41 protein-coding genes and 2 pseudogenes (2 of these 43 only partly in view) are annotated in these 57,671 nt (G+C 52.5%); 31 read left to right on the plus strand and 12 right to left on the minus strand.

Features of this window, described 5'->3' with window-relative positions; genetic code table 11:
* Positions 1–548, minus strand: partial view of an oligosaccharide flippase family protein gene (locus HOV93_RS12505; RefSeq protein ID WP_261358597.1) — the 5' end (the start) only. The gene continues 1,006 nt to the left of window position 1, outside the view; only the first 548 of its 1,554 coding nucleotides appear in the window; its start codon is at positions 546–548; its stop codon lies beyond the left edge, outside the window.
* Positions 549–725: 177 nt separating this feature from the next.
* On the opposite strand from HOV93_RS12505, the gene wbaP reads away from it, so the two are divergent.
* The gene (gene wbaP, locus HOV93_RS12510; RefSeq protein ID WP_207396824.1) at positions 726–2,183 is read left to right on the plus strand and encodes an undecaprenyl-phosphate galactose phosphotransferase WbaP; all 1,458 of its coding nucleotides are present in this window, start codon (positions 726–728) and stop codon (positions 2,181–2,183) included.
* Between the two features lie 53 nt (positions 2,184–2,236).
* The gene (locus tag HOV93_RS12515) at positions 2,237–3,343 is read left to right on the plus strand and encodes a GNAT family N-acetyltransferase (protein ID WP_207396825.1); all 1,107 of its coding nucleotides are present in this window, start codon (positions 2,237–2,239) and stop codon (positions 3,341–3,343) included.
* A 4-nt stretch (positions 3,344–3,347) separates the two neighbouring features.
* Here HOV93_RS12515 and HOV93_RS12520 read toward each other — a convergent pair whose 3' ends face one another.
* Positions 3,348–4,391, minus strand: a complete 1,044-nt coding sequence (locus tag HOV93_RS12520) for a glycosyltransferase family 2 protein (RefSeq protein WP_207396826.1) — start codon at positions 4,389–4,391, stop codon at positions 3,348–3,350.
* A gap of 290 nt (positions 4,392–4,681) precedes the next feature.
* On the opposite strand from HOV93_RS12520, the gene HOV93_RS12525 reads away from it, so the two are divergent.
* The 8 genes from HOV93_RS12525 to HOV93_RS12560 are packed head-to-tail and all read left to right on the plus strand — an operon-like array spanning position 4,682 to position 14,281.
* Complete coding sequence (locus tag HOV93_RS12525; protein WP_207396827.1) at positions 4,682–6,124, plus strand: GumC family protein; 1,443 nt, start codon at positions 4,682–4,684, stop codon at positions 6,122–6,124.
* 10 nt (positions 6,125–6,134) lie between these two features.
* Complete coding sequence (locus HOV93_RS12530; protein ID WP_207396828.1) at positions 6,135–7,649, plus strand: O-antigen ligase family protein; 1,515 nt, start codon at positions 6,135–6,137, stop codon at positions 7,647–7,649.
* Positions 7,650–7,662: 13 nt separating this feature from the next.
* Positions 7,663–8,664 carry a DUF1932 domain-containing protein gene (locus HOV93_RS12535; RefSeq protein ID WP_207396829.1) on the plus strand — a complete coding sequence of 334 codons (1,002 nt, stop codon included), beginning with the start codon at positions 7,663–7,665 and terminating at the stop codon, positions 8,662–8,664.
* Positions 8,665–8,668: 4 nt separating this feature from the next.
* The gene (locus tag HOV93_RS12540) at positions 8,669–9,463 is read left to right on the plus strand and encodes an RraA family protein (protein WP_207396830.1); all 795 of its coding nucleotides are present in this window, start codon (positions 8,669–8,671) and stop codon (positions 9,461–9,463) included.
* Positions 9,464–9,471: 8 nt separating this feature from the next.
* Entirely contained in the window at positions 9,472–10,569 is a 1,098-nt protein-coding gene (locus tag HOV93_RS12545) for a hypothetical protein (protein WP_207396831.1), read from the plus strand.
* Positions 10,569–11,804: a carboxylate--amine ligase gene (locus HOV93_RS12550; protein WP_207396832.1), complete on the plus strand. Its 1,236-nt coding sequence runs from the start codon at positions 10,569–10,571 to the stop codon at positions 11,802–11,804. Before HOV93_RS12545 ends, HOV93_RS12550 begins: the two co-directional genes overlap by 1 nt.
* A gap of 12 nt (positions 11,805–11,816) precedes the next feature.
* Positions 11,817–13,265: an HTTM domain-containing protein gene (locus HOV93_RS12555; protein ID WP_207396833.1), complete on the plus strand. Its 1,449-nt coding sequence runs from the start codon at positions 11,817–11,819 to the stop codon at positions 13,263–13,265.
* A 5-nt stretch (positions 13,266–13,270) separates the two neighbouring features.
* A complete protein-coding gene (locus tag HOV93_RS12560) occupies positions 13,271–14,281 on the plus strand; it encodes a polysaccharide deacetylase family protein (RefSeq protein WP_207396834.1) in 1,011 nt (336 codons plus the stop codon).
* Between the two features lie 5 nt (positions 14,282–14,286).
* Here the strand turns inward: HOV93_RS12560 and HOV93_RS12565 are convergent, their stop codons facing one another.
* The 4 genes from HOV93_RS12565 to HOV93_RS12580 form a co-directional block, all read right to left on the minus strand.
* A complete protein-coding gene (locus HOV93_RS12565; protein WP_207396835.1) occupies positions 14,287–15,381 on the minus strand; it encodes a polysaccharide biosynthesis/export family protein in 1,095 nt (364 codons plus the stop codon).
* A 143-nt stretch (positions 15,382–15,524) separates the two neighbouring features.
* Positions 15,525–16,229, minus strand: coding sequence for a LuxR C-terminal-related transcriptional regulator (locus HOV93_RS12570; RefSeq protein ID WP_207396836.1), 705 nt, complete (start codon positions 16,227–16,229; stop codon positions 15,525–15,527).
* A gap of 380 nt (positions 16,230–16,609) precedes the next feature.
* On the minus strand, positions 16,610–17,332 hold the full coding sequence (locus HOV93_RS12575; protein ID WP_207396837.1) for a YebC/PmpR family DNA-binding transcriptional regulator: 723 nt from the start codon (positions 17,330–17,332) through the stop codon (positions 16,610–16,612).
* A gap of 252 nt (positions 17,333–17,584) precedes the next feature.
* Positions 17,585–18,574, minus strand: coding sequence for a DUF6807 domain-containing protein (locus HOV93_RS12580; RefSeq protein ID WP_207396838.1), 990 nt, complete (start codon positions 18,572–18,574; stop codon positions 17,585–17,587).
* Positions 18,575–19,102: 528 nt separating this feature from the next.
* Between HOV93_RS12580 and HOV93_RS12585 the strand changes: the two genes are divergently transcribed.
* Positions 19,103–20,140, plus strand: a complete 1,038-nt coding sequence (locus tag HOV93_RS12585) for a zinc-dependent alcohol dehydrogenase (protein ID WP_207396839.1) — start codon at positions 19,103–19,105, stop codon at positions 20,138–20,140.
* Positions 20,141–20,177: 37 nt separating this feature from the next.
* Here the strand turns inward: HOV93_RS12585 and HOV93_RS12590 are convergent, their stop codons facing one another.
* Complete coding sequence (locus tag HOV93_RS12590) at positions 20,178–21,029, minus strand: MurR/RpiR family transcriptional regulator (protein WP_207396840.1); 852 nt, start codon at positions 21,027–21,029, stop codon at positions 20,178–20,180.
* Between the two features lie 363 nt (positions 21,030–21,392).
* On the opposite strand from HOV93_RS12590, the gene HOV93_RS12595 reads away from it, so the two are divergent.
* From HOV93_RS12595 to phnE, 4 genes are all read left to right on the plus strand, one after another.
* Positions 21,393–23,180, plus strand: a complete 1,788-nt coding sequence (locus HOV93_RS12595; RefSeq protein ID WP_207396841.1) for a metallophosphoesterase — start codon at positions 21,393–21,395, stop codon at positions 23,178–23,180.
* Positions 23,177–24,157, plus strand: coding sequence for a phosphate/phosphite/phosphonate ABC transporter substrate-binding protein (locus HOV93_RS12600; RefSeq protein ID WP_207396842.1), 981 nt, complete (start codon positions 23,177–23,179; stop codon positions 24,155–24,157). The genes HOV93_RS12595 and HOV93_RS12600 overlap by 4 nt, the downstream gene beginning before the upstream one ends.
* A gap of 68 nt (positions 24,158–24,225) precedes the next feature.
* The gene (locus HOV93_RS12605) at positions 24,226–25,008 is read left to right on the plus strand and encodes a phosphonate ABC transporter ATP-binding protein (RefSeq protein ID WP_207396843.1); all 783 of its coding nucleotides are present in this window, start codon (positions 24,226–24,228) and stop codon (positions 25,006–25,008) included.
* An 86-nt stretch (positions 25,009–25,094) separates the two neighbouring features.
* Positions 25,095–26,138, plus strand: coding sequence for a phosphonate ABC transporter, permease protein PhnE (gene phnE, locus HOV93_RS26405; RefSeq protein ID WP_207396844.1), 1,044 nt, complete (start codon positions 25,095–25,097; stop codon positions 26,136–26,138).
* A gap of 14 nt (positions 26,139–26,152) precedes the next feature.
* Here phnE and HOV93_RS12615 read toward each other — a convergent pair whose 3' ends face one another.
* The 4 genes from HOV93_RS12615 to HOV93_RS12630 all read right to left on the minus strand — a co-directional run bounded on the left by HOV93_RS12615 (position 26,153) and on the right by HOV93_RS12630 (position 30,115).
* On the minus strand, positions 26,153–27,178 hold the full coding sequence (locus HOV93_RS12615; protein ID WP_207396845.1) for a tetratricopeptide repeat protein: 1,026 nt from the start codon (positions 27,176–27,178) through the stop codon (positions 26,153–26,155).
* Positions 27,179–27,403: 225 nt separating this feature from the next.
* The gene (locus HOV93_RS12620) at positions 27,404–28,477 is read right to left on the minus strand and encodes a hypothetical protein (protein WP_207396846.1); all 1,074 of its coding nucleotides are present in this window, start codon (positions 28,475–28,477) and stop codon (positions 27,404–27,406) included.
* Positions 28,478–28,499: 22 nt separating this feature from the next.
* Positions 28,500–28,973: a hypothetical protein gene (locus tag HOV93_RS12625; protein ID WP_207396847.1), complete on the minus strand. Its 474-nt coding sequence runs from the start codon at positions 28,971–28,973 to the stop codon at positions 28,500–28,502.
* A gap of 122 nt (positions 28,974–29,095) precedes the next feature.
* The gene (locus HOV93_RS12630; RefSeq protein ID WP_207396886.1) at positions 29,096–30,115 is read right to left on the minus strand and encodes a DUF1559 family PulG-like putative transporter; all 1,020 of its coding nucleotides are present in this window, start codon (positions 30,113–30,115) and stop codon (positions 29,096–29,098) included.
* A 623-nt stretch (positions 30,116–30,738) separates the two neighbouring features.
* Here HOV93_RS12630 and HOV93_RS12635 point away from each other — a divergent pair.
* The 11 genes from HOV93_RS12635 (at position 30,739) to HOV93_RS12685 (ending at position 52,011) form a co-directional block, all read left to right on the plus strand.
* Positions 30,739–33,318, plus strand: coding sequence for a tetratricopeptide repeat protein (locus tag HOV93_RS12635; protein ID WP_207396848.1), 2,580 nt, complete (start codon positions 30,739–30,741; stop codon positions 33,316–33,318).
* Positions 33,318–34,148 (plus strand): DUF4159 domain-containing protein, encoded by an 831-nt coding sequence (locus HOV93_RS12640; protein ID WP_207396849.1) that lies wholly within the window; start codon positions 33,318–33,320, stop codon positions 34,146–34,148. Before HOV93_RS12635 ends, HOV93_RS12640 begins: the two co-directional genes overlap by 1 nt.
* 64 nt (positions 34,149–34,212) lie before the next feature.
* On the plus strand, positions 34,213–35,229 hold the full coding sequence (locus HOV93_RS12645; RefSeq protein ID WP_207396850.1) for an AAA family ATPase: 1,017 nt from the start codon (positions 34,213–34,215) through the stop codon (positions 35,227–35,229).
* Positions 35,226–36,206, plus strand: a complete 981-nt coding sequence (locus tag HOV93_RS12650) for a DUF58 domain-containing protein (protein ID WP_207396851.1) — start codon at positions 35,226–35,228, stop codon at positions 36,204–36,206. Before HOV93_RS12645 ends, HOV93_RS12650 begins: the two co-directional genes overlap by 4 nt.
* On the plus strand, positions 36,203–38,317 hold the full coding sequence (locus HOV93_RS12655) for a BatA domain-containing protein (RefSeq protein WP_207396852.1): 2,115 nt from the start codon (positions 36,203–36,205) through the stop codon (positions 38,315–38,317). Before HOV93_RS12650 ends, HOV93_RS12655 begins: the two co-directional genes overlap by 4 nt.
* 2 nt (positions 38,318–38,319) lie before the next feature.
* Positions 38,320–41,847 carry a hypothetical protein gene (locus HOV93_RS12660; RefSeq protein ID WP_207396853.1) on the plus strand — a complete coding sequence of 1,176 codons (3,528 nt, stop codon included), beginning with the start codon at positions 38,320–38,322 and terminating at the stop codon, positions 41,845–41,847.
* Positions 41,844–44,222 carry a glutamine amidotransferase gene (locus HOV93_RS12665; protein ID WP_207396854.1) on the plus strand — a complete coding sequence of 793 codons (2,379 nt, stop codon included), beginning with the start codon at positions 41,844–41,846 and terminating at the stop codon, positions 44,220–44,222. The genes HOV93_RS12660 and HOV93_RS12665 overlap by 4 nt, the downstream gene beginning before the upstream one ends.
* A gap of 1 nt (position 44,223) precedes the next feature.
* Positions 44,224–45,237: a hypothetical protein gene (locus HOV93_RS12670; RefSeq protein ID WP_235990256.1), complete on the plus strand. Its 1,014-nt coding sequence runs from the start codon at positions 44,224–44,226 to the stop codon at positions 45,235–45,237.
* 512 nt (positions 45,238–45,749) lie between these two features.
* A complete protein-coding gene (locus tag HOV93_RS12675; RefSeq protein WP_207396855.1) occupies positions 45,750–48,935 on the plus strand; it encodes a putative Ig domain-containing protein in 3,186 nt (1,061 codons plus the stop codon).
* Between the two features lie 226 nt (positions 48,936–49,161).
* On the plus strand, positions 49,162–50,697 hold the full coding sequence (locus HOV93_RS12680) for a hypothetical protein (protein WP_207396856.1): 1,536 nt from the start codon (positions 49,162–49,164) through the stop codon (positions 50,695–50,697).
* Between the two features lie 123 nt (positions 50,698–50,820).
* Positions 50,821–52,011 carry an Lpg1974 family pore-forming outer membrane protein gene (locus tag HOV93_RS12685; protein WP_207396857.1) on the plus strand — a complete coding sequence of 397 codons (1,191 nt, stop codon included), beginning with the start codon at positions 50,821–50,823 and terminating at the stop codon, positions 52,009–52,011.
* 193 nt (positions 52,012–52,204) lie between these two features.
* On the opposite strand, the gene HOV93_RS12690 is transcribed toward HOV93_RS12685, so the two are convergent.
* Positions 52,205–53,506, minus strand: a complete 1,302-nt coding sequence (locus tag HOV93_RS12690) for an aminopeptidase P family protein (RefSeq protein WP_207396858.1) — start codon at positions 53,504–53,506, stop codon at positions 52,205–52,207.
* Between the two features lie 422 nt (positions 53,507–53,928).
* Between HOV93_RS12690 and HOV93_RS12695 the strand changes: the two genes are divergently transcribed.
* The 5 genes and pseudogenes from HOV93_RS12695 to HOV93_RS12715 form a co-directional block, all read left to right on the plus strand.
* On the plus strand, positions 53,929–55,035 hold the full coding sequence (locus HOV93_RS12695; RefSeq protein ID WP_207396859.1) for a cis-3-hydroxy-L-proline dehydratase: 1,107 nt from the start codon (positions 53,929–53,931) through the stop codon (positions 55,033–55,035).
* A 235-nt stretch (positions 55,036–55,270) separates the two neighbouring features.
* The gene (locus tag HOV93_RS26600) at positions 55,271–55,534 is read left to right on the plus strand and encodes an ECF-type sigma factor (RefSeq protein WP_390814339.1); all 264 of its coding nucleotides are present in this window, start codon (positions 55,271–55,273) and stop codon (positions 55,532–55,534) included.
* Positions 55,527–55,765, plus strand: a pseudogene (locus tag HOV93_RS26605) (ECF-type sigma factor). Before HOV93_RS26600 ends, HOV93_RS26605 begins: the two are co-directional and overlap by 8 nt.
* A 345-nt stretch (positions 55,766–56,110) precedes the next feature.
* A pseudogene (locus HOV93_RS25800) lies at positions 56,111–56,999 on the plus strand (serine/threonine protein kinase).
* Positions 56,996–57,671, plus strand: the 5' portion of a protein-coding gene (locus tag HOV93_RS12715; RefSeq protein WP_207396861.1) for a hypothetical protein. Its footprint extends 575 nt past the window's final position; the window shows 676 of its 1,251 coding nt (coding positions 1–676); it begins with the start codon at positions 56,996–56,998; its stop codon lies off the right edge, out of view. Before HOV93_RS25800 ends, HOV93_RS12715 begins: the two are co-directional and overlap by 4 nt.

Here is a 57,671-nt window from a genome sequence, read left to right on the forward strand (position 1 = left end):
ACGATGACGGCAACCAAACGCAAAATTGGTCCGAGGATATATTGTCGTACGAAAATTGCCCGAGGTTTGCCTAGCACCGAAAAAAGGGATGTGACGAAACAATCCATTACGATGCAGGGAATCATCCAAACCATGACCAACATCAGGTTCATGGAACGCGACGGGGTCGAGTAAGCGTGTTCTACCCCCCAGATAATGAAAATGGCAGCAATTGCCAGCAATGAACACAGGAACGTGGCCAGCGCCATCAGAAGTGCGGCCGCAGTGAATTTCGTACGGTCGCCGTTACTCTGAAAGCGAGGAAGGACGCGTAGAGCCGTCTTGTCCATTCCGAATGCTGCGAAGACAGCGGCAACGGCAACGGCCGACAAAGCAACCGCGTAAACTCCGAACTCGTCTTTAGAAAAATATCTAACTGCGGCAAGCTGTATCGCGAAGTTCATGCCCAACGCAAGGCAACGCCCAGCAAAAAGAAGCGAGGATCCTCGAATGCCCCGGGCAATTACCCCATTATTTGGGGTGTCCGGTGATGTCTTACTCTTACTCATTTAGGTGGGCAGTGAGATAGCCGCGCTTTCAAAATAGGATGAATGCCGTCCATTATGCTTCGGCCTGCTTCTCGGGAGGTCGGAAAAATTCTGATTTACACCGCTCGATGCTTGAAAAAGTATGACATGTGAGTGTCTATTCCCCACCCACCGCATTAAAAGCCTCACTGATAGCTCGTGTCGACCGTAGCCTCTGCCAAAAAACAAGATTTCGAGCTTCGCGTCTCGCACCGAAGCAAGCCCGTATTACTGCAGACACTGCTCACCGTCGTGCCCATGATGATTGCGGACGGGATGAGCATCGTCCTTACCATGGCGTTATCGCAAGTACTGCTGGGAACGGTATTTCCCGATATCCATTATGCGATCGCACGCCAACTTCTCCCCCTATTGGCAATTGCGATGGTTTCGTTTGCAGTGGGTGGTGGCTATCGCATCTGCGGGCTGCATCCGAGTCAAGAGTTGAGGCGAATCGCATTGCTCGATAATACCTCGTTGTTGCTCCTGCTAATGGCGAACCTTCTTTTTAGCGAATCGAGTACTCCGTACGAACTCTCCTTGATCTGCTTGACTCTTATCCTGATCAATTTGATCCATCCGGGAATTCGTCTACTAAGTCGGATCCTACTGAGCACTCAGTCTTGGTGGGGATGGTCGGTCATTGTGGTGGGGCATCGCGAACATGCATGTCGCGTGTTTCGACACATTTTAAAGAATGCGGAACTTGCGATGCGTCCGGTAAGACTTTTGACATCGGATGAGTTTACAAGTGCTCTGACAATACCTGAGAAAGAACAGTTGGCCCACGATGTAGTTTCCCAAAGTCACGCTAGTATTGTCGTCCTGGCTGTCGAAGATAACGACCCATCTTCCTATTGCAGCGATATCGACTTTTGGTCCACTCAAGCTCAAGATGTAATTATCGTTCCCTCTGAGTTCCAGTGGCCCACGCTTTGGACAGAAACCCGAGACATTGGCGGCATCATGGGGCTGCATGCCAGAGCGAAGCTTCTCTCCCAATGGAGACTTCTATCTAAGCGTCTGTTGGATATCGGGCTCATCATCCTGTTCGCACCGATACTAATCCCTATTTGTTTGTTGGTAGCCGTGTTAGTTCGCATAAATTCGGAAGGGCCCATTTTTTTTGGTCACAAGCGAATTGGTCGCTCGGGAAGAACTTTTAAGGCCTGGAAGTTTCGAAGTATGATTCCCAATGCGAACGCCGCGCTGGAAGAATACCTCAATTGCCATCCAGAATTTCGTGAAGAGTGGGAGCGAGACCATAAGCTTAAGAACGATCCACGTATCATCCCCGGTATTGGACATATCATGCGAAAGTTCAGCCTGGACGAACTTCCGCAGGTTTGGAACGTGCTACGCGGCGACATGAGCCTCGTTGGCCCGCGACCCATTGTCGAATCCGAGATTGAAAAATACCGCGACGTCTTTCCGCTATACCTCAAAGTAACTCCCGGAATCACCGGCCTATGGCAAGTGTCTGGAAGAAACAATACCACTTATCAGGAACGTATAACACTCGATGCATTCTATGTGAGAAATTGGTCACCGTGGCTAGATTTCTATATCTTGGCGATGACAATAAAGACTGTATTACTACGCGAAGGTGCCTTCTAGAACGCATCGCTCAAGACTTGTTTTCCAGCACACCTTTTTAGGGCGATTATGACATGGGTGCTACCACCCTACTTGCCCAGCAGCGAATAACCTCTCACGTGCGGACGCTCGTCCTCAGACCGAGTCAGCTGACTTCCGATCAGTTATTGGCTTGGAAAGAGGCTGTTACAGCGGATCCCTCGCTCCAATCTCCGTTCTATCAGCCAGAATACACGCTCGCCGTTGGTCAGGTGCGCGATGACGTGCATGTGGCGGTCATTGAACAACAAGATAAGCCCGTTGCGTTCTTTCCCTATCAACGCGGGACCTCGGGATTGGGATTACCTGTTGGCGGTAAACTCAATGATTTTCAAGGGATCATCGGTAGAATCCCTGAGTCTCTTTCAATCCAAGCAATTTTAAAAGAGTGTGGATTGTTCAGTTGGGCATTTGATCATTTACCCGATACACAGTCAGCCCTAATGTCTTCCTGCTTCGGAGTGACGGGTTCGAGCTATATCGATTTCTCAGGCGGTTGGGAAGCGTACCAAGCGGATCGCGCTCAGGCCCACTCCTCCATTATCCGAGAAACTAAGCGTAAGCAACGAAAGTTGGCCCGGGACGTGGGTGATATCCGCTTTGTCTTCGAATCGGAAGACGATTCGGTGTTCGAGCAGCTACTTCAATGGAAGTCGGCTCAACGCCGCAAGACGAGTACCTTCGATGTGTTGCAAATGGACTGGGCTCGGCGGGTTCTCGATAAACTACGCACCATTCAGAACGATCAATTTCGCGGGTGTCTGTCGGCACTTTACGCTGGAGATCGCTTGATTGCCGCTCACTTTGGCCTGAACTCTCATAAGGTAATGCACCTCTGGTTTCCGACTTACAACGTCGAATTTGCCAGCTATTCACCTGGTGTTAGCCTGATGTTGAATATGCTGAAAGAGGCCGAAGCGAGAGGGATCAGCCGGTTTGACTTAGGTAAAGGTGACGAGCGTTTTAAACAGCGGCTTGCCAATGGCGCAGCGAACATTTGCCAAGGAGCTGTCACTGCAAACGCTTGGGCAAAATACTGCAACAACGTGTATGGTATTGCCCGGAATCGTTTCCGGCAGTTGCCATTTCGCGGACTGCTGAGAAATTCGAAGCGTTGGTTCGACACATGGCTTTACCGGTAACGATCTAAACGGCGCGATTCGAGTTCCATATGTCGACTCGGCGACCAACGAAGAATTGGTACCAGCCACTAAGCGCCGACAAATTAGCCATGCAGAAGAAGTAGGGAACGGCCATGATCTTCGCAAGTTTATTGCGAAATATGGGCGTATTTCTGAGCATAATACCCACAAGTGCCAGCATATAGAACGCCAATTGAAGGCCGAGAAGCAGTTGATAGAGTAAGCCTTGGCCAACGCAGGCAATGTTCAGAAACAAGATCACAGGCAGCAAAAAGATAACGCTCCAACGAAGAAGCTTGTGCGAGGCCAGTTGAAAGGAATAGAACCCATAGGCCAAAGGATTGAGTAGGCCTTTCATCACCCACAAGCCGCGAATCCCACGAGCAATGATGCGAGACTTTCGGCGAAACTCGGCTTTGTCGGTAGCAGAGACTTCTTCGTAGGCAATGGCATTGGGCTCGAAGACCAAGCGGTATCCCTTGGCAACGACTCGCGTAGAAATAAGAAAGTCGTCGCAAACACCTGAAGGTACTGACTCAAACAGCTCACTGCGAATCGCATGAATGGCCCCTGTCGAAGAGGTCACGCTACCTGATCGCGATTGCATGCGTTTAAGGAATCGGTCGAAATTCCAAAATAATCGCTCGCCGAGGCTCCCGGCATTTCCGTTGTCCGTAGTGTATACCTGATCGCCAGCGACACCACCCACAGTAGGGTCGGAGAAGCACGCGGCGATGGCTTGCAGTGACCCGCCGTCGTACATACTATTCGCGTCAGAAAACACGAGGATCTCACCTTGGGCTTGCGCAACTGTTTCATTCAACGTGCCAATTTTTCCCTGGCGTTCGCATGCGACAAGACGCACTCCTTGGCCCTGAAACCGCTGGACAATTTCGTTTGTACGATCGTCGGAACCATCTGAGCCAACAAGGATTTCTACCTTCTCGTGCGGGTAATTAAGCGAGATCGCATTTTGCAGTTTGTCCGCAATGACGTCCTCTTCGTTGTGCGCAATAATCACCAGCGTCATGTCCGGAGTAGACGCCATCCTGTGAATGGGACGAACGAACATCCCCCGCATCATCAGGAGGACAGGGAACCCTAAATATGCGTAGAAAACAGTAATTAATGATAACCATAAAGCAATGCAGAGAAGGGTCATTTCGATTGATCTTCGTTTGTATAAATGCTGTTTTATTCCAGTCCAGACTATTCACAAACCAGTCGATGGCAAGCATCCTAGAACCAGAACAATCCATATTTATTTGTTTATCCACTGAGCGCAAATTGTTCCGTCGCGCAAACGCTTTCTCTACCCCACCTGTGAATTCAGTTTCGATGCTCCGGTTCCAACCTGAAGATAACTCGGCCAGCCCAGATCAGATTCGCGTCACTACGTTCTTAAGGAAATGGTATTACTTCGCGATCACCATTCCTGTGTGCATTGGTCTCGGCGTGCTGCACTACTTCTTGGTGACACCTACCTACGTGGTCACTGCTCGTATTCTTATTCAAGAGCGTGGACGACCGCTGACACCGCAAGAGGGCAGCGTGTTGGACCAAAGCTTCTTGCCGACCCATGCCGAGATTCTCAGTAGTCCTTCGGTCATCACTAGGGCAGTTCCTTACATTCCAAGTGCAAAGGCTGACTCGTCCGATAAGTCTCCGATCGACAAGGTTTTAGAACGCCTTGAAGTCCGTCCTCTTGCTGGCACGAACGTTCTTAGCGTTTCGTATTCTGACGAGGACCCTGCCTGGGCGATCGACGGGCTCTCGAAAATCATTGACTCGTACCGCGACTATCTTTCCGAAAGAGAACAATCCGGCCACCAGGAAACGATCGTCCTACTGGACAAACGGGCCGAGAAACTCCGGCAAGAGATCGCTGATCTTCAGGTCGAATACCAAGAGGTGAGAAGTCAAAGCCCCTTGTTGGGCAACGATATCGACGCCGCTTCGGTTCAAAGAAACAAGCTTATGCGTGTCGGCGAGGAACTTGTTCGTACTCAGGCTCAGCGTATCGCTTTGGAAAACCAGTTGGAAACATTACTGGCAATAAAGGCTGCTCCCAACAATCAAGGCATGCATCTGGTTGCCAAACCTACGATACCCAACCAATTTGACGATCAAAGAAAGATTATCGAGCTACTCTCCCGTTTAAATACCGAGGGACTCTTGGCAGGTGCTCATTTGCAAACGGATCTGGAAACCTTGCTTGCCGCCGAAGTGGAATACTCAGAACTACGAAAGAGCTACGGCGAAAAGCACCCCAACGTAATTGGTGTGGCCGATCGAATCGAAACGCTTGAAAACCGCCTTGATGACGTTGCGGCGGCGGCTCCAGAACTCGTAAGACAAGAAACTTCATCGCTGCGACGACGCGAGACTCAGTTGACTTCGCTCTATCAAGAAGAATTCACGGAAGCAAAGAAGATTGACAAATTCCTCGTCAAGCAACAACAAATGCTAGATGAGATCGAGCTAGTCAAATCGGCTCACGATACGATCGTATTGCAATTGAATGAACTACGCGTTGCGGATCAAGCGGTCAGTGAAGGTCGGTCCAGTGTTTTGGTAAGTGTTTTGGATGGCCCAATCTTAACGGATGAATTGTTATGGCCTCAGCCCAAACCGCTGTTTGGTATCTGCGTACTTGCAGGATTGGCAAGCGGTTTCTGCCTGGTGTTCGCGTCGGAAAAGATGAAGCACAGCGACCAGCCACGCGATCCATCCAGAACTCCGCGACAGTTGCCACTGGAATTCGAGAGTAAAACGCCCTAGTCGTCCTGCCATGGAAGCAACCTCGAACAAGTCCGATGTACAGCACCTGGCCTATCTATGGGGCAGTTGGTTTGCCATCGCGTGCCTAGGGCTGACGGCATCGTTTCACGTGCTTTCTGGTGCCAGTCCAGTTTGGCTAGCCGTTTTTGTTCTACCGGTAGTGCTAGTCGCAGGGTACCTAAAGCCCTACTTGGCTACGTTTGCCTGCCTTTTCCTGATTTACTCAAATTTACCGGTAGTTGCTGCCCAATTTCACGGACTTCCCTATGCCATTGTGGCAATGACTCCTGCGATGTTGCTGCTTCCCCTAGCGTACTTCTTGTGGGTTCGCGGTGAAGGAGTCATCTTTCCGTGGGAAGGAATGCTTGTCATTGGCATGGTCGTCGTTCAATCATTTGGCGTCATGTTCTCCAGAGCACCAGATCAGTCGTTCTCCGATCTTGTCAGGTCCATTTTCGAGGGGCTAGGGCTGTTCTTCCTTGTGATCAACGCCATTCGGACTCCTGAAATTCTCCGTGGATCGTTCTGGGCCATATTGGCAGCGGGCGCATTAATGGGTGCAGTTACTGGCCATCAATATTTGACCAACAACTACCAAAGCGATTACGGCGGATTAGCCCAGGCAGATCAACTTGGCTTCAGCGAGGTCAACGAACGTGGAGTCTCGGTTATACGAGCACGTTCGGCTGGCCCCATCGGCGAGAAGAATCGTTACGCTCAAAACATGTTGATGCTTCTGCCGATCGGTGTTTGCCTTGCCCTTACTGAGAGGAAGCATTGGCTCAAATATTTGGCCTGGGCTGCAACAGGATTGACGGTCATTGGATGGGCCGTGACGTTTTCCCGAGGTTCGGTTGTGGGGCTCGCAGGAGCGATCGTAGCTGCCGTATGTCTTGGATACCTCCGGCCACGAGTTTTGGGTGGGATGGGAATTACCGCAGTACTCATTCTGGCCGTCATGCCTGCCTACCGAGAACGAATCACCTCGCTATTGGCCGCAAGCCAATTGATTTCTTCGACCCAATCCATCCACGAGGCTGATGGTTCATTACGAAGCCGGGCAACCATCATGATGGCTGCCGCAAATGTCATCGCCGAAAATCCTCTCCTGGGTGTGGGGCAAGGAATGTTCCCTTCGTACGCTCGCGAGTATGGCAAGAAGAGTGGCTACGGTGTGCTCGAAGGTAATTGGGAAGCGCACAACCTCTATTTGGGAATCGGAGCCGACAGTGGACTCTTAGGACTCAGTTGTTTCCTGGCTGCGATTGGCGTAGTGATCGTGCGACTTCATCGCATCCGACGACAGAACTTAGAAACCGACCCCGCCATTGCACTAACGGCAACAGCTTTGGTCTTTACGCTCTTGATCTACCTCATGTCTGGCATGTTTTTACATTTTTCCTATATCCGTTATTTCTGGCTGATTTTTGCACTCGCCAGCGCAACGGCGACTATTTTCGGAAGATCATCGACTTCGCTTCAATCGAATCGAGGCTCTCCGAATTATTCTGATCCCATCCATTGATCAACCAATCAGAATGAATAACGTCGCAGAACTTCTCACTTCAACCGCTTCAGCAACCTCAGTGAATATCACACCTTTGGAAACAATTGGCATACTGGCTCCTGGTGAAATGGGCTCCGCTTTGGCGAGTGTTTTTCGTCAAAATCACTGCCGAGTTATTACTTCGGTGCAGAACCGTAGCGATCGTACGAAGCGACTCGTGAAAGCTGCGCAGATCGAGACGTTGCCGACCCTGCTGGATGTCGTACGCGAGTCGTCAATTGTTATTTCGACAACGCCACCTCAGTGTGCGTCAGAGTTGGCTGGCGTGATTGCCAGCATGGAGCCACGCGAAGGCACTCTCTACATCGATGCGAATTCAATCGCTCCCAAAACCGCACAACAGGTACAGCAAGTATTGCATGCCACCGGCATGACAATGATCGACATGGCCGTTCGTGGGTTGGCGGGCCAGCTTACCCAGCGAGGTGCCGTTTACTTGAGCGGGGAAGAAGTGGAGCGAGTAGCACCGCTGCTTCGTCCGATCGAAACCGAGAATCTCGGCCAAGAGGTGGGCAATGCTTCGCTGCTGAAGATGCTGATGGGTGGTCTTTCAAAAGGAATTGCCACGCTGGTCATGGAACTGGGCGTAGGTGCCGAACGTGCAGGGATTCTCGATCGATTTCTCCAGGGCCTAGATCGATATTATCCCGACGTTGCATCGGCCATGGATTCGGTTCTCCCTACCTACCCACAACATGCCCGGCGTCGGGTCCATGAGCTTGAAGAGGTAACTTCGTGCCTGGCCGATTTTGGTATCGAGAGTCAGTTGGTCGACGCTGGCCGACGACTATTGCAGAGTTACTCTCAAACGGCTCTCGATAAATCGATCGCACAGCTTCAAAACAATACGGTTCAAGACAATATTCGAGCCCTCTCTCGACAATCATCTTTCCTCGCGTCATCTACGGGGCAGCACTCTGTAGATTTGCTTGAGTCAGCGTCAAATCAGACGTCGGCAACTGCAGAAGACTAACATCATGAATAAACGCCTGAGATCCTCCGCTCTTAATCCTGGTCCAGGATTTCGAATTCGCACCGACTTTGTCCGGCTCGAATCGATCGCCTACCGGCAACTTGCTCGTTTTGAAACGCCAGATATTTCAGACATGCTGAACCGACTCTATGCGGTCGACTCTGGGATTCGCTTACTTACCAGTCCGGTCCACCGTCTCTGTGGTCCGGTTTGTACGGTTAAGGTTTTTCCTGGCGATAACCTGATGGTTCACAAAGTACTCGATATCGCTCAGCCTGGTGATATCGTCGCCATTGATGCGAGTGGTTCCCGTATGAATGCGGTCATCGGTGACATCATTTGCACCAAGGCACGTCATCGTGGCATTCAAGGCTTCATTGTCGACGGGCTGATTCGCGATCTGCCTCAGATTCAAGAACTTAACTTCCCTGTATTTGCTCGAGGCGAGACGGCCATTGGTCCACTCCATCGAGGTCCTGGCGAGATCAACTTCCCCATTGCGTTGGGTGGCATCGTGGTGAACCCAGGCGACGTGATTGTGGCCGATGCCGCTGGTATCGTCGCAGCACCTCAAGATATTGTCGCCGAGCTGATTCGCCGCCTAAAAGTCCACGAGGCGAGCTCTCGCGAGTACATCGAATCCGTTCAGCGGGGAGAGTTCTCGAATGCCTGGGTCGACGATTTATTGGCCGAACAAAACTGTGCCATTGAGACGCCCGAACTCGTCGATCCTGCAAGCTCAGACATGCATGATGCGATGAACCAGATCAACCCAATCGAATCTGAAGAGCACGCATAGGTTACGTGATGTGGAATCATCTAGACCTTCGCTTACGTAGCCTTTGGATCTTGGCACGCACTAAGCTGGCAGCTCGTCGCGGACTTGGACGAGAAATACAGCGGCAGCGAGACGAGTTCTACACGCATACCTGGGAGCAAGCAGCCTCGCAGGTCGGAGCGTCTATCACGCACCTTGAGAGCGGGCTTCTCGAATTCAATCGTAAAGGCCAAAGCACCCGTGTTTGGAAGAATTACACGACTCTCGATGATCCAGTGACACTTCGTTTGGCGGGCAACAAGCCGCTAGTTCTTCGGAAGCTGGAAGCACTTGGCACTACGGTATCGCCTTGGAAGAGCTTTACATTAGAGACTCTCGAGACGACCTACGAATTTCTCGATGGCAGTCCCCATGTTGTAAAGCCTGCAAGGAACACAGGGGCCGGATCAGGGGTAACCACATGTGTTCGCACAAAACGTGAACTCCGAAATTCGGTGGCAATCGCAGCTGCTTTCGACACGACACTTCTTATCGAAAAGCAAATCCCGGGCGATAACTACCGACTTCTCTTTCTTCATGGCGAGCTGATCGAAGTAGTGCGTCGTAAGCCTCCGATGGTTCTGGGAGATGGCACACATACCATCCGGCAGTTGGTAGCCACCGAAAATTGTTCTCGAAGAGAACAAGGCTGGCGACGTGCTCAAACCATATTGTCGATCGATGACGACATGCGGCGAACCTTGTCGGAATCCGGTATGAGCGTTCATTCGATTCCGGCACTCGACCAGTTGGTCGCCTTAAAGACCGTCATCAATGAGAATCGTGCTGGGGAAAACCAGCTCGTTCATGGCGTCTGTCCTGAGATCGTTGCGCTGTGCCGTGATTGTGCTCGGGAGTTAAATGTCACACTCGCCGGAGTCGATATCATTACGACGGACCTAAGCGTGCCGCTGCAGGCATCGAGGGGTGTCGTGTTAGAAGTGAATACGACGCCGGGGCTATATCATCACTATGATCCCGTTTTAAGGAAGTGCCGGGTCGCTTCGGTCATTCTCGAGGCGGCCCTTCGCCAGTCGGTTTCCTCCCGACATGTACTTGGCAATGAAAAACGGGAGGTCGCGATCTGATGTCTGTGGTGCCTCCTACGGTAAGCAAAGAAATATCGCCAGCTGAAACGCCCTATTCAATTTCTGAAAGACCTCCTGTTATCGTCATTGGTGGTGGAGCCAATGCACTCTCAATTGCACGTAGTCTGGGTCGCGCAGGCATTCAGGTTTGGGCGCTCAACTACGACTATTCCCCCGTACGATACTCTCGCTTTGCCCAATGGCTAAGCCTGGCGGGGAAGTCGCAGGGCAAGTCGGCGTGGGCAGACTTCCTGCTAGGTTCCTCCTCAGATCACTTGAAGGGATCTGTTATTATTCCGGCGAGTGATGATGCGTTGGAACTGCTGATCGAGCACTATACTAAGTTAAAGCGAAGGTTTCGTCTCGATCTATTTGTACCAGACGCCCATGCTTCGATGCTCAACAAGCTCAAGACTTATCAGGCCGCGACCCGCTGCGGAGTTCCTACCCCCAAGTTCTGGCTGGTCGACTCGATATCCTCGGTGACCAAACTCCGAGAGGAACTCGTCTTTCCACTACTAGTGAAACCCCTCTACTCGCATCGCTTCGTGGCCACGTTTGGTGTGAAGTTTCTGGTCGCCGAGAATTTCGAGCAACTCATGTCTGCCTGGGAGAAGCTCGATGAAGAACACGAGGTCATGCTGGTCGAAAAGATTCCGGGGCCAGACGGTCAGCTTTGCAGTTATTACACCTACATCGACGACAATGGAAAACATCTATTCCAGTTTACAAAGCGTATCATCCGCCGGTTTCCTCCCGAGATGGGCGTCGCCTGTCGACATGTTACGGATCACATCCCAGAACTGGTAGAACCTGCCACGAAGCTCTTCGCGGAAGTCGGTCTACGTGGTTTGGCCAATGTCGAATTCAAACTCGACCCAAGGGATGGAATGCTGAAGCTTATTGAGTGCAATGCAAGAATCACTGCGGCCAACATTCTGCTCGATCGCTGCGGCTATGACCTCGCTTACTTTTTATATCAGCGGGTGTGTGAGGGTGACACGCCGCGTTTTCGGGACTATCAGGATGATGTCTATCTCTGGAACCCCGTGGATGATCTGCGGGCCTTTCTGCAATTGAGAAGTCGGGGCGAACTGAGCTTGGGGGATTGGATCTCTAGCATCAGCAAGACGAATGTCACGCTTCAGATCTTCCACTGGAGCGACCCACTGCCCTCCTGGATGAATACCTGGCATCGACTCTGTCGGGCATTGACTCGCAAAGTACATGGGTGAGAGAACGATTCCATGCATGAAGAACATCAAATCCAGCATCCAACGGACTTTGACAGGCAGTTGTCTATCTTTGCCTTCTTGATGGCGTGCGGCATCCTGTTTCACCAATCGATCCTTTCTGACTGGAATCCGCTTTCCCATCACATTCTAGCGTCGCTCACGGCAATTGTGGTGCTGACACATCCTAGATCGCTCGTGGCATTTCTCGTCATGATCGCCACGCATTTTGCTAGTGTCGCGATTGACCTTCCTTATGTGCCCAACCATTGGATTTTCGTCGGTGTCATCGACGTTGCTATCCTGTTAACGGCATTGATCCTTGGGGGCAAACATGGTTTCTCACGCTTTTCAGGCGGAGATCTTTTTCAAGCTCTTGCTCCTGTCATACGATGGTCCGTGCTGGTCATGTATGCTTCTGCCGCTTTGGCAAAACTTAATTCCGATTTCTTCAAGCCCGAAATAAGCGCAGCGGTTTCTTTATATGGTGGACTGTCCGAAAAACTGGGTGGAATTTTGCCCCAAGAGCCTTGGGCCTTCTATCTTGTCATCTGGGGAACGGCCTCGCTGGAATGTTTGTTACCAATTCTCCTTGCTCTGAAGAGGACCCGCTGGCTAGGCATCGCCCTGGCATTTGCGTTTCACTTCGCCATGGGAGTGTCTGGCTTCATTCCGTTCTCTGGTTTTGCGGTCGCGTATCTCTATTTATTCCTGCCTGAAGATCTCCCTGCTCGCTTTCAAGAGCTTCGATCTAACACGTCCTGGCTGGATACGTCATGTTCGACCATCACCCGAGTTGTTCGTAACCCCGCGACCCTGATCGTATTGTGCTTGGGATGGTTCTTGATCGCTTGCACTCGTTCTTACGCCTGGCTTCCTCCTGACCAGGTTCGGATGGCCGTTATTCGTTTCGGCCAATTACTATTTGCGCTGTACTATGCCGGTGCTGCACTTCTTGTCTGGAAGATGTATGGACGATCTCTTTTCGACTCAAGCGATCGCCCGCCGGCCGCATCCCTTAGATTGGCCAGCGCCGGATTGGCAATCGTTCCGCTAATCATCATTCTCAATGCATTGTGCCCTTATATCGGACTAAAAACCGAAAGTTCTTTCACGATGTATAGTAACCTTCAAACCGAGGGCAATCAGTGGAACCACCTGTTGATGCCCAAAGCGATGAAGATCTTTCATTGGCAAGATGACTTGGTGAGCATTATCGATTCGACCTATCCACCATTTCAGCACGCTGCGCAGGAAGACATTCGTTTGACCTGGTTCGAGTTCCAACGCCAAGCCAGCGAGGCTAATAGTTTTGCTGTGACATACAGCCGAGGAGCTGTTCTCTATGAGGTAGCCGACACCCAGTTAGACCCGGTCCTATCGCGTCCTCCTGAGGTGTTTTGGGGCAAATGGATGTGGTTTCGTGACGTCCCGCTACCTGAAAAGAACACCATCCGGCACTAATCATCATGTACAAAGTGTTCTCACAAAGTGCTCTTACTCTGGCTAATTCCTGGGCAGGAGATAAGCTTTTAACTTCGCTCGAATCGAGAGAGCAACGCGATAATATTCTTCGCGTCATTACCTATCATCGCGTCGATCAGCCTAGCGAAAAGCCTCACCTCTATCCTGGTGTACATAGCGCAACACCAGAGCAATTCGCCACTCAGCTCGATCAACTTCAAGCGTGCTCACACATCATCTCACTAGACGACGCCCTGGATGCCATCGAGGGTCGCCGACGTCTACCGGCGAAGTCTGTATTGATTACCTTTGATGACGCTTATCAGAGCTTTGATGTCGCCTGGCAACAGCTTCAAACACGTGGCCTTCCGGTGGTTCTCTTCGTGCCAACATCCTTTCCGGACCATCCGGAAAGAAAGTTCTGGTGGGATCGCGTTCATTGGGCGATTCACTCAACCCCCAAAACTCAGATTCAGCACGACGGGATAGACCTGCACCTGGATAGTCCCAAGCACAAGATTGATGCCGCTCGCCAGATCGCGGCCAAGGTCAAGCAACTACCTCACCGCGAGGCCATGCCATGGGTTAATGCCCTTTGCGAATCGCTTCATGAAGATGCACAACCTAACGAAGTGCTCTCCTGGCAGCGGCTACGCGAGTTGTCGAAAGAAGGCGTAGCCATAGGTGCCCATACGCACACCCATCCGCTGATGAACCAGCTAAGTCTTGACGAGGCACAGGAAGAAGCCATCCGCTCGCGCGACGAATTACAGAAGCAGCTACGAAAGGAGATTCGTTCGTTTTGTTATCCGGCAGGCGGTGTAAGCGCTGAAGTGGCCGCGATGCTGAAAGATATCGGTTACACTGCCGCGTTTACAACCCAGCGGGGCGTGAACGACTTGGATAACTGCGATCCTCTTCAAATGAGCCGAATTAATGTCGGTGGTCGCACTTCGACCAACGTTATGCGAATGCAGTTTCTATCGTATTCCCGAGGTCTTAAGCCCATCCGTTAACAAGGCTAAAAACCCCAGACACTTCGATAGGGGAACAACAGTATGTCGTCAACCAGGCGATCGAATGTACGACGGAAGTACCAGTTCGCATCTGGGTTCAAGTAGATAATATCTCCGGGGCAAACGTTGATGTTCTCTTCCCGACATGTTCTCGCCTTGATCAGATCGACAATGATCAACATGGGTGCTTGCCCTGGTACCTGGCGGTGAACGGTGACCGTTGTAGGAGACTCGATCGGGTCAATGTAGCCTGCCATTGCCACGGCCGTTACGACATCGACTTCTCGATCTCGTGGAAGAATGAACCCGCCACCGAGTTCTCGTTCTCTCTCCCCGGCTGAAAATCGGACAATATTCGTCGGACTTAGGTTGCCGACCACATAGAACACCTCGTTCCTACGGTTCGGAACCACCACCACATCACCTTCATGTAAGATGACATCGTGAGGGCCGAAATTGAGGTGATCCATCCCGCGAAGATCGATCTTTACGATCTCAGGCGTAACGCCATGAGCCCTACGGTGAATCTCTATCGCTTCGGCCGCGTCCTCGGTTAACCCGCCTGCCTGGGCAATCGCGTGGGCCACATCATTCTCGTAGCGTGGAAGCTCGGTAACCCCCGGTGCCGCGACCTTACCTAACACCACCACGTTGAATGTCGCCTTCTGCGCCAGTGAGATACTAACGGTTGGAGAGTTGAAGAAGCCATTTGAATAGGCTCGCGTGATTTCTGATTGGGCTTGCGCAAGATTTAAACCGCCAACCGGTACTGATCCGACCAGAGGAAGCTGAATATGCCCCGATCCCATGACCTGCACCAACAAGGGGCGATACTCACCGTTGGGAAACAGCTCAGGTACAGTAACTTCCAACACGTCTTCCGGCCCCAACAGATAGTCTTTGGGCGGTGGCGCCGTTAGCAAAGTGAAATTCAGCAGCGGACCACCGGTGCGAAGCGGCAAGCGAAACTCCTCAGGCAAGGTACTCGCTGGCACGCCAACAGTGACAAGCGGAGCATAGCAACCTGAACAGATGACTAGCGCGCAGAGAGCGAGGAGGCCATAGATTGCCTTCGTGTCTACGCGTACAACTGCTAGCATTTAGCCGTTTCCTCTTCCGTGAGCTTTCGGCGTCTTTGATTTATCCGTCGATACAATCAGTTTCGGCGTAACAGGCACAACGATTAAGACGAGTCGCTTTCCATCCTACGACTCGATCAGATAGGACAATCCCTCTTTTTTAACTAACCGGAATGCCCAACATACCGAGGCTGACTGATGTCGTGCACTAACTTGGCGATAGTCTGATCGTCAACGGATGTGCTTAACTTCTCAAGCCCTCGTCGACCAAACACCATGGCGATATCGCGAATCAACTGAAGCGGCGAATCGATATCGAGTTTGTCGAACAATTGCGTTCGAAACGTATGCACAGTTTTAATGCCGATTCCCATTTCCAGGGCAATCTCTTTGACATGTTTTCCGGCCACCATGTGACGGAAGACCTCGCGTTGACGTTCGGTCAGCGTGCTGATACGACGTCCGAGCAGTTGTCTTTCCTGTCGCGTCTTGCGACGTAGGCGCGTTCCCAGGATGGCCTGATCGACGATGATCTTTGCCCGGTTTAGTTCAAATGGCTTCTCCAGAACGGACATTGCTCCTGCTTCAAGACAGATCAGAGCCCGGTGCAATTGTGTGCACGTTGCTGAAATCAAAACCGACGTCAGTCCATTGCTCTGACATAGCTCCGCGATCAGCGTCTCACCTCGCCCGTTCTCAAAATCGACATCAATCACCATCGCATCAAAGACGGTTTTCGTCTCAGCTAGTTCTTCCACACTCATCAAGCAGTGGACGTAACGCGATGTATCCTGCAAACCATCGTGCAGTATTCTTCGCTGATCCGTGCAAGATTCAAGCAGAGCAATATTGGAACTTGGAGTGAGCAACGTTCGACTTCGTAGAATGTGATCAAGGCACAAGAATCGCAAACACCAATTTTTGAGCAGTCTGCACTCGATTTGATATGCGACGGCAGAAACCCATGAAGCAGTCATCTGCCGGTGGCGAAAGCTTAGCTCGCTTGGAGATTGACATCATAGGATTCCGTGCCAGAACCGCGCAGCCTGGCTTAATTGTTCAACCGGTGAGCAGCCCCTTCCGATTTTAGGGTCCGTAAGACCATTGCCGGTTTTGGCAACTTTGCCGACTATGCGTTTCGCCCGTAAGATGCTTCCAAGAGGAATCGATCGAAAAGCCCCCCATAAGACTGGGCGGCTTTTCGATTCAGCGAATGGGAGAGCCTGTTCGCACTGTTGCCAATGGACCGCTACTCTGGGAGCTTCGCACTGTGATAGACGTGTTGCACATCCTCACAGTCATCGAGCATATCTAAGAACTTTTCAAATGCCTTAGCGTCGTCACCACTGAGTTCCGTATTTGTTTGGGCAACAAACGCGATTTCCTGGACTTCCAACTCGATGTCTGGAATCGCTTCCTGTAGGGCCTGCTTGGCTTTGAAGAAATCGGTTGCCGCCGCGAAAACAGTGAGTTGGCCGTCTTCCTCTTCGACATCATCTACGTCGACATCCGCCTCGAGCATTGCCTCGAGTATCTGATCTTGCTCGCCTCCTTTGAAGGAGAAAATCGCTAGATGATCAAACAAGTGAGAAACGGAACCCGCGGTGCCTAGCTTGGCCCCACTTTTGTTGAAGCAGTTGCGGACGTCGGTGATGGTACGGTTGGGGTTGTCGGTTAGGCAGTCAACGATGACGCTGCAGCCGCCTGGCCCGAACCCTTCATAGCGCGACTCGGAGTAATCTTCACCCCCTGCCCCCTTGGCCTTTTCGATCGCTTTATCAATCACATGGGCCGGCACCTGCTCTCGCTTCGCCTTTTCCATCATGCTCTTGAGCGTCGGATTCGACTCGGGGTCTGGTACCCCAGTCTTAGCCGCAACGTACAGCATCTTCCCGTACTTGGAGTAAAGCTTAGATTTTTGCGATGCCGTCTTGGCAATCGCATGCTTCCGGTTTTCGAAGCTTCTTCCCATTCGAGTAATCTACTTGTGGTTTCACAGAGAGGTTAAGAAATCGTTGCACCACAAAGATAAACCAGTTCGGTGTTTCGAGCAATTGCTCTCAAATATCACGATATCCACTCGGCTAAATTAATCGCAACACTTGAAATCACAACACCTTACGGATCACAACAGCCGCCTTGCGTAGACGCAACACTAAGCACATAACGAGCTGATATGCCACAAAATCTCGATCGGAAGGGCAGTTAAATGGGGCTCACGTCCCTATTTCGTTAATTCTGACGACCACACTTCCCATTGCTGATTAAGCCATTTCGGATCAGGCATCGCATCGGTAACCAAGTATCGGTAACGAGCCTGATAAGGATGATCGGCATCAATCACGAACTGGCCATCGACGCAGGGAGCAAAGCAGAAGTAAGGTTTCGTGGGGTGAATCCGCGTTGCCTGAGGAGTCCGGAAATTGTTCGGATCGCTCAACACGGTAATGCTCACGGGCTTTCCTTCGATCTCCCCCCACAGAGAAACCCACTTGGCATGTTGATGGTTTCCCTTCCTACGATCCTCACCTAGGTTGTTAAGAAAACCGCTTGGTTCGCGTTCGTCTATATCCTTAGTATTCCCAACGGTAACCCACCGTGCAGGGCCGCGAATAGCAAAGCCGCCATAGTGGTACTCAAGAATCGACAGAGGACTCTCGGTGATCGCGGATTGGGTCGATTCTAGGTCGAAGCAACGAAAACTCCCGTCGGTTGGATAAGCCGTAACTTTCCAACGTTCTCGCAGAACATCGATCTTCGGATCGGTTTCCTTGCGATGGATCAGATCGACCTCGAAACCGGCCCGATCTTCCTCTTGGAAGATCGAAACGACCCGCTCGTGAAGCACACGGCCAGTGCCGCTACCAAGATTCCAGAAATCGATCGTCTCGTCCTGGTAGCTCGTTCTGACCCAGGCCGAAAATATGCCTTGCTGATGCGGATGGTCTTTTGCAAACATCGCCGTAACGGACTGACCATCAGGCGTAAAAACCGGATGCAGACAGCCGCTGCGATGGTAGATCTCATCTAATCCTTTGGGAACCGGCGGAGAGACTTTGTTGTAAGTGAGTACCGGTTTGTCGCCATCGCCGATCTTAATCGCTTGATCCGATTCTATCACGCGGAGTTTCTCTGCCATGCAGTGCGATGAATTTTCGCTGGAACAAGCCACGGCTAAAACAAACGCAGCGCCAAACCCAAATACATGTTTCATTCTGAGTATCTCCCTGTGCATCGCAAGCTGAGTACAAACCACAAAAAAGAAGGCGATGAACTAATCTACGCAACTGGAACGGGATAACCACTTCCCTCACAGATCAAGTAAACGCGATGCGCTCATTTCATTGTAGTTACTCGATCCGTCGCTGAGGAAGTCTCACGACTATGAAAGAATTAAGTCGAATCTTGCCCGCTCCTTAAAAATACTAATTTCGTTGTCCTCGTCTTCGAGAGAAATTTCTCTTGTCCTTGCGCAACCGATATTCCAAGCATGTCAATTGCTCGATGGAATTCACAACATACCTCAGAACGAAGACGATACTTCTCATTGCCCTCCCCCATGTCGCTAACTACAACGTTGGGAATAGAATGGCCACTAGATAGAACGGCACGGCCATCCTCTGCCAAGACTTGCTGACCAAAGACGAACTGAAATAACACCCTCTCCTGGAGCGATCGTTCCCCAAGGGAAATTCGCCAGGTGCCATGCTGGGGCCCCATTTCTAACAACGAAGGTATATCGATGAAGGCGCTACTACTCTCGGAATACAAGAAACTAGATGTCGTCGACTTCGATGAGCCTGAGATTGGCGACCATGATCTGTTAGTGAGTGTCAAAGCGTGTGGCATCTGCGGAAGCGATATCCATGGCTACGATGGCAGCACCGGACGTCGCCAACCTCCGTTAATCATGGGACACGAAGCCGCTGGCGTGGTAGCCAAGGTCGGTAAATCGGTGACCGGGTTTCGTGAAGGGGATCGGGTAACATTCGATTCGACCGTTTCTTGTGGAAATTGCTTTTACTGCCGACGCGGCGCGATCAACCTTTGTGACAACCGTATGGTTCTTGGCGTATCGTGCGACGAATACCGCCGACATGGTGCGTTTGCTGAGTATGTCGCCGTCCCACAACACATTTGCTATCACTTGCCCGCTTCCATTCCCTACAATCATGCGGCGATGATTGAAGCGGTTTCGGTGGCCGTCCATGCCGCTGGCAGGGCCCCTGTCACGTTGGGCGATACGGCGGTGGTCGTAGGTAGTGGCATGATCGGTTTGCTCGCCATCCAGGCCATTCGATTAGCCGGGTGCTCTCAGGTAATTGCCGTCGATCTCGACAGCAACCGGCTTGAGGTGGCTAAGCGATTGGGAGCCGATGTCGGGATCGTCGCCAGCGAAGGCAACGTCGAAGAACAGGTTCGACAACTAACCAACGGTCGAGGTGCCGACGTCGTGCTCGAAGTCGTCGGGGCAACTCCCACGATCAATACGGCTATTCAATGCGCCCGAAAGGGAGGCTCGATTGTGCTGGTGGGCAACCTGGCACCCAAAGTCGAGCTTCCGCTGCAAGCCGTCGTTACCAGAGAGCTATCTGTCTACGGCTCGTGTGCATCAAGCGGAGAATACCCAGCTTGCATCGACTTGATGTCTCGCGACGCAATTCGTGTGGAAGATTTGATAACGGCGACAGCTTCCTTGGAAGAAAGCGTCGACTGGTTTGCTCGTCTTTACTCGGGGGAACCTGGTGCGATGAAGGTGATTATCGATCCGACGCGATAAGCACTCAAATTGCCTAGTCTTCCGATTTTAGTTAAGTCTACAACTTTCGATCGGAAACAGCCCGCGACGATTGCAACAGATGTTCTCGTCGCTGAGGTTCCATGATCAGCAGTTTCTCTAGCAGCATCTCCAGCACCGCTTCTCCGGCAATGATCGACGGAACTTCGGCTTTAACGGGATCGCGATTCGAAGTAGTGAACAGAGAGATTTCCGCCAGCTGGCTCAACGGCGAGCTAGAGAAATTGGTTAGTGCAATCAGAGACGCTCCATGGGCGGTAGCGACCTTTGCCGCATGTAAGATGTCCTTGGTCGCCCCGGAAGAGCTGATCGCAAAGAGGACATCGTCCTGCGTCAAAAGGGTCGCATTCACGGCCATCACGTAACCTTCCGTCGAAGGCCTGGCGTCGATTCCGATCCGGCTCAATTTCCAGGCCAGGCTTGTCACAAGCGGGGCAGAACTAGCGACGCCGACAATGAGCACAACTCGGCAACCGAGCAGCTGCTGAGCCGCATGTTGCAGGTCCCCCTCTTCCAGAAGTCGAAGCGTTTCGCTCAGGTCGGTTCTCAATCTTCGCGCCGCTTCGCTTCCTGGGCGGTCATTCGCACCCCCTTCCGAATGTCCATTCACTACCCCATCGGTGGCCAGCATGAGCTTAAACTCTTGAAAGCCTTTGCAGCCTAGCTTCTGGCAGAAGCGAATGATCGTTCCATATCCAATTTCGCTAAGCGCAACTACCTCGCTGATTGAGCGATAAGCGGCCTCGGGGTGACTTTCAAAGAATTCTCCGGCACGTTGCTCGGCGGCCGTTAACTCTCCGTGAAGACGACGGAAGTTCTTGCGCCAAGATTTATCGGTAGGCTCGTTAGTAGTAACAGAGTCAGCGGCCATGTCGGAAAAATGCTCCCCTCATCTGTAGCGATTAAATTTCTTTGGGATTCAGGCGGAACTTGCGATCTCGCTGTCTCTATTCTGTCATAGAACGGACGACGAGTCCACTGGCATGGATTTTATATCCATTCCGTGTTAACACTACGTAAACATCCTGCATGGAGGGGAATAACTGGCTTGAATACTGGCTTGTTATTGCCTAAAACAATAACGGATACAATATTCATGAATGCGAATAGAATATCCTCAAAATTGCTTCCGCCCTACCAGTGTCACTCCTCTTTCTGGAGCTGAAAAGTGCCTAATACGTATAAACGACTCACTCGAATCACCCCAAAAACCCTTGCGAGTTTCATAGTAATAATGTTCACCGGCTTTTCTCTGAACCATACGAACTTGGAAGCATCCGAAAAGGCACCTCATCGCACTCAGGCTTATGTCTGGGATCATCTCGACGAGTGGACTAATCGGTCGGGCAGTGCCTTAATGCTGACGGAAGCCGGATTTGACGTAAAACCATTACCCATGGACAAATCCCCCTGGGGGCTCAGTGGCCTCATCTTCATCGGCAGTTTTGCCAGCGAAGACCCCGCATATCCGAAGTACATGCAGAAGTATGCCGAAGACCTGTACAAGTTTGTCGACGACGGTAATGTCCTCGTCCAAATGACTCAGGCAGATCAAACTGAGAATCGTCCCCCATTCCTTCCCACAACCCTGGAAGCGCGCCGCTGCGATACGGACTCGTCCGCTGCCTACGTTCTTTCGCCGCAGCATACTTTGGTGAAGGATTTCCCCGTCGATCAAGGCAAACTATCGTTCAGCAAAGAACGCCTAGGATGGGAAACCTACGATCGCCAAGGAGGATTCCAGGTTATCCTGAGTTCAGATGCCAACGCCAGCTATCCCATTCTAATGGAAGGCGCCTACGGTCAGGGACGCATTGTTCTGGCGGCCATGCATATTGATAAAATTCTCGACGCCGAGAAAGATCGTGTCGCCGACGTAAAGTGCCAGGCTCTGGCGAAACAATTTGCCAAGAACCTCTTAACGCATGTCAAAGACGTCGATGCTCGGAGCGCCGAGGCTATTGAAGTCACACTGTCCCCACGCGTGCAACGAAGCTTTGCCGAAGGATCGTGGACCTTAGCCTTGCTTCCTGATACGCAGGTCTACTCGGTTCGCTATCCAGGATTGTTCTCCACTCAGACAGCTTGGCTTCGAGCTCATGCGAAAGAGCGAAACATTCAATATGTTCTGCATTTGGGCGACATCACCGATAACAATACAAGAAAAGAATGGGAACGAGCCTCTGAGTCGATGCAACTTCTGGACGGACACGTCCCCTATGCTCTCGCTGGCGGCAACCACGATTACGGCCCATCGGGGGATGCTTCAACCCGCGAGACATTTCTTAATGAATACTTCTCATTTGAGAAATTGGCTGCCATGCCAGGGTTTGGCGGGGCTTTCGAGAAGGAAAAGCTAGACAACACCTATCATTTGTTCGAGATAGGTGAACAAAAGTGGATTGTCATCGCATTAGAATGGGGACCAAGAGATGTCGTCGTCGATTGGGCGAATGAAGTGATGTCGAAGCACGCAGATCGTAAGGGGATATTGGTGACCCACGCCTACCTCTATTCCGACTCGCGGCGATACGATCATACCGAAAAGTCGAAGCCCAACCATTGGAACCCACACAACTATCGCACGCCAGATGGCGTTAACGATGGACAAGAGTTATGGGACAAACTCGTGCGAAAGCACAATTTTGTGTTCACGTTCAATGGCCATGTCCTGAACGATGGAACCGGCTACCGAGCCGACCCCAACGACAACGGCCAAATGGTCCATCAGATCCTTGCAAACTATCAAATGGGTGAGATGGGTGGTGAAGCCTACCTGCGGCTGCTTGAGTTTGATCCTGATGGCAACACGGTCCACATGTTGGCATACAGTCCGCTGTACGATCGCTACCTCTTGGCAAGCGACCACACGTTTACCATCAAACTTGATCAGGCACCTGCCGATCAGCCGGAAGAGACAGCAACGGCTGAGATTGCTGCTTCCTCAATCGAGCCCCCAAAATCGAATATGCGTCAGAAAGTGACTCAAGAGCCAGGACAACAGGTTGAGGTAACCAAATGATGATCACGCCACGTCGGCGACTGACAACCCGCATCATTCGCAGCATGACTGCGGTTTTCGGCCTAGTTGTAATCGTCACGGCTACACTTCACGATGCGGTGAATGCCTATGGCGATGAAGTAAATCGCGATGGGAGTGAGTCGCGGCCCCTACAAGTCATGTTGATCCCAGCCGATACAGGCGCGGATACGACGCTTGACGACTTCAAACCCGTTTTCAATGCCATTGAAAAAAACTTCGGCCTGCACTTTGAATTGCGTGTAGGCACTTCCTACGGAGCAGTTGTCGAAGGGCTAGTTGCCAGGCGGGTCGATATTGCCTTTGTCGGGCCGGTCACATTTCAGCAAGCCCGGCAAAGAAAAGCAGCTGAACTTTTAGCCGTCGCGGTTAAGGACAATTCCAGCTCTTACCGCTCTGCACTCTTGGTACGAAAAAATCAAGACATCAATCGGCTCAGCGACCTCCGCGGAAAACTAGTGGCACTAGGGGATATCAATTCGGCATCCAGTTTTCGATATCCTTTGGCAATGCTGCTCAAAGCTGATGTTGATCCCGTTACACAGCTTGATCGCGTTGTGATTACCGGAAGTCACAGCAATGCATTGGCCGCGCTGCGAGAAGGTCATGTCGATGCGGCCGGCTGTTCGTTAGCCGCCTACCAAAAGGCGATCAACTCTGGTGCGATTAGCACTGGCGCGTTCAAGGTTCTTGCTGTGAGCCCTCCCATTCCCAATCCACCGCTGGCCATGCACCCCGGCCTGTCCGATACGGTTAAGAAAAAACTGACCGACGCGTTTCGGCAAATTCATCGTGCCCCTGGTGTCAGTCCAGAGATGATCCGCGGGTATGGTGGCGACCGCTACGACCGCTTTGATGTCGAGTTTCCTCAGCGAGAGTTTGATGTTGCCATCGATCAGCTCGCCCCAGTTACACCCCAGCTAATCTCTTCGATTATCGAACGATCCGCAGATCGTTAAATTCATGCATCCCCAACGTCCCCTGCTTTTTCAACGCGACTAGCTGACGAAGAGATATTAGACCGGCGATGCTCTCCATAAACTCCATAAGTAAGTCCTTTCCCAGCGGCAAGGACACGGTTCAAGCTCTACGGAACGTCTCCTTTCAGATTCAGCGGGGCGAGTTCTGCGTGATGTTAGGGCACTCTGGTGCTGGCAAGTCAACCCTCTTGAAGCTCGTCAGCGGTCAGATGACGCCTGATGAAGGTGAGATCGTCATTGACGATCAGCGATTAACCAGCCGAAATCGTCGTTCTCTTCAGTACCGGATCGGTATGATCCACCAGCATTATGAATTGGTCGAACGTCTGTCCTGTCTCGACAACGTGCTGCTGGGGCGTCTCCCTTGGATTCCGATGACGCAATCTATTTTCCGAAACTGGAACTCTGACGATCGCCTCGCCGCATGTACCTGGCTCGAGAGAGTAGGATTGGAGCCCTCGCACGCTACGCGTCGAGCAGGGCAACTTTCCGGCGGACAACAGCAACGTGTGGCCATCGCTCGGGCATTGATCCGTCAGCCAACGCTGCTACTAGCGGACGAACCGGTCGCCAGCCTCGATCCGGCAACCAGCCGATCCATTCTCGAACTGCTGCATCAAGCTTCCCGTGACTGGAATGTCTCGGTGCTGTGTAATTTGCACCAGCCAGAGCTTGCTCAAGAATTCGCCGACCGGATAATCCAGCTTTCACAGGGGAACATTCAGTTTGACGGTACTCCGAAGCAGTGGGCTCGTCATTACCAAGAGGTGAATGGGGGCTCCTCTGAACCATCGAACAACGAGCTCCGTTCGCATTCCCCAGCTTACTAGGCTTCAACGGACGAACTGGCTTTCAACCAGCATGAGCGATAAGCGTTAGCACGAAATCTTCAGAGAATTCTCAAAGGACTCTTTACGTGGCGTCACCCTCCAAAACGAACCACGATCTCGATTCGATGCGTCAGGCAGGATGGCCGGTCGAAGGAAAGCGTCTCCTCCCGGCTTTGGTGGTTGCACTGATCGTGGGGATGGTCCTTTGCTATTCATTTAGCCGCATGGGTTTGACCAGAGCCGCCGGCGAAAGTGCCAAGGCCTTTCAGGCGCTATTCGGAGCAAGCGAGTCAAGTCAGGTCGTGGACGCGGCTTCGCGGTTTATCGATCAAGGGTGGCCTCCGGTTATTTCCAGTGAACGAGAGACTAGTCGCATCGAGAATTTCAACCCAGAGCAACTGCCTTGGCTTAGTTATGTCGAAATGAGAGAAACGCCGACTGTTTCCATCGATTTCGAGAATGGCTCAGTCGTCGAACGCGAAGTCATGGAAAGTCACCAAGTATTGGTCGAACCTGTTGGCTATCTCTTTCGGGTGCTATGGCTGATGCTGGAAACGTTAGAAATTGCCCTTTGGGGAACCATCTTGGCACTGATTATGGGCTTGCCTTTAAGCATGCTCGCCTCACGCAGGATCAGCCCGGCTCGCCCGGTTGTACTGCTGGCCAGAGGAGTCTGTAGCTTGAGCCGTGCAATTCCTGAGTTAATCTCCGCCCTGTTCTTTGTCCTGCTGTTTGGCTTCGGTCCGGCGGCGGGAGTCTTGGCGCTAGGGCTTCACTCGGCCGGCTTTCTAGGCAAGTTCTTTGCAGATGATATCGACAACACCGACGACGGGCCTGCGAAAGCTTTGGCCTGCAGTGGCATTGGAAAACCAGGCGTATTCCTCCATGCGTTGTTGCCCCAGGTGTTGCCCCAGTACCTCGCCTACCTGCAATATATTTTGGAACGCAATGTTCGCACGGCCACTGTTCTAGGGATTGTCGGTGCCGGTGGGATCGGTGTCGAGCTGATGGGCAAGTGGCATAATTTTCAGTTCGGTCACGCAACCACCGTACTGCTGGCCATCTTCTTAACAGTCATTCTTTTGGAAGCCATTACGCAGACACTACGCAAAGAGTGGATTCGTGATTGAACACGAATGCTGGCTTAATCTGCGTAAAGTTGAAAGCAGCCAAAGTGACTCGTTTTCATCTTGTTAATCAGCGATCCGGCTGACTTATGATAGTGTTCCGGCGAAATCTCGATCGCTCGGCGGGCATGATATGCGGCCTGCGACGTGTCTTGGATGTCTTCGTGGAACTGCGCTAACAAGAAGTGGTGCTCCGCCGTTGGCGAGAGTTCGAGCAGCCGGGCATACATGGCTGCGGCCTCATCGATTCGCCCAAGTTTGCGAAGAGCATACGCTTGCCCCTGGATTGATTTCGCAAGGCCCGACGAATGCTCGGGCGAATAGCGTTGTGCCTGCCAGAACTCCGCGGCTAGACGAAAATGAAAGAGAGACTCTTCCCAATTTCGGCGATCCTGGTAAATCGTTCCTAGAAGCCCATGTCCGCCAGACGCAGCGAAATCCGGCGACTGAACCAAGGGAAGCAACAACAAGATCGCTTCGTCTCGCCTATTCAAGATGGCAAGATTGATGGCCTGTTCAATTTGCTTCTCGATTGAGTCTACACGCGAAAGTGGCTTGTAGACTTGCTTTTGGATCGCTTCGATCCTGGCCTCCAGCTTTACAATCAGCGAGCGGAAATGTGTACCGTGGTAGGAAGTCCCCGCGTCGAGCACAATGCAGTGCCTCATCAGATCGGACGCTTCCACGAGCCTCGACTGGGATAGATAGTCGAAAGCGGTCTTCACATTGGAATGACCTTTAGCACTCTCGTAGATCGCAGGCACCAACACAAGCAACAGTACGGCAAATATCCAATGGATCGGCGTTTCCCCCAGTGTATCTTTCGTGCCCGATGACAATGGCCAGGTAACGAAAACGGCAAGTGATCCGACAATTCCAAACGAGGCGACAAGCGCCGAAAGGATACGCGTCAGTGTGTTACCAGACGCAATCGCATCGATGGGAATATCCGGGCCGGCGACCTTCCAAAATACCGCTCGAAAGAAGACCAATAGCACTAAGCCAACCATCAGCAAGACAACGCTTGCATCTGTTTTAGCCATAAAAAGCCGCGTCAATGTAGTTGTCGTCAACCACGCAATAGGCACACCACACAGAATGGTAACGATAGCGACGTCTAGCCACGCAAACGTCAACAGTACGCCATCCCTAGCACTCGCCAAAACCAATGCTGCAAACCAGACGACTAAAACAACCAGAGCCGTCAGTCGCAGTATCGTTAAGTTTGCCGGGGGATTATTTTCGCTTACCATCTCGAATGCCTCGTATTATTTCGAGCGAATCGTTTCAACCGAATTGGCTTTGTTTTTCTTCCAGAGCAACCCGTCGTAACCATAATGCAGAAACGCCACGATCACGTTGAGCAGCAACCAATACTCCAGGAATCGGTGTTCCAACAGCCACCCACACGATCCGAGAATTATGACGAAGATCAGTAACGAAAAGATCCACCGCGATGCAACCCAGCGAAAGATACGATCTCGCGAGTGTATGGTTCCGTCGCCACTCTGTTTTTGCATGCGCCATCCGACAACCGATAGATACTCGCTGGCATGAAACCAGGCCGACGCAGTGGCCAGGGTCAGCACCATCGCCGGATAACCGATGTGAACCGCCCATAGCATCCCGCTGAAGATCCCAATCACGCTCACTAGGTAGACCATCCGTCCGACCGCATTGCGTTGGAAATGAACCAGACAATCGACTAGCACCACACACGGAAGGATGGGTGCCAGATAGTCGATAATTGAAAGCACGTCTGACATCGTTCCGGATCGGACCGACAGTTGGGCCACGCGCAGAATGCAATAAAGCATAAACGTCCGCAATAACATCTTTTCTAACCAACCAGGAATCAGCGATGTAACGCCAGCAAGGCGGCCGTAGATCCGATAAATTCCATGATGTTGCGAGGCGAAATGCCAGGCGTTCCAAAGGTAGTCGATCGTCAGTAAGCACGTTAGCGCGCCGGTTCCCACCCATATCCCGATACAAAGCAGAATCACGACGGCCGCGAATCCGAACATGAATCGAGGGTTCGCTCGATACGGATTGCGATCTAACAGTACGAGCCCAAGCGTGCTCCACCGGTGAGGCGTCGTAATAAAATAGATCTGCCAGAACTCGATCGTTGTCCGACCTGAAACCCCTTCGTCGAGTTGTACCAGCACTAAGAGCGGCCAGAATATGTTAGCGATTAGAAAGAGATCCAGCCATGGAGCAAGAATCCAACCATCGCCTTTGCGATGAGGCTGCTTAGATCCAAGTGTTGGCGAGCCACCTGTCAGGCTTGAATCCGTGGACGCAACTTGCCAAGGCTCTTCCTGTGCGAGATCAGTCACAACAATGCTTCTGGCCTTTAAGCTACATCCGCTTGAGATCAATCTTTAGGTCATTCGGCCCCTGAGTCGTGATCTCGACCGTGATCGGAGACTTAACCGGATCGGCGTAGATGAACGGAATTCGGTCTGATTTTGCTACCGTTTCGATCGGGCCAGATGCCATTATCGGTTCACCGCCACCGTCAGGGGTAATCATCTCTGGTTCCTGGGAAACGGATTGAACGATCATCACACGAAACTTGCCAGCAATCGATCCGTCGCCGTCGGCATAGGTCGACATCACAAAGGTGCCATCTTTGCGGATCTCGCCTCCGGCCGCTTTCCCTTGCAGTGAGCTAGACGGCACAAAGGAAATGGCTCCCCCGCCCTTCATCGGTTCGCCCTGGAAAAGAACGACTCCTGAAGTCGGATAGGCCTGAGGTTGATCGCTGGGTGTGCAGCCAAGGATCGATAAGACGAGAATGAATAACGCGAGCGTGTAATAACGCTTGAGCATGGGACGAGTCCTACTGAAAATCCAAAATAAGGTTCAAATATCAAGAAAGCATGTTCCGATTTATCTTGTTCATTTCGCAGGCATCTCCTACAGACGGTGCCTGCGGGTTTGTCATGATAAGACTAAGGAATCGAAGCGACTTCGCGTCCACCGCGCGTTCCCAGAGCTTGCCAGATGGTTAGATCGATTGTTTCCGGCATGAATCTGACCGAACCGTCGGTCATAGCGACCATCACGCCCCCAGGATGATAGCTCCGAGCGGCAGAGTACAACTCGGTATAGGGGCTGCCGATCTGCACACACGGCATGCCCTCTTCGAGATAACTGCGGCAACCCCACACTCCGTCAGGAGTCGTGCTGTTGGGCCCCGTCTTCGTACTAAAGATGTCGGCACCCATCACCGGATAAGCCCAGGTTCCGCGGGTATCCTGATAAGATGGTCCAGAGCTGCTGGACAGGCGAAACTTCAACTCGCTTAAAGAAATGGTATTCGCCGTACCATCAGTAACGTCCCTCATGCTGAGTTCGGAGTTGTTGCCAAAAACACCCCCTTCGTCACCGGTCTTCGTATGAATCGTACCGTAGCCAGCTTTTCCATAGCAGGCAGAGTAGTTGCCGCGGGCCAAATGCTCTTGTCCCGTTCCGTTCCCCATTTGCTCGCTAGTGGATGGGTGCGACGGACAGCTCATCGCGTCAAGCTGTTCCGAACCAACGGTAATGCCCTGCGAGGTATAGGTCCCGTTGCCTAACCAGTCGGTCACTTCGGCCCTTTCGTTGGCAATGATCATGAACTGTTCGTGCAACGCTGGCTGCTCAATTTGCGATAGAATCATTAAGTTCCACGAAGCACCGATCGCAGCAGTTCCACTACCGTGGGCACCATTGGGATCGTCGCCTCGGCCGTTGATCGCACCGGACGGAAACACCAAGAAGGTGTCGTGATAGTTGTGGACGCCTAACTGCAACTGCTTCAGCTTGTTCGAGCACGACATCCGCCGCGCTGCTTCTCGGGCCTGCTGTACTGCAGGAAGTAGCAGTGCAATAAGGACTCCGATAATGGCGATCACCACCAGTAATTCAACTAGCGTAAAGCCTGATTCTGATCTACGTGAAACGCGATTTGGAAGATTGACAACCTTCATGACGGTCTCCATGTCAGCGTGCGAGAAAAAAACATAAATGCAAAAAAGACATCACAAACTCGAATGACACTCGATGCGTCGACTGGCTGAGGGCATCAAGCACTGAATGCTTCAGACCAGCATGTGGATAATTTATCCGTCTTGTGTGAGAAGTCTATTCAGAATCTACCTTCACACTCTGCATTTCACGAAACGTTAACTCCAGGCGTTTTTCTTCTCGTATCCTTAATTGAAGGACCAACCCGGGAGTGTTTCCTCCTAACGCGGCGCAATGATCTCCAGTTCACATGTGAATATTATATCCGTCTATAACATGACCTAGTTACAGCCCATTTAGTCTCACCTCCTTGCCTGTCTTTACTTTTCACGCCGATCCAATGCGAAGCCTCGAAGTTTCGACTCACCCACAAGGACCAGGTAGCCGGTGTGATGAGCCATGAAAAGCCTTTTCACATGACGAGCAGGCTCTCTTACTTTTGAAGTACGTCCCCCTTAGCAGGAGGGATCGTCGTCAATACCAAAGCAATTCTTGTTGACTAGGAAGCCAGATCTCTACAATAGCTTCATCGAACCGTGGTCTTGGCTCGGAGTATCTCCCTTTGCATAGTTCCCTTTGCCGTTGTATGACGCACTTCACCATGCACCTAGGTTCGTTGGCGGGCGTAATTGTCGCGTGGGGAATCTTCTTCGGGATCGGCAACGCTTACGGTGAAACCCTATCTCAGGCGGAGGACTTATTCCGTCACGGGGCATATGAAAAGTGCATCGAGGTTGCCACTCAAGAGATCTCCGGCGGTCGCACTTTCATCGATTGGTACGTGCTAAAAACCGAAAGCGAACTGACCCTCGGTCGCTATGAGGATGCGGCCAAGACAATCGATGACGCTAAGAATTTTTCGCCCAGAAATCTCCGTCTGCTGTGGCTGGAACGAGAAGTACGCCACTTTAACGGACAGTCGAACCGAGCCAAAGAAGTGCTCGCCGAACTCGGTGCTCAGCTGGAACGCTCCAGCGGGATCTATCGCGACCTAGAAACCTCAATCGTGATCGGCAAGTTCTTTCTTGAGATCGGAGCTGATCCCAAGCGAATTCGTATCGATCTATTCAAGCCGATTCAAAAGCGGGCTCCTGGCTTACCCGCTGCCTACATCGCCGCTGCGGAGTTAGCACTCTCGAAGAATGACTTTGCTTTGGCTGCGGAAGACTTCCAGTTGGCCATGAAAGTAGACGAAGACAATCCGCGAATCTTGTACGGGTTGGCCCAGGCATTCGAACCGAGCGATTCAAAGAAAGCGGAAGAATATCTCCAGCAAGCAATAAAGATCAACCCGAAGCACATTCCAAGCTTGCTGATGATTGCCGAAAGTCACCTTTCGGCCGAACGCTATAAGGAAACCGAGAAACTGCTGGCCGAGGTGCTGGAAATCAATCCTCATCACCCTAGTGCCTGGGCATTACACGCCGTGCTGGCGCATCTGGCAAACGCCCCGTCCCGCGAAGACGAATGTCGCAAAAAGGCCTTAGCCCATTGGAAAGACAATCCGGAAGTTGACTATCTCATCGGTAAGCATCTGGCGAGAAAGTACCGCTTCGCCGAAGCGGCCTCAGCTCAGCGGCGGGCACTAAAGTTCGATAGCGACTTTCTCCCGGCCAAAATGGAGCTTTCCAACGATCTGTTGCGACTCGGACACGAGGAACAAGGGTGGAAGCTGGTTGACGAGGTTTTCGAGGCCGACAACTACAATGTCGTTGCTCATAACCTAGCAACCCTACAAGAGCACATGGCCAAATTTCGCACGCTTGAGAGCAATGGCTTTATCGTGCGCATGGATACCCATGAAGCAGCCATTTATGGAGATCGTGTTTTAGAACTTCTTCGCGAGGCCAAGTCGGTTCTGTGCGAGAAATACGACGTAGAGCTGAATGATCCAATTGCGATCGAGATCTTCCCCAAGCAGCAAGACTTCGCGATCCGAACGTTTGGATTACCTGGCGGAGCGGGGTTCTTGGGGGTTTGCTTCGGCAATGTGATCACCATGAATTCGCCGGCCTCCCAAGCCGACAATCCTACCAATTGGGAAGCCGTTTTGTGGCACGAGTTTTGTCACGTCGTCACATTAAACAAGACCCACAATAAGATGCCGCGGTGGCTCAGCGAAGGGATCTCGGTGTATGAAGAAAAACTGCGAGATCCATCGTGGGGCCAATCAATCTCGCCAACGTATCGGCAAATGATCTTGGAGGACGAACTCACGCCGGTTAGCGAGTTAAGTGGAGCGTTTCTGCGTCCGCAGAGCTCGAAGCATTTGATGTTTGCCTACTATGAATCGGCCCTGGTGGTCGAGTTTTTGGTAGATCAGTTTGGCATCGAAACGCTCCGGGCGATTCTCGATGAGTTGGGCAAGGGGCTGCAGATCAATGATGCGATAACTCGGCATGCAGCTCCTCTAGATGCCATTGACGCTGGCTTTCAAAAATTTATCCTGGATCGTGCCCGGGCCTTTGCCCCGGAGGCCGACTTTAGCACCGACGACTTGCCGCCACCGCAGATTGCCAAGCTTCAACCATGGCTAGAAGAACACCCCAATAGCTTCCCTGGACTCCAGCAATACGCCGCGTTACTGTTTCGCGAGAAAAAGTATGCGGAAGCCATGGAGCCGATCGACAAGTTGCTGCAACTGGCCCCAGACTATGCCGGCGAAGGGAGCCCATTACTCTTGAAGGCCCAAATTTTAAAAGAATTGGGCGAAACCCAGCAAGAGTTGGCGGTGTTAGAACAACTGGCAGTGCTGCGCGCGGATGCGATCGATATCTATCGGCGTCTGGCAGAGATGCAGGCGGAAACGAACCAATGGGAGTCCGTTGTCCTCAATGCCCGGCGAATTCGGGCCGTCAATCCACTCATTCAGGAACCATATCTCTTGCTGGCTCGTGCCGGAGAGCAGACCAATGATGGAAAGACAGCCATCGAAGGACTATCGACGCTGTCCAGATTAGACCCGTACGATCCTGCCGAAATTCATTTTCGTCTCGCCCAACGATTGCATGCGTCAAAGCAAGACAAGGAAGCGTTACGGCATATTCTTTTGGCATTAGAGGAAGCCCCCCGATATCGCGATGCCCTGCAATTGCTGCTTGCCCTTACCGAGAACGACTCGGCTGAGCCTGACCGGGCTTCGCCTAACAAGGATGATTCCCAGTGATGTCGAAATCGAAATCGGTCCGAATCCTTTGTCTGTTTCTCTCGATCACGCTACTAGCGAGTGTGGTCTGGGCTCAGTTTTCAGGTGGCTTTCGATCCCGGGGACGCTTTAGCCGGAACGCGGCTCCTACCCGCGGAGCCCAGAACGACTGGGAATTCGACGAGAAGTTTGAACACGAAGCCTTCCGCTTTGCCCGGGTGAAGTACACCTCGTATGGCTATCGCGACAAATGGGCAACCGACTTTCCCGAGAGTGATCTGAATCTGCCACACCGCCTGCGAGAGTTGACTTCTATGGAAGTTCATCCCGAGAGCGTAATCGTCGAATTGACCGATGACGATCTATCCAACTACCCGTTCCTTTACATTGTGGAACCAGGGCAGATGAACCTCACCGAAGGCGAAGTCACCGGGCTTCGTAATTATCTTCAAAGCGGCGGCTTCCTGATGGTCGACGACTTTTGGGGCGAGGAGGAATGGCAAACCTTTTATCACAACATCAAACGTGTCTTCCCAGATCGCGAGCCGCAAGAGCTTCCTTTAGAACACGACATATTCCACCTGGTTTACGACCTAGCCGAAAAACCGATGATCGTCAGTATCGGCACCTGGATGCGCGGGGGCGGAACCGAACGCCACGACGCCGACGAGCCGCACTACAAAGGCATATTTGACGACAAGGGACGCATGATTGTGGTCATTTGCCATAACACCGATCTGGGCGACGGCTGGGAAGAGGAAGGGGTCGATCCCACCTATTTCAAGCAATATTCAGAACGCTTTGCCTACCCCTTGGGAATCAACATCATTACCTATGCAATGACTCACTAGCCCTGCATTTTAGCGGATTACTGCCAAGCCCTCGCCCATTATCCCACCAGAAAGTCTAACAATCGTGAGTACTGAGATTGAAGACCATGACTTTGAACAACAAGCGGTCGAGCAGATCCGCGATGGCCGTGAAAAAATCGTGGCCGAGCTTTCCAAGACCGTTATCGGCCAACAGGAAGTCGTCGAACAACTGCTGTTGTGCCTCTTCGCTGGCGGTCACTGCCTAATTACCGGAGCCCCCGGCCTTGCCAAAACTTTGCTGGTCAACTCCATCTCGAAGATCTTTGATCTCGAATTTCGCAGAATTCAATTCACGCCTGACTTAATGCCTGCCGATATCACCGGCACTGAAATCTTGGAAGAAACCGAGGAAGGCCGTCGCAAACTTCAGTTTGCTAAAGGACCGATTTTCGCCAACGTCATCCTCGCCGATGAAATCAACCGCACACCTCCCAAGACCCAGGCTGCCTTGTTGGAGGCCATGCAGGAACATCAGGTCACGGCGGCTGGCGTTCGCTACGCACTCGAAGAGCCGTTCTTCGTGCTCGCCACGCAAAACCCGATTGAAATGGAAGGGACCTATCCCCTACCCGAGGCCCAGCTCGATCGGTTTATGTTTAACATCTGGATGGACTATCTCCCAGAAGACGATGAAGTTGCCGTCGTCAATCAAACTACCTCGCGTCGGCCCGAACCTATCAGCCCGCTATTTTCCGGCGAAGACGTCCTACGCTTTCACGATATCGTCAAGAAAGTGCCAGTGGCAGAGAACTTGGTACGCTATGCCGTGCGATTAGCTGATGCTTCGCGTCCAGGACGACCATCGACTCCCGAATTTATCAACCAGTGGGTAATGTGGGGCGCGGGTATCCGTGGCGCTCAATACCTGGTTTTGGGAGCGAAAGCCAGAGCCTTGCTGCTGGGAAGGACGCACGTCACCTCCGATGACATCAAAGCCCTTGCCCACGTCACCTTGCGACACCGGATACTAGTCGGCTATCGCGCCGAGGCCGAAGGCATCACGGTCGAAAAGGTGATCGATCAGCTTCTTACCTCGGTTCCAGTCCCGGGGGCAAGATGAGCAGCGGATTGCCATCGTCGGTCAGTAAAGCCGGTCGCCCAGCGGGTGCGGCTTCGTTGATCGATCCCGCCTCACTCATGCGTATCAAGAACCTGGAACTACGAGCTAGGGCCGTCGTCGAAGGCTTTTTGACCGGCATTCATCGTTCGCCATATCACGGGTTCTCGGTCGAGTTCACCGAGTACCGCCAATATTCACCCGGTGACGATACTCGCTTCCTCGACTGGAAACTCTACGGGCGATCCGATCGCTACTTCATCAAATGCTTCGAGGACGAAACGAATCTGCGCTGCTACTTACTGGTCGACTTGAGCCGCTCGATGAGCTTCGGAACACTTGGCTACACCAAAGCCGACTATGCCAAAACTACGGCAGCGACCATCGCCCATTTCCTTTCGTTGCAGCGCGACGCCGTCGGGTTAATGACCTTCGACGAGTCGATAACCGATCGCATTCCCGCGCGGTTTAGGCCCGGACATATCCACCAAATTATGATGAGCCTGGAACGCGCCGAATCAGGTTCAGCAACTGACATCGAGAAACCGCTTGAACAAATCGCTGCTACGGTCGTCAAGCGTGGCCTGGTGGTTCTTATTTCCGACCTGCTCACGCCGATCGGATCCCTGAAGAAGCAACTCGGGTTCCTGAGGGCACGCGGGCACGAAGTCGTCATCCTGCGGGTGCTTGATCCGCGCGAGCTCGACTTTCAGTTCGATCAGCCAGCCATGTTTCATGATGTGGAAACCGGCAAAGACCTGTATATCGATCCGGAACAAGCCAGGCAGAAGTATCTCGACCAATTTCGAGAACATTCCCAATCCATTCACACGATCTGTCAAAACATGGGAGTGGAATTACTCCAGATTTCAATCGATCGGTCGCTAGAATTGATTTTATTCGATCTTCTGGCCGACCGATTAAAACGTGGTAGATCGGTCGTGCGGCAAAGAATCCCGCGTGCAGGAGGCGTGGCATGAGCGTTCTCTCTGGACTCTTTCTATTGGGTGCTGCCGCAATTGTCGGCCCTTTCCTGTTTCACTTGATCCGCCGCACGCCCAAGGCTCGCTACGAATTCAGTTCGCTGATGTTCCTGCAGCCGTCACCGCCACAGTTAACGCGCCGGAGTCGGCTCGATCAATGGTTACTGCTGCTTCTTAGATCGCTGATCATTTTGCTATTGGCATTCGCTTTCATGCGGCCGTTCTTTCGCACGTCGACCAATCTTTCGCCCGATGATGTTCCCCGCCGTCATGTGGCGATCCTTGTCGATCAAAGTGCGAGCATGCGTCGGGCCAACGTCTGGCGACAAGCCATTGATCAAGCTAATCAGGTCCTCGATAACCTTGAAGGGTCGGACGAAGTATCTCTATATACTTTCGATGAAAAATTGACACCGCTGGTTACCGCCGAAGAATCAGTCCAACTCGATCGCCCACAACGTCGAGAGATGATCCGAACTCGCCTCGCTGAAATAGCGCCGACCTGGTCGGCAAGTAACCTGGGGGCCGCATTGGTCGGCGTCGCCGAGCGTCTGTCAGCCAACGATGACCTCCGTCAAACGAAAGCCACATTGCAAATCGTTCTAATCAGCGACACGCAAGCTGGCTCTCAGATCGATCGACTGCAAACGAGCCAATGGCCTGAGTCGGTCCGCGTTGACGTTCGTACAATCACACCGGATGACGACTCGAACGCGCGAGTCAGGCTGGTAGAAGCTAACAAAGGTACCGATGCTGGCACCTCGCCCCCCCGCGTACGCGTAAGAAATACTTCCAATTCCGACATTAATCAATTCGAAGTGATATGGCACCGGGGAGACCAGCCTGCCTCCCGTCCAGTTTCCTTCTACGTTCCCCCAGGCGAGAGCCTAGTGCTGGATGCCCCCTGCGAACCAGGCTCACCTGGCCCAGATCGAGTTGAGCTTAGCGGTGATGGTGTTGGCATGGAATTCGACAACACATTTTACGTAGTCCCCCCCCTGCAAGAACAGGTTTCGATCGCCTACTTCGGCTCCGACTTTGCGGATGATCCCGAAGGAATGCTCTTCTATCTCAGTCGCGCATTCAGTGAGACCGCCAACCGCAAGGTGGAGGTTATAGCCATCGATGCGGAAACCGTTCCTGATTGGAACGATTTAGCCGAAACTGTTCCACGCCTAGTGATTATCACGCAGGCTCCAAGCGAAGACCAGCAAAACCTTTTGGACGCTTATCTTCAACGCGGAGGGCACGCCGTCGTGGTCCTGCAAAACGACGACATGGTGCGTGACATGTCTGGATGGCTTAGCGACGTTCGCTTAGCTTCCGAGGAAGTCAAAAACGACGCGTCTTCTACTGGATCGTATGCCATGTTGGGACAGATCAATTTTCAACATCCTCTGTTTACTCCTTTTTCTGCGGCGCGCTACAACGATTTTACTACCATCCGATTTTGGCAGCATCGCAATGTACGCCTTAGCGATGAAACGTCTGCCGAAGTGATTGCCCGGTTTGAGGGCGGTACCCCAGCAATTTGGTCGATGAATCGCGGCAAAGGACAAATTTATGCCCTGAGCACTGGCTGGAACCGAGCCGATAGTCAGCTCGCTCTATCGACCAAGTTTCTCCCTTTGTTGTCGCGCTGGTTGGAGTTGGCCGATCAGCAAAAGCTGGCATCGCGTTTCTATTTCGTAAACCAAAGCGTTCCTCTGCCCCCTGCAAGTGGAAAGAAAACAATTCAAACTCCAGGCGGAAACACCGTACAATTGGCGGATAACGCCACAGCGTTTGCGGATACAACCGAGCCAGGGATTTACTTGCTGCGACAAGGAAGCCAAGAGCTTCCCTTCGCGGTGAACATTGCCGACGCCGAAAGCGATACGCCGCCGTTGGAACTTGATCGGCTCGAGCAGTTCGGCATTCCATTGGGCATGGCTCCTACGCATGCCGAGCAAATATCGGAGCTTCGACAGCTCCAAGATCGAGAGCTCGAAAGTCACCAGAAGGTGTGGAAGTGGCTGGTCGTTTCGGTGCTACTGCTTTTGGCGGTTGAGACATTTCTCGCTGCCCGCAGGTCGCATGTTCCCACTCCGGATTTGGGAGAAGCATAGTCATGGATCACGAACTCATCATCCATTTGGACCGTGTCGCCCGTCGCCTTCGATCGTTTCACTTTTGGAGCGGCATGGGAATCGTCTGGGGTTCGGCCGCGATCTTCATCGGCCTGTTGTATGCGTTCAATCAGGCAACCGGACGAATCCTTGACGGAAGTGTTCTTATCGTCGCCGCCATCGGCGTGACAGGCTCGTTATTGGTGATCTGGACTAGCAGCCGCTCTGCTCGAAACGTCCACCAGGTCGCTAATCTTGTGGAATCCAAATACCCTAAGCTCGATTCGGTTCTATTGACGGCCGTTGAACAACAGCCTAACAGTTTAACCGGCCGGCTCGGTTATCTGCAGCAAGATGTCATCGGGCAGGCAATCCGGCACGCCCACAGCCATAGTTGGGAAAACGTGATCACGCCCGGTCAGTTGCGATGGGCACGACTGGCAGCGTGCGCGGGTCTGGCCGCTACGTTACTCGCGGCGATCGCGCTAGACCGGCTCAATCACGATCTGCTGACGACGTCGTCTTCGGCCAGTCTTGCTTATCAAGATATTGTTTCCGCAGATACTATCTTTGAAGTAGAGATCGAACCCGGCGATACAGAAGTGGAACGTGGCTCTGGCTTCTTAGTTTTGGCGAAGTTTCTCAAGAGTCTGCCATCGGAAGCAACACTCGTTTACACAACGGAAGATGGAAATCAGCACTCTCTGCCGATGTCACGTTCCCTCGACGATCCCTTATTCGGAGGTCGCGTTCCAGCTGTCTCGGAGCCGCTAACTTACCGAGTTGAATTCGGTAACCAGACCACACGCGACTTTCAGGTCGACGTGTTTGAGTTCCCTCTAATGCTTCAAACCGATGCTCGCTTGGTCTTTCCCGGCTATACAGGCCAGGAAGAAAAGTTCGTACCAGATGTTCGCCGCGTGTCTGCTGTGGAAGGAACGCGGCTCACCCTATTGTGCCGTGTTAATAAACCATTAGCATCGGCGCAGTTCATTGAGCAAACAGATTCCGGAGAACAAACCCTTTCGCTTCAAACTGTCCCAGGCGACCCGCTCACCTACACGACCACATTTTCTGTGGATCGATCCCGCGAACTCACCCTTCATCTGACCGATGCCGATCAACGCACCAACCAGCATCCACAGCAACTGCAGATCACCATGATCGCAAATCTGCCCCCGGATATTAAGCTGACGGCACCAACCAAAGACATCGAAGTATCTCCCATCGAGGAAGTCGACTTAGCCGCTTCCGCCTGGGACGACTTTGGCTTGAAACGCGTCGGGATAAACTACTCGATCCCCGGCCAAGTTGACCAGGACATTTCCCTGGGTGACTCTTTCCCCAGTAAAGAACGAGTAGAGCTAGAGCACCTGTTGGCACTCGAATCCCTCGAAGCTCAACCCGATCAACTTCTGTCCTGGTACTTCTGGGCGGAAGACATCGGCCCCGATGGCCAGATGCGGCGTACGATGAGTGATATGTTCTTCGCCGCAGTCCGCCCCTTCGATCAAATCTTCCGACAGGGCCAGCAGCCACCAGAAGGATCGCAGCAACAACAACAGCAAGGCGGACAAAATGCAGAGCAAGCCCAAGAGCTTGCCGAACTGCAAAAACAGATTATCGGGGCGACTTGGAAGATCATTCGCCGCGAAACGCTAGACCTTCCCACGACATCGTTTCCTGCCGATACGCAACTGCTCATAGAGTCGCAAGATTCGGCGATGATCCAACTAGAGCAGCTACAAGACAATCTGCAAGATGTTACCTCGATCGAGCATGCCGCCGTGGTTCGCAACTTAATGCAGAGTGCGATCGAAAGACTGCAGTTGGCAATCGAAGGGGCATCGCCGACCAAGCTGAAAGATGCCCTGCAGGCTGAGCAAGCTGCCTATCAAGGCCTGCTTCACTTGCGTGCTCGAGAGCATGAGGTCGTTCAATCCAGCCAGTCTCAGCAGCAGTCAAGCCAGTCGCAGCAATCTCAGAACAACCGGGCCCAGCAGCAGCTACAACAACTTCAGCTCCAGGAAGACGAGAACCGTTACGCCCAAGAACAACAGGCCCAAACCGAGCAACAGCAAGAGGCCCGCGAAGACCGACAAATCCTCAACCGATTGCGAGAACTTTCACAGCGACAGGCAGACCTTAATGAGCGAATCCAAGAACTGCAAGGTGCCTTGGAAGCAGCCGAGGACGAACAAGAGCAAGCCGAAGCCCAACGGCAACTCAAACGCTTACGCGAAGAGCAGGAACAGATCCTCCGCGATACCGAAGAACTACAACAGCGGATGGAGCAGCCCAACAACCAGGAACGCATGGCCGAGCAGCGGCAGCAACTGGAACAGGCCCGCGAGAATATCCAGCGTTCAACCGAAGCAATCGAGCAGCAAATGGTAACCCAAGCCGCCAATGAAGGAACGCGTGCCCAGAGAGAACTCAATGAATTGCGAGAAGAGTTTCAGCGGCAAACCTCGCATGAATTCGAGCAGGAGTTACGAGACATTAATGACCAGGCTGAACAACTGGTAGAAGCCGAACAAGAGGTTGCGCGCCAACTTGACAACTTACGCTCGGAGAAGTCTGAGCAAACCAATTCCCTTCGTGAGTCCAACGGCCAAGACGAGCTTGGAGGGCAGATCACCGAGCAGCGAGAACGGCTGGAGCAACTGCTGCAGCGTATGCGTGACACGGTCGAGCAGGCCGAGCAATCTCAGCCACTGTTGGCCGAGAAGTTGTACGAATCAATTCGCGACACACGGAACTCAAAACCTAACGATGCCCTTAAAGAAACCGAGATGTTGGTCGATCGCGGTTTCATCGATCAGGCAGCCCAGCGAGAACAGCAAGCCCGAGAGGGAATCGAGCAACTCGCCGAAGGAATTCAACAAGCGGCCAATCAGGTACTCGGTGATGAAACCGAAATGCTTCGCCGCGCTCTCGACGAACTAGAGCGTCTCAACGAAGACCTGGAAGGGGAGCTATCCCGCGCCGGCGGACAGCAACAACCAGGACAGCAACAACCAGGACAGCAACAACCAGGACAGCAACAACCAGGACAGCAACAACCAGGACAGCAACAACCAGGACAGCAACAACCAGGACAACAACCAGATCGCGACGGCAGCCTAAATCGTCTCGACACTGGTGGTGGACTTGATCGGTTTTTGGGGGGAGGCAGTAACCAAGATACGTCTCCCTTTTCTGGTGACGATTTTGTGGACTGGTCGGACCGACTACGCGATGTTGAGGAAATAGTGAACGACCCCGAGTTGCGAGCCGAGGCAGCTCGTATCCGGGACGAGGCCCGCGAGCTTCGGCGCGAGCATATCGAAACCTCGGCGTCTCCACAGTGGGATATCATCCAAAAGAAGATCGCAAAGCCGCTGGCCCAGCTTCAAAATCGTGTGGCTGAGGAACTTCTCAGACGCACTGCCGAGGAAGCCCGTGTACCGCTCGACAAGGATCCCGTCCCGTCTCAGTACGAGGAGGCTGTCCGCCAGTATTACGAACGCTTGGGGAGCAGTGAATGAGCTACTGGTTCCATGATCAATGGATATTTCAGTGGCCCAACGTCTGGGCTGCTCAAGAGTGGGTCATCCCCGCAACCGCGATCGGCGCTGGATTGTTCGTAATCATTCTGTGGGCCTACCGCTCGATCCACGCACCGTTATTCGTAAAGCTGGCCTGTGCCACGGCCAAGACATTAGCGGTCCTCCTTCTGGCTTCACTTTTGGTCGAGCCAATGCGAAGTGAAACGAAACCCGTTCCAGGAGCCAATCTCTTCGTTGTGCTTGCCGACTGCTCGCAAAGCTTACAAGTCATCGACCCTGACCAAAGCGTCACACGTGCTGAACAATTGAAAAAGCGTCTTGATCGCTCTGAGTCGTGGCAGGTGCGTCTAGGACAAGAATTCGATGTACGTCGCTACGAGTTCGACGATCAATTGTCGCCGGTGACCGACTTTCAAAATTTTTCCGCTGACGGCCGGGCCTCGGCCCTGTTGTCTGCGTTAGAGTCGATCGCCGATCGCTTCTCCAATCGTCCGATCGCCGGCGTGCTTCTGCTGACCGATGGTAATGCGACGGATACCACTGAGGATACCGTCGATTGGAGCAAGTACCCTCCCGTCTTTCCCGTACAAATCGGATCTGACGAGCCTGCGGTCGATATTCAAGTACACCGGGTCGCTGCCAGCCAGACCAACTTTGAAGCATCGCCCGTCACCGTGACAGCAGATATCAGCGTTACCGGCTTCCCCAGCGAACCGATCGTGGTCGAACTGCTTGATGAACACGGCGAAATTCTCGAAACGCAAACAGTCACTAAAGTACGAGAAGGCCAGTTGTTTGCGACCCGGTTTCAAATCAAGCCGGGCCAGCGAGGCGTCTTGTTTTATCAGATTCGCGCGTATGCCGAGTCACAGCAAGGCGTCTTCGAGGATGCCAGCAAGAGTTCAGAGGCAACCCTTCTTAATAACAGCCGCACCGTGATGGTAAATCGCGGTCATGGACCGTACAAAGTTCTCTACGTATCGGGGCGCCCCAACTGGGAGTTCAAATTCCTAAATCGATCCCTGTCCGAAGACGACGAAGTTGAGCTACATGGGCTGATTCGTATTGCCAAAAAGGAACCGCGATTCCAATTCCGCGAGAAAGATTCCAACGCCAACCGCATCTTTACCAATACCGACGACCAGGCAAAAGAGCAGGTCGAACAATACGATGAACCAGTTCTGTTGCGTGTCGGAAAGCTAGAACAAGGAGAGCTTTCCGGGGGATTTCCCAAATCTGCCGACGAGTTGTTTCCGTACCACGCGATCATTTTAGATGACCTGGAAGCCGATTTTTTTTCGCAACAACAAAAGTCTCTTATCCAGGAATTTGTCAGTCTGCGTGGGGGCGGCTTACTAATGCTCGGTGGCGGTGAGTCGTTTGTCGAAGGGGACTATCTTCGCTCTCCGATCGGCGATGTCTTGCCCATTTATCTAAATAGCGTCTCACCACGACCTGGCGCCGGTGAGTTCTCACTAGCGCTGACACGCGAAGGGCTGTTAGAACCATGGATCCGAGTTCGAACGACGCAGCAGCAAGAGCAGCAGCGTCTCGATTCAATGCCCCAACTGCGCATACTCAACGAGGTGGGGGCACTCAAACCCGGTGCCAGTGAATTGTTGTCAATTGTCTCGAATCGTGGCGAAAGTCGCCCCGGTCTTGTTACCCAGCGATTTGGCAAGGGACGCACGGCGGCCTTTCTGATAGGAGACCTTTGGAGGTGGAAGCTTCACCACTCATCGCGCGACAACGACGACTTCGAGCGCACTTGGCGGCAAACCATTCGCTGGCTTATCGCAGATGTTCCCCAGCGAGTTCGTGTGGAGGCGTTCTCGATTAAGGAGGCCCCGAACCAACCCGTTAAGGTTGCGATCCAGGTCAGCGACGAAAGCTATCAGCCTCTGGATAATGCAGAAGTGAACATCGAAGTTACAACTCCATCGGAGGAACACCTCAGCCTAAAAGCAGAACCGAAGGACGCTGTCTCTGGCCAGTACAGTTCCAACTATGTATCTCGCACTGTTGGACCTTACCGAGCAACGGTCATCACGAATAATCCGGACGGCAGCGAAATCGAACGAGTCGAAACAGGCTGGGTAGCCGATCCGGCTGCCGAGGAGTTTGCCAATCTACAGCCTAACGTAAAGCTACTACAGTCAATCGCCCAAGCATCAGGGGGCGAACTGATTCCGCTCGACCGACTCGAGGCTTTCGTCAGTACGCTTTCGGACCGTGAAATTCCCATCGCGGAACCGACGGTTCGTTCTGTCTGGCATACTTGGGGAGTCTTTCTGTTGGCAATCAGTTTGTTAAGCATCGAATGGGGACTTCGTCGCTGGAAGGGACTTGCCTGAGATGATGTGGTTTTTAACGTGCGTTGTATTGCTTGCACCAGCAGGTACTGAGGCGAAACAGGAAACCCCAGAAACAATTGTCGTCGTTGTCGTCGGCGAACCTGGGGACGATAAATACCAAGAACTCTTCACGCAGTGGGCAGAGCGGTGGAAAACTGCCACAGAGCAAACGACTGCCCGGCTCGTCACCATTGGACTGGATGAGTCCGGTTCCTCCGACCCACCAGATCGTCTGTTTTTGGAAGAAACCCTGGCGGCACTGATTAAGGAACCACCCCAAACGCTCTGGCTTGTATTAATCGGGCACGGCACGTTCGACGGAAAGAAGGCCAAATTCAATCTGCGCGGCCCCGATATCAGCGCGGAGGAGCTTTCTGAGCTTCTTTCTCCTATCTCCTGTCGCATGGCGATTATCAACTGTGCATCGGCAAGCGGTCCGTTCATTCATCCACTCTCTGGCCGCGATCGCATCATCGTTACCGCAACACAAAGTGGTTATGAATACAATTTTGCTCGGTTCGGGGACTTCCTTTCACAAACAATCGGCGATTCCTCAGGCGATTTGGACAAAGACGGTCAGACCTCGCTGCTGGAAGCCTGGATCGCGGCATCCAAGCAGACACAAAATTATTACGACTCGCAGTCGCAACTAGCAACCGAGCATGCTTTGCTTGATGACAACGGCGACAGAAAAGGGACGCCTGCCGATTGGTTCCGTGGGATTTACGTCACCAAGTCTTCCAAAGATAACTCGATCCCTGATGGCACTTTAGCGAACCAATTTATCTTGGTACCCGACCAAGGCAGACCCATCTTTCCCCAAGAACTGTTAGCAGAGCGAAACCAACTCGAACATAAGTTAGCACAGCTTCGACAGCAGAAATTGGAACTCGGCGACGAGGAGTATCTAAGCCAATTGCAGGCGATTTTGGTTCCCCTGGCGAAGCTTTACCAAGCAGTTGAGCCTTCCCCCGGCAAAGACGCCGAAGCGGAGTCATCGGAAGCAAGTCCGTAACGCGGCCATCTTGGCGTAATAAGCGAAGCGCACAGTAAACGCAGCGATCATAACGCGGCGTTTATCTATCAGTCTCGAATTGAGTCCAATGTTAGAACTCGTTGATTCGTTCAGGAATATTCGGCAATGGTTGGAACTTCCATGCGTGGTCTAGCAATCCAAGGAGCAACATGAGATCAAGATCGTGAGTGGAAACGGTCCATTACTGGATTGGCCGTACGGCCAATCCGTCCCTCGGGCATCATCGTCTTACCTAGTTTCACACAATCCGATAACGCAAGCGAAAACATGGAGGAATTTAGACAAAGCTGGGTTTAAATAGCAACCCTTGCCCGCTAGCACTGCCTATGAAATTGGGGATAAAACTTTCCTGAATTCCCGACCAGCAAGTCACCCCAGGCCACCTATTTGATACAATTGCCACGCCCCTCCTAACACCCACATATTAATAGTTTGTTTTACCCGGGCCTCTCCGGCCAAATTGTTAAGCCAAGTCACTTAGAGAGCATTTTATGCGTACCCCTCGTTTGCCTCGCCCTACCGACATGAAGTCTAAGAAAGCCAAACGACGCTCGAATCGGCGTGGCTTTAGTGCCCGGCTCCCGATGTCGGAGCAGCTCGAATCGCGTCTTGTACTAACCGCTTCTGGTTTCCCAGGCAATGACTGCCCTCCGGACCTTGATCTTTCAGGCGTTGGCGAGCTACAGATTGTCGTCGGTCAGCCGCTTAATATCGACTTGTACGCCAATGGCGCGACAGCCGTCGACTTAGACCTGGACAGCAATCCGACCGGCGACACCATTCGCCTAGTACTAGATCCCGATGTAGGGACCGATACACCGGTTGGGGCGACAATCACCACAGACGGCGTCTTTAGCTGGACGCCAACCGCAGGGCAAGTTGGCACCTTTCAAATTCCTGTGATTGCGATCGACCAAGGCACGCCATCTTTGGCAGACGTAGAGTTTCTGACCGTGGTTGTCTCGGCAACCGGTGATCAGGCACCTTCGGTAGACCTGAACGGCCCAGCCGCTGGCGTTGGGTTTTCGACTGTCTTGACGGAGAATGGTGGCCCTGTTGCCGCGACCGATCCTGCACTCACAATTACCGATGCCGACAGCGCAAACTTGGTTTCGGCCACGATCACTTTGACGAACTTTCAAGACGGTGCCGACGAGGTCCTGGCCGTCGATACGACCGGAACCTCAATCGCGGCTTCTAGCTACAACCCAGCGACCGGCGAATTGACCCTGACCGGCTCTGATACACTGGCCAACTACATTACCGTTTTACAATCACTTACGTACGACAACACATCCGAAAACCCGACGATTTTGGATCGCACGATCCAAATCACAGTCAACGATGGTGGCCTGAGCAGCCCGATCGTTATTTCCACCATTTCGATTGTGGCCGAAAACGATGCCCCCACGGTCGATCTAAATGGTGCGCCGGCAGGAATCGATTTCGCAGCCACGTTCACTGAAGGAGATGGAGCGACATCCATCGTGGATGCTGGGGTCGTTGTTGACGATGTCGATAGCGAGAACCTGGAATCGGCCACGATCACGCTGACCAATCTCATCGATACCGACGACGAATTTCTAGCCGTCGATATTAGCGGGACTTCCATCATCCAATTGTACGACGCCTCGACCGGAATCCTTACGCTTTCCGGCATCGAAACGCTCGCAAACTATCAGCTCGTGCTATCGACGCTGGTTTACAACAACACCTCCGTTGACCCTGACGAAACCGATCGAAATGTTGAGGTGATCGTCAACGACGGCACTACCGACAGTGCCACAGCAACTATCACGATCACTGTCCAAAGTGTGAACGAAGCCCCTGACTTGGCTCCGATTGATGATCAGACGGCCCAGCTCGGCACCGTGTTCCAGCTTACCGTAACGGCTAACGACCCAGACGGGGATGACCTGACTTTCCAGTTAGATCACGATGGTGCCGGCGCGAATATCCCGGCTTTAGCAACCATCACGAAGACAAGCGACACGACCGCACTAATTGAATGGACGCCTACTGCCGGTGACGGTGCAGGCCCGTTCACATTTGTTGTTCTCGTCACTGATGACGCATCGACTCCGCTGGCCGATTCAGAAACATTTGTCGTGACCCTCACAACAAGTCCACCAGAGGTCGACTTAAACGGCGAGGGCACTGGCATCGATTTCGCCGCTTCCTTCACCGAAGGGGATGGCCCCGTAAGTGTCGTTGATGTCACGGCTACGGTAACCGACCCAGACAGCACGAATATCGAGTCGGCCACGATCACGCTGACCAATCTCATCGACACCGACGACGAATTCCTGGCCGTCGATGTTAGCGGGACTTCCATCAACCAATTGTACGACGCCTCGACCGGAATTCTCACGCTTTCCGGCAGCGAATTGGTGGCCGACTATCAGCAAGTGATCCGTACGCTAACTTACAATAACGTTTCGGAAAACCCAGACACCACTGACCGTACAATCGAGGTGGTCGTCAATGATGGCACCGATGACAGTGCCACAGCGACCATTTCGGTTACCGTCGAAGGTGTGAACGACGCTCCTAACCTGGAATCTATAGATGATCAGACGGCCCAGCTTGACACCGTGTTTCAGATTACCGTAACGGCCACCGACCCAGACGGGGATGACCTGACTTTCCAGTTAGATCACGATGGTGCCGGCGCGAATATCCCGGCTTTAGCAACCATCACGAAGACAAGCGACACGACCGCACTGATTGAATGGACGCCTACTGCCGGTGACGGTGCAGGCCCGTTCACATTTGTCGTTCTCGTCACTGATGATGCATCGACTCCGCTGGCCGATTCAGAAACGTTTGTCGTAACCCTTCTGACGGATCCACCGGAAGTCGACTTGAATGGTGAGGGTGCAGGCATCGATTTCGCCGCTTCCTTCACCGAAGGGGATGGCCCCGTAAGTGTTGTTGATGTCACGGCTACGGTGACCGACCCAGACAGCACGAATATCGAGTCGGCCACGATCACGCTGAACAATCTCATCGACACCGACGACGAATTTCTGGCCGTCGATGTTAGCGGGACTTCCATCAACCAATTGTACGACGCCTCGACTGGAATTCTCACGCTTTCCGGCAGCGAATTGGTGGCCGACTATCAGCAAGTGATCCGCACGCTAACTTACAATAACGTTTCGGAGGATCCTGACATCACTGATCGTGCGATCGAAGTTATCGTCAACGATGGCGTGAACAACAGCGCTGTCGCGAACATCACGGTCGCGGTCGCCGCCGAGAACGATTCTCCCCAACTGACCCTTCCAGCTCCCTACGATTCGGGATCGCCAGTCGAAGTGGATATCGATACTGAGGTAACGTTCGACATCCTGGTTGACGATCCAGACCATGCACCGATAAGCCGGACTTACATTCTCGACCTGGATGGCAGCGGCATTCCACTAGAGATCGCACAACCGACGCTAACAACGCCATCGGAAGGTGTCGCAGGCGGAACATTCAGCTGGACGCCTTCGCAAACCGGAACGTTCACTATCACAATTATCGTGTTGGACGGTGATGGGGCTCCTGACCAGGAGACGTTCATTTTGACCGTCGTTGACCCGATCGCTGCGAGCGGTCTTGAAGGTGAACCGTTCGATACGGAATTAAACGACTTGGCACTGATGGGGTTGATGGAAGACGAGATCTAGTCTCCCTTCTCACTTCATACAAGAAACACCCGACAGCCGAGAAATCTTACGTTTCTCGGCTGTCCTGTTATCCGGCTGGTTGGCAGCTGCTCGAACGACCTACGGACCTGCCGTATATGAATCCCATAAAAACTTCCTAGAGATCCGGATCCACAGTCCTGCGGGAAGTTTCGGTAACTATTATGGATATCACATTCACCCACACCTAAGTCCCGCGAATTTCCCTATGGCTACCCGACTACGAAAACATTTCTGCGAAGTTCTCGAGGGACGCCTCACGCTGACGGCCAACCCTGTTGGTCCCGTCGAACTGGTCAACGACGTCATCATCGGCGATCAGTTTGTCGAAACCGAAGGGGCCATTGCGGCAAACGGCGGGGGCTTGCTGATTGCCGTTTACGCAGGCAAGGGAGATGGCGACCAAGACGGCGTTTTCTTTCGTTCAATCGATGGCGACGGGAATTTCTCCGGTCCGTCTCAGTTGGTAAATCAAACAATAGCAGGCATTCAATCCAATGCTGCGGTCAGGATGCTTCCTGACGGTAGCTTCGTTATTGTTTGGCAAGGTCGCGGAGCCGGCGATCGCGAGGGAATCTTTGCCCGCTGGTACGATGCCAGCGGAAATCCCATCACTGACGAAGTATTGATCAATCAAACCACCGGCGGCGATCAAGAGAATCCGGCGGTTGCCGTTGACGCCGATGGCTCGACTTCCTTCGTTTGGCAAGGCGTTGGTGCCGGTGACTTTGATGGAATCTTTTATCGTCGATTCGATGCGACCGGTACCCCGCTTACCGGCGAAATCTTGGTGAATTCCACAACTTCCAACGAACAAGCCCAACCGGACATCGCGATCAACAGCAGCGGTGTCGCGTTGGTGACCTGGAGCAGTCGCCATCAGGATGGGAGCGATTGGGGAGTCTATGGTCAAAGATTCGCAACCGATGGTAGCAAGCTGGGCGCTGAGTTTCTCGTGAACACCAACACCGAAGACTCACAATCGGGCGCGGCGGTAATCGATTCAGGAGATGTATTTACGGTCGCCTGGCAAAGCCGCGATCAAGATGGCGATGGCTGGGGCATCTTTGCCCAGCAAGTCGACCCATCCGCTGGCCTGGTCGGTGAAGAGTTGCAGGTCAACAACATCAACACTGGCAATCAGTTAGAAGTCGCTTTAGCCCAGATCGACCAAGGCCAATTGATCGCGACGTGGACGAATGGAATTGCCGACGGTACCGGCTGGAACGTGAAAGCTACCGTCGTCGAGTTCAATTCCAGCAATGTGAATCCCGCCAACGAATTCTTCGTCAACACGGAAACAGCCAATAACCAGTTTGGCCATCAAAGTCGGCCCGCCGCAATCGCCGTAGATAACGCAATCGCGATTACCTGGGGTGGCGATGGACCAGTCGATCACGACGGTACATACTTGGCGTGCTTTCTGTTTGACGAGGTAAATATCGCCCCAGATATTACCCCCATCCCCAATCAGTCCGCCCAAGTGGGCGTGGAAATGATCGTCGAGGTCACAGCAACCGACGAGAATGAAGGGGATGTCCTGACCTACATACTCGATCCCGAAAGCTCGCCGGCCGGCGCCACGATTGAAAAAGTGAACAACAATCTGGCCATTATCCGCTGGACGCCAACCGCAGAATTCGCAGGCCAAGACGTTAGCTTTCAGGTTCTCGTGATCGATGATGGGGAACTACCACTTGCTGATTCCGAGCAGTTCACGGTAACCGTCGGCACCGCCAGCTAGCAATGCCACTGGACGGAAAACTCAATCCAACCGGAAAAGTTGGATTATTCCCCCTAGACTGCCGAAAAGTAATTGCAGCAAGCAATCCCCCTGCAAAAACGGATTACGCAAGGTCATCGGACGATGTTAACTCGAACGCTAGCTCTCGCCGTTCTATTTCAACTCGCGACAATCGCTTTGCCCCTCGTGCAGAGCGTACGCGCAGAGGTTCGGCCAACGAGGCTCACCACCAGTCGGCTGCCAACAAGCGGCGAGTTGAAATCAACCCAGCAATTGGTGGCCCGGCCCAGTCCACCTACGGAAGCGCTGCAGGCAGTTCGGCATACCTCGCACGTCGAGTTAACGAACAGCGTTGTTAACGAATCGATCCTCGAGTCGCAAGTCTTTATGGACTCGGCCCCGATGCAAGGAAGCTTCCAGACCTGTCACCCCAATGTCTGCGAAGCGCATTGGTTTGCCGGCTTTGAGGCGACTTTCCTTAAGCCTCACTTCACTTCCAATCCTGCATATACGTTGATGGAGTCTGACGGATCGTCGTTCGAGAGTTTTTCGCAAGTGGAATTCGACTACGATCTGCAGTTCGCGCCGCGAGTATTCGTCGGCCTTCAAATGAACGAAGAGATTGGTTTTCGTGCAACTTGGTGGCACTTCGATAACGATCCGTCTGTATTGACTGCCCAGCCGCCGGCCAATGGATTTGGTTCTATCACACCTCCGCCGTTCGGCACGGTCGATATTTCGACCTCCATTCCTGGAAGCACCTTCCAAGCTGGCACCGGCTTGACGGCCTATACGCTCGATCTTGATGTTACGCGTCAGTACTGCATATCGCATTGGCGGATCGGAGCGTTCGGTGGCTTACGCTATGCCGAGATCGATCAGAATTACCTCGCTCAAACTACTAACGCCTCGGGAGCACTCACCGGCCAAATCGACTATGAACATGGTCTTTCGGGGATTGGGCCCACCATGGGACTGTATGCATCGGTTCCGGTAGCTAACCGCATCGAGCTCTTCTCTGAGGCTCGCGGATCGATACTCTTTGGCGAGGCGACCAGTCGTTTAACTGCAGGGGAGGATCTCGACCTGACCACGCCATTTACGACGACGACCACCGCCAGCCGAGACGAGGTCATGACAATCGGCGAAGTGGAACTTGGCCTACGCTGGCAAGGTTGCCGACGTCGATGCTGGCAACCTTTTGGCAGCGTTGCCCTGGAAGGCCAAACCTGGGGAGATGTGGGGAACGCCACAAGTGAAGAAGGCAGCTTGGGGTTCTTCGGATTTAACGCTTCCTTCGGGTTCCAATTGTAGTCAAGCAGTACTAAATCCATTCGCTGCTCTTGGCTACATAATCTAAGTCATCCACGCATGAGTGGATGACCACAAAGATTGACTTTAAATTGAGAACGAGGATCTTTTGATCCCAATGGCCATGGCCGTCTGACCGATCTGAGGGTTTTGAATGCGCTAAGCCATCCCGGCAGGACCTTCCTCCTTAGTCCAGCTACGACGTGGCGGAGGCTTCCTGCATGATCGACTCGATATGATCCGCCTCAACAGGAATGTCTTTCATAAGATCGATTGGGCCATCTTTGGTAATCAGGATGTCATTTTCCAATCGAATGGCGAAGCCTTCGTCAGGCAGATAGATACCTGGTTCTACGGTTATCACCCAACCGGGTGCAAACGACGCGTTGCCCGGTGCAACGTCATGAACATCCAATCCCAATGAATGTCCCAATCCATGCATGAAATACTTCTTGCACGCTGGTTTCTCACGTGTATGTTGGGCTACTTCTTCTTTAGTGAGTAGTCCCAGGCTCTGTAGCTCCTCATTCATCATCAGCTGGGATTCATGATGCCAGTCGCGGGGCGCCTTACCGGCGACGGCTCCATCGATCGACGCCTGCATAACACGTAGGACAGCGTCGTACACCTCTCGCTGCCGCTTGGTGAAACGACCATTTACGGGGATTGTACGGGTCATGTCGGAATTGTAATTTCCGTAGTTCGACCCGGTATCGATCAGCACAAGGTCGCCATCCTGGCAAACTTGATCATTGTCGATATAGTGCAGGCCACATGCATTTTTGCCAGACGCAATAATCGGCGTGTAGGCAAATGCTCCGCGGTTTTTGGTGTACTCGTGGATCAACTCGGCTTCGAGTTCGAACTCCGTCACACCAGGCTTCAGGTATTGAAGAAGCCGATTGAAACCCTTGTGGGTGATCTCAACGGCCTGCTGGATCAACTCAATCTCTAAATCAGACTTCACGGCCCGCAGTTGATGCAACAAAAGTGCTAGTCGGCGATAGGTATGCAAGGGAAAGTCACGTTTGCACTCTCTTACGAACCGATCATCGCGAGACTCGACGATGGCGGCGGCACGCCGGTGCTCGTTGGTATTGAGGAACACTTCGTCAGCACTGAGCATGCAGTCGCGAAGCGTCAGAGGAAAATCCTTCAACCATTTCACGTTGCTGATCCCCGAAATCTCGGTGGCGCGATCTTGAGTCAGCTTGGTCCCCTCCCAAATCTGCAACTGTTCGGTCGGTTCTCGTAGAAACAGGACTTCTCGATGCTTCGGCTCGTAAGCGTCCGGATAAAGCAGAAGAATGGATTCCTCTTGTTCGATGCCGGAAAGATAAAAGAGATCGGTATTAGGAATGACTTTGATGCTCCCGTCCGCGTTGGTCGGGAGCACATCGTTGGCGTTGAGAATGGCCATCGAGTTCTTGGGAAGCAGACTGGTCAGTTTAGCCCGATTTTCAATGAACAACTTCGACTGGAGAGTTTTATGTCGCATGTATTCCTGTTTCCTTGAGATAGGCTAATTGATCTTCATTGTATTTGGATAGTGGCCGCCACACTTGGCATCCAGTCACTAGAAAACCATCAAAATGCGCACAACATGTTAAAAGCTGCGGGGATCGTGCCACAAGAACCCATCATGACGCCTGGTTGTGAAGTGATCTAGAAGCCGTACCGCTTGCTTGCTGAAAGAAGCAATTAATCCGAAGCGGCTTTTGATTAACGAGATTTTACTCTTTAAGCAGTTCTGTGCGCAGAATCACGCTTAGCTACCGTCTAATACCAAGATTCCCAAACAAAGCATCGCTAAGCTAGTGACATTAAAACAACCGAATGTCGTTCAAGCTTACCTCGAAACCCGTAGTCGCGAAATTGCCACCAACGGTAGAGTTCAGCAGCGTCTTAGAAAGTACGGTCATGCAAATCTCGCGAGTTTTTGCCCATCAAGTCGACCTCCCACTGGTCGAGACGAACTACAAATGGGCCCAAGGCAAGTCGGTCACTACATTCGACTCCACGATTGTGGGTATTGAGACCAAGTGCGGGCTTGTGGGTTATGGCGAAGTTTGCCCTCTCGGCCCAGTCTACTTGCCTGCCTATGCAGCAGGTGTACGAGCCGGTCTGAAAGAGTTGGCCCCGCATTTGATCGGCCTCGATCCTCGCGAGATTGTCAAAGTCAACGAAGTCATGGACTTCGCACTCAAAGGACATCCCTACGTGAAGTCTGGCGTTGACATCGCCTGCTGGGACATCCTCGGCAAGTTCACCAAAATGCCGGTATGCGAACTGCTTGGCGGTCGTTTCGGGGATTCGATCGAACTGTACCGTGCGATCTCGCAGCTTCCGCCAGAGGAAATGGCAGCCAATGTCGCACAGTACCGGGAAGAAGGCTATCGCCGCTTTCAACTAAAAGTGGGTGGAGACGCCAACACCGATATCGAGCGAATTGAATCGACTCGCACGGTTCTCTCCCCTTCCGATCGCCTGGTGGCCGATGCCAACACTGGGTGGACTCTTCACGAAGCGATTCGTGTGGTGCGTGCGGTAAAGCATCTGGATGTCTATATCGAACAACCTTGCGTTACCTACGAAGAATGCTTAACTGTTCGCCAGAAAACAGACCATCCGTTTGTGCTGGACGAAAACATCGATAGTTTGCATGCTTTCTTACGAGCCAAGGCCGACAAAGCAATGGACTTGGTAAACTTGAAAATCAGCAAGCTCGGGGGCTTAACCCGAACCAGACAACTGCGAGATCTTTGCGTTGCGACCGGCTACGCGATGACATTGGAAGATAGTTGGGGTGGTGACATCGCCACGGCAGCAATCGCTCACTTGGCACACAGCACGCCGGAAAATTTCCGCTTTACGTCGACCGACTTTAACAGTTATGTCACTGTCAGTACGGCGGAAGGAGCGCCCCAAAGGGTCGGTGGAAAGATGAAAGCCTCGACTCAGCCTGGGCTAGGAATTCAAGTTCGTCAGGATGCATTGGGGCCAAGGGTCCTCGATATCTGCGAATAGCCGCTTGGTTCGATAGGCATCTGGATCGTCAATCGAACGTCTCTATCCGTTCCTAAGTTATCCTTTGAATAGGATCACATAGGGTATAGATGCTCTCCGAGACATAGATCGATCCGAGTACGTTTCAGCCAACAAATCTCACCGACAACGCGTGAGCTTGGCTAATCATTATGCGGTCGCGTTGGCTCGCCCCCAAGTATTTGTGCCGAAATACAAGGCCTTCCAAGTCATCTATATGTTGGGACAACTTCTACCACTGGTGTATGAAGAACTCCGGAAGTTGGCCACCGCTAAGATGTCTCAGGAAGTGGTGGATCATACGCTCCAGCCTACTGCCCTCGTACACGAAACTTATCTTCGGTTGGTGGGTGAAAGTGGAAATTGGGATAATCGAGGACATTTCTTTGCCGCGGCTATGCGGCGGATACTCATCGAAGAAGCACGCCGCCGATCCAGTCTAAAGAAGGGGGGGCGATCATGCCATCGTCGAGTTGGCTGACGAAATCATTGGTAACTCGAGGAATGAAAGCGAGTCGATCTTGGCATTGGACGAGGCTCTCACCAAGCTACAGACGTCCGATCCGGACTCTTACAAACTGGTGATGTTGCGCTATTCAGTGGACTGACGGTGGATGAAGCCGCCCAAACGCTGGGAATATCGTCCCGAACAGCCAAACGCTACTGGAGCTTTGCCCGAGCCTGGCTTCAACGCGAAATCGAGCGGCAATAAATTACCTCCGTTTTTTGGCACCACTGAAATCTAAATCTCGCATATTCTAAGTAGACAACCTCGTCGCTTGGGGACATTCTGCTCCTTTATTAGATTGAGATCGGTAGCCCATTTTTAATGACTTTTGATCGCGAAAAAACGATCTTCCTTATGGCACTTGATATTCCCATGGGTGCCAAGCGAGATGCTTTCATCAACGTGGAATGCGGCGATGATGACGAATTGAAAGCTGCCGTTGCCGAACTACTCTCGGTTCACGATCGTTCGATGAATGTCCTCGACCAAGAGACTTCTCAGAGAATAGCACTCCAAGGGCAAGTTAAATCCGCCGCGGATGCGATTTCCATGAACTCTACCTGGGGACGAGATAGCGGAGGCAACTTGGTTCCTCCGACACTGGAAGGGAGCGAATTGATCGCGAACTACTCTCTGCTGGAAAAACTTGGCGAAGGTGGCTTTGGTCAAGTCTACGTAGCTGAGCAGCGAGAACCCGTACGTCGTCGTGTGGCGATCAAATTGCTCAAATCGGCGGCTAATTCCCTGGAATCAATGGCCAGATTTGAAGCGGAACGCCAGGCCCTAGCGATGATGGACCATCCCAATATCGCCCATATTTTTGATGGAGGTGCCACCTCGACAGGCCAACCTTACTTCGTGATGGAGCTGGTTCGCGGAGTCCACATTACTAGATTTTGTCGCGAACACGATTCGACAGCGATTAGAACTGTTTCTGGATGTTTGCCACGCCGTGCAGCATGCTCACCAAAAGGGAATCATCCATCGCGATCTAAAACCGTCAAATGTCTTGGTCACGCTGCATGACGCCGAGGCCGTCGTTAAGGTAATCGACTTTGGCGTGGCTAAGGCAATCCACGAACCACTCACGGATAAGACCATCTACACGCGTTTCGCTCAGATGATCGGCACGCCGATGTACACGAGCCCTGAACAGGCCGAAATGAATTCGCTGGATGTCGACACGAGGAGCGATATTTACTCGTTGGGCGTCCTATTTTACGAGCTTCTGACAGAGCAGACTCCCTTTGACCAGAATCGTCTTCAAACCGCATCGTTTGACGAAATGCGTCGCATGATTCGCGAGGAAGATCCTCCTCGACCGAGTGCAAGATTGACGGCCAATACAAATCTGGTAACCACGCGTAAGACGAATCGCAGCGTGTCAACGAGAAGTTTGGCCAGCGAACTACGCGGAGACCCGATTGGATCGTCATGAAGTCGCTTGAGAAAGATCGACGACGACGCGATGAGACTGCTGCTGACATGGCTCGTGACGTGCAGCGATTTCTCGATCAGCAACCGGTCGTAGCACGACCTCCCTCAAGTTGGTATCGTTTCACGCGATTTGCTCGCCGTAACAGAACGATGTTCGTTGCAACGGTACTTGTTCTTTCCGCTTTGGTTTCTGGAACGATCATCAGTACTTGGCAAGCAGTCAATGCAACCATCGCGCAGCGCGAGACGGAACAACTTCGGCGTGAAGCAGTCGAATCGGTCGACAAACTTAAGAAATCCAACGTATTGCTCGATAGCGCTCGAGCCAATGCGGATGAGCAACGTTGGGCACTGGCCTTGGGACAATATACCAAGGCGATCGAACTGCAACCCAATCACTATTTCGCTTGGTCGGGCCGCGGAGCCTTGCTGGCTCGCCTTGGAGGCTGGCATATCGCAGCGGATGACTATGTCTTTGCCCTGAATCTTGGGGAACCTGCCAACAATCCCGCTTGGTGGGGTGTTCCTCAACTGTGCTACTTACCGAAACAAAACAAGGCCTACCAAGAGGTCTGCGATCGGATGAAATCTCAGCTCGAAACGACCGACGATTTAGGTCAGATTCCAATGATCGTTCGTGCAATGTGCATCCAGCCACGATCAGAACACGAGA

It is taken from the genome of Bremerella alba (genome assembly GCF_013618625.1).
In the GTDB taxonomy this organism is placed as follows: domain Bacteria; phylum Planctomycetota; class Planctomycetia; order Pirellulales; family Pirellulaceae; genus Bremerella; species Bremerella alba.

Bases quoted from the DNA above. Each gene is read 5' to 3' on its own strand.
- HOV93_RS12515 (WP_207396825.1), top strand. From the start codon at position 2,237: ATGGGTGCTACCACCCTACTTGCCCAGCAGCGAATAACCTCTCACGTG.
- HOV93_RS12520 (WP_207396826.1), bottom strand. From the start codon at position 4,391: ATGGCGTCTACTCCGGACATGACGCTGGTGATTATTGCGCACAACGAA.
- HOV93_RS12525 (WP_207396827.1), top strand. From the start codon at position 4,682: ATGCTCCGGTTCCAACCTGAAGATAACTCGGCCAGCCCAGATCAGATT.
- HOV93_RS12530 (WP_207396828.1), top strand. From the start codon at position 6,135: ATGGAAGCAACCTCGAACAAGTCCGATGTACAGCACCTGGCCTATCTA.
- HOV93_RS12535 (WP_207396829.1), top strand. From the start codon at position 7,663: ATGAATAACGTCGCAGAACTTCTCACTTCAACCGCTTCAGCAACCTCA.
- HOV93_RS12540 (WP_207396830.1), top strand. From the start codon at position 8,669: ATGAATAAACGCCTGAGATCCTCCGCTCTTAATCCTGGTCCAGGATTT.
- HOV93_RS12545 (WP_207396831.1), top strand. From the start codon at position 9,472: ATGTGGAATCATCTAGACCTTCGCTTACGTAGCCTTTGGATCTTGGCA.
- HOV93_RS12550 (WP_207396832.1), top strand. From the start codon at position 10,569: ATGTCTGTGGTGCCTCCTACGGTAAGCAAAGAAATATCGCCAGCTGAA.
- HOV93_RS12555 (WP_207396833.1), top strand. From the start codon at position 11,817: ATGCATGAAGAACATCAAATCCAGCATCCAACGGACTTTGACAGGCAG.
- HOV93_RS12560 (WP_207396834.1), top strand. From the start codon at position 13,271: ATGTACAAAGTGTTCTCACAAAGTGCTCTTACTCTGGCTAATTCCTGG.
- HOV93_RS12565 (WP_207396835.1), bottom strand. From the start codon at position 15,381: ATGCTAGCAGTTGTACGCGTAGACACGAAGGCAATCTATGGCCTCCTC.
- HOV93_RS12575 (WP_207396837.1), bottom strand. From the start codon at position 17,332: ATGGGAAGAAGCTTCGAAAACCGGAAGCATGCGATTGCCAAGACGGCA.
- HOV93_RS12580 (WP_207396838.1), bottom strand. From the start codon at position 18,574: ATGAAACATGTATTTGGGTTTGGCGCTGCGTTTGTTTTAGCCGTGGCT.
- HOV93_RS12585 (WP_207396839.1), top strand. From the start codon at position 19,103: ATGAAGGCGCTACTACTCTCGGAATACAAGAAACTAGATGTCGTCGAC.
- HOV93_RS12590 (WP_207396840.1), bottom strand. From the start codon at position 21,029: ATGGCCGCTGACTCTGTTACTACTAACGAGCCTACCGATAAATCTTGG.
- HOV93_RS12595 (WP_207396841.1), top strand. From the start codon at position 21,393: ATGTTCACCGGCTTTTCTCTGAACCATACGAACTTGGAAGCATCCGAA.
- HOV93_RS12600 (WP_207396842.1), top strand. From the start codon at position 23,177: ATGATGATCACGCCACGTCGGCGACTGACAACCCGCATCATTCGCAGC.
- HOV93_RS12605 (WP_207396843.1), top strand. From the start codon at position 24,226: ATGCTCTCCATAAACTCCATAAGTAAGTCCTTTCCCAGCGGCAAGGAC.
- HOV93_RS12615 (WP_207396845.1), bottom strand. From the start codon at position 27,178: ATGGCTAAAACAGATGCAAGCGTTGTCTTGCTGATGGTTGGCTTAGTG.
- HOV93_RS12625 (WP_207396847.1), bottom strand. From the start codon at position 28,973: ATGCTCAAGCGTTATTACACGCTCGCGTTATTCATTCTCGTCTTATCG.
- HOV93_RS12630 (WP_207396886.1), bottom strand. From the start codon at position 30,115: ATGAAGGTTGTCAATCTTCCAAATCGCGTTTCACGTAGATCAGAATCA.
- HOV93_RS12635 (WP_207396848.1), top strand. From the start codon at position 30,739: ATGACGCACTTCACCATGCACCTAGGTTCGTTGGCGGGCGTAATTGTC.
- HOV93_RS12640 (WP_207396849.1), top strand. From the start codon at position 33,318: ATGTCGAAATCGAAATCGGTCCGAATCCTTTGTCTGTTTCTCTCGATC.
- HOV93_RS12650 (WP_207396851.1), top strand. From the start codon at position 35,226: ATGAGCAGCGGATTGCCATCGTCGGTCAGTAAAGCCGGTCGCCCAGCG.
- HOV93_RS12655 (WP_207396852.1), top strand. From the start codon at position 36,203: ATGAGCGTTCTCTCTGGACTCTTTCTATTGGGTGCTGCCGCAATTGTC.
- HOV93_RS12660 (WP_207396853.1), top strand. From the start codon at position 38,320: ATGGATCACGAACTCATCATCCATTTGGACCGTGTCGCCCGTCGCCTT.
- HOV93_RS12665 (WP_207396854.1), top strand. From the start codon at position 41,844: ATGAGCTACTGGTTCCATGATCAATGGATATTTCAGTGGCCCAACGTC.
- HOV93_RS12670 (WP_235990256.1), top strand. From the start codon at position 44,224: ATGATGTGGTTTTTAACGTGCGTTGTATTGCTTGCACCAGCAGGTACT.
- HOV93_RS12675 (WP_207396855.1), top strand. From the start codon at position 45,750: ATGCGTACCCCTCGTTTGCCTCGCCCTACCGACATGAAGTCTAAGAAA.
- HOV93_RS12680 (WP_207396856.1), top strand. From the start codon at position 49,162: ATGGCTACCCGACTACGAAAACATTTCTGCGAAGTTCTCGAGGGACGC.
- HOV93_RS12685 (WP_207396857.1), top strand. From the start codon at position 50,821: ATGTTAACTCGAACGCTAGCTCTCGCCGTTCTATTTCAACTCGCGACA.
- HOV93_RS12690 (WP_207396858.1), bottom strand. From the start codon at position 53,506: ATGCGACATAAAACTCTCCAGTCGAAGTTGTTCATTGAAAATCGGGCT.
- HOV93_RS12695 (WP_207396859.1), top strand. From the start codon at position 53,929: ATGCAAATCTCGCGAGTTTTTGCCCATCAAGTCGACCTCCCACTGGTC.
- HOV93_RS26600 (WP_390814339.1), top strand. From the start codon at position 55,271: ATGTTGGGACAACTTCTACCACTGGTGTATGAAGAACTCCGGAAGTTG.